Source organism: Terrimonas ginsenosidimutans, assembly GCF_022012415.1.
In the GTDB taxonomy this organism is placed as follows: domain Bacteria; phylum Bacteroidota; class Bacteroidia; order Chitinophagales; family Chitinophagaceae; genus Terrimonas_A; species Terrimonas_A ginsenosidimutans.
On record NZ_JAKLTR010000001.1, the window covers coordinates 115,344 to 173,014 of the forward strand.

At 45.1% G+C, this 57,671-nt stretch carries 41 protein-coding genes (2 of these 41 cut by a window edge); 17 read left to right on the forward strand and 24 right to left on the reverse strand.

Annotated features, from left to right (window positions below; genetic code table 11):
• Window positions 1–261: the 3' end of a TlpA family protein disulfide reductase gene (locus LZZ85_RS00450; protein ID WP_237867949.1), read on the forward strand. 900 nt of this gene lie to the left of the window's left edge; 261 of the gene's 1,161 nt are visible here — the last part of the coding sequence; the start codon falls outside the window, past its left edge; its stop codon occupies window positions 259–261.
• 78 nt (window positions 262–339) lie between these two features.
• Here the strand turns inward: LZZ85_RS00450 and LZZ85_RS00455 are convergent, their stop codons facing one another.
• From LZZ85_RS00455 to LZZ85_RS00490, 8 genes are all read right to left on the reverse strand, one after another.
• Window positions 340–1,785 (reverse strand): TlpA family protein disulfide reductase, encoded by a 1,446-nt coding sequence (locus LZZ85_RS00455; RefSeq protein ID WP_237867950.1) that lies wholly within the window; start codon window positions 1,783–1,785, stop codon window positions 340–342.
• 61 nt (window positions 1,786–1,846) lie between these two features.
• Window positions 1,847–2,089 (reverse strand): hypothetical protein, encoded by a 243-nt coding sequence (locus LZZ85_RS00460; RefSeq protein ID WP_237867951.1) that lies wholly within the window; start codon window positions 2,087–2,089, stop codon window positions 1,847–1,849.
• Between the two features lie 112 nt (window positions 2,090–2,201).
• A complete protein-coding gene (locus LZZ85_RS00465) occupies window positions 2,202–3,761 on the reverse strand; it encodes a vitamin K epoxide reductase family protein (RefSeq protein ID WP_237867952.1) in 1,560 nt (519 codons plus the stop codon).
• Between the two features lie 453 nt (window positions 3,762–4,214).
• Window positions 4,215–8,489, reverse strand: coding sequence for an nSTAND1 domain-containing NTPase (locus tag LZZ85_RS00470; protein ID WP_237867953.1), 4,275 nt, complete (start codon window positions 8,487–8,489; stop codon window positions 4,215–4,217).
• A 21-nt stretch (window positions 8,490–8,510) separates the two neighbouring features.
• The gene (locus tag LZZ85_RS00475; protein WP_237867954.1) at window positions 8,511–12,782 is read right to left on the reverse strand and encodes a pYEATS domain-containing protein; all 4,272 of its coding nucleotides are present in this window, start codon (window positions 12,780–12,782) and stop codon (window positions 8,511–8,513) included.
• Window positions 12,779–13,978: a hypothetical protein gene (locus LZZ85_RS00480; RefSeq protein ID WP_237867955.1), complete on the reverse strand. Its 1,200-nt coding sequence runs from the start codon at window positions 13,976–13,978 to the stop codon at window positions 12,779–12,781. Before LZZ85_RS00480 ends, LZZ85_RS00475 begins: the two co-directional genes overlap by 4 nt.
• A 4-nt stretch (window positions 13,979–13,982) precedes the next feature.
• Window positions 13,983–15,128, reverse strand: a complete 1,146-nt coding sequence (locus LZZ85_RS00485; RefSeq protein ID WP_237867956.1) for an AAA family ATPase — start codon at window positions 15,126–15,128, stop codon at window positions 13,983–13,985.
• Window positions 15,128–16,804 carry a caspase family protein gene (locus LZZ85_RS00490; RefSeq protein WP_237867957.1) on the reverse strand — a complete coding sequence of 559 codons (1,677 nt, stop codon included), beginning with the start codon at window positions 16,802–16,804 and terminating at the stop codon, window positions 15,128–15,130. Before LZZ85_RS00490 ends, LZZ85_RS00485 begins: the two co-directional genes overlap by 1 nt.
• 360 nt (window positions 16,805–17,164) lie before the next feature.
• Between LZZ85_RS00490 and LZZ85_RS00495 the strand changes: the two genes are divergently transcribed.
• Complete coding sequence (locus tag LZZ85_RS00495; protein ID WP_237867958.1) at window positions 17,165–21,781, forward strand: nSTAND1 domain-containing NTPase; 4,617 nt, start codon at window positions 17,165–17,167, stop codon at window positions 21,779–21,781.
• Window positions 21,782–21,794: 13 nt separating this feature from the next.
• Here LZZ85_RS00495 and LZZ85_RS00500 read toward each other — a convergent pair whose 3' ends face one another.
• From LZZ85_RS00500 to LZZ85_RS00510, 3 genes are all read right to left on the reverse strand, one after another.
• A complete protein-coding gene (locus LZZ85_RS00500; protein ID WP_237867959.1) occupies window positions 21,795–25,202 on the reverse strand; it encodes a caspase family protein in 3,408 nt (1,135 codons plus the stop codon).
• Window positions 25,203–25,219: 17 nt separating this feature from the next.
• Window positions 25,220–25,981, reverse strand: a complete 762-nt coding sequence (locus tag LZZ85_RS00505) for a hypothetical protein (protein WP_237867960.1) — start codon at window positions 25,979–25,981, stop codon at window positions 25,220–25,222.
• A 391-nt stretch (window positions 25,982–26,372) separates the two neighbouring features.
• Entirely contained in the window at window positions 26,373–27,632 is a 1,260-nt protein-coding gene (locus LZZ85_RS00510; RefSeq protein WP_237867961.1) for a hypothetical protein, read from the reverse strand.
• A gap of 305 nt (window positions 27,633–27,937) precedes the next feature.
• Between LZZ85_RS00510 and LZZ85_RS00515 the strand changes: the two genes are divergently transcribed.
• From LZZ85_RS00515 to LZZ85_RS00530, 4 genes are all read left to right on the forward strand, one after another.
• Entirely contained in the window at window positions 27,938–28,258 is a 321-nt protein-coding gene (locus LZZ85_RS00515; RefSeq protein ID WP_237867962.1) for a hypothetical protein, read from the forward strand.
• A 336-nt stretch (window positions 28,259–28,594) separates the two neighbouring features.
• Window positions 28,595–29,047: an ATP-binding protein gene (locus tag LZZ85_RS00520; RefSeq protein WP_237867963.1), complete on the forward strand. Its 453-nt coding sequence runs from the start codon at window positions 28,595–28,597 to the stop codon at window positions 29,045–29,047.
• A 9-nt stretch (window positions 29,048–29,056) separates the two neighbouring features.
• Window positions 29,057–29,287 (forward strand): hypothetical protein, encoded by a 231-nt coding sequence (locus tag LZZ85_RS00525; RefSeq protein WP_237867964.1) that lies wholly within the window; start codon window positions 29,057–29,059, stop codon window positions 29,285–29,287.
• Between the two features lie 2 nt (window positions 29,288–29,289).
• Window positions 29,290–29,832 carry a J domain-containing protein gene (locus LZZ85_RS00530; RefSeq protein WP_237867965.1) on the forward strand — a complete coding sequence of 181 codons (543 nt, stop codon included), beginning with the start codon at window positions 29,290–29,292 and terminating at the stop codon, window positions 29,830–29,832.
• 4 nt (window positions 29,833–29,836) lie between these two features.
• Here LZZ85_RS00530 and LZZ85_RS00535 read toward each other — a convergent pair whose 3' ends face one another.
• From LZZ85_RS00535 to LZZ85_RS00575, 9 genes are all read right to left on the reverse strand, one after another.
• Window positions 29,837–30,286 (reverse strand): hypothetical protein, encoded by a 450-nt coding sequence (locus LZZ85_RS00535; protein WP_237867966.1) that lies wholly within the window; start codon window positions 30,284–30,286, stop codon window positions 29,837–29,839.
• Between the two features lie 369 nt (window positions 30,287–30,655).
• Entirely contained in the window at window positions 30,656–31,165 is a 510-nt protein-coding gene (locus tag LZZ85_RS00540) for a hypothetical protein (protein ID WP_237867967.1), read from the reverse strand.
• 8 nt (window positions 31,166–31,173) lie between these two features.
• Window positions 31,174–33,150, reverse strand: a complete 1,977-nt coding sequence (locus LZZ85_RS28570; RefSeq protein ID WP_284698413.1) for a J domain-containing protein — start codon at window positions 33,148–33,150, stop codon at window positions 31,174–31,176.
• Window positions 33,151–33,152: 2 nt separating this feature from the next.
• Entirely contained in the window at window positions 33,153–34,136 is a 984-nt protein-coding gene (locus LZZ85_RS00550; protein ID WP_237867968.1) for a DUF4407 domain-containing protein, read from the reverse strand.
• Between the two features lies 1 nt (window position 34,137).
• Window positions 34,138–35,385: a DUF4407 domain-containing protein gene (locus LZZ85_RS00555; protein ID WP_237867969.1), complete on the reverse strand. Its 1,248-nt coding sequence runs from the start codon at window positions 35,383–35,385 to the stop codon at window positions 34,138–34,140.
• Window positions 35,382–35,897 carry a hypothetical protein gene (locus tag LZZ85_RS00560; RefSeq protein ID WP_237867970.1) on the reverse strand — a complete coding sequence of 172 codons (516 nt, stop codon included), beginning with the start codon at window positions 35,895–35,897 and terminating at the stop codon, window positions 35,382–35,384. Before LZZ85_RS00560 ends, LZZ85_RS00555 begins: the two co-directional genes overlap by 4 nt.
• A gap of 97 nt (window positions 35,898–35,994) precedes the next feature.
• Window positions 35,995–36,333 (reverse strand): YegP family protein, encoded by a 339-nt coding sequence (locus LZZ85_RS00565; RefSeq protein WP_237867971.1) that lies wholly within the window; start codon window positions 36,331–36,333, stop codon window positions 35,995–35,997.
• Between the two features lie 15 nt (window positions 36,334–36,348).
• Window positions 36,349–37,437: an SUMF1/EgtB/PvdO family nonheme iron enzyme gene (locus LZZ85_RS00570; RefSeq protein ID WP_237867972.1), complete on the reverse strand. Its 1,089-nt coding sequence runs from the start codon at window positions 37,435–37,437 to the stop codon at window positions 36,349–36,351.
• Between the two features lie 19 nt (window positions 37,438–37,456).
• Complete coding sequence (locus LZZ85_RS00575; protein WP_237867973.1) at window positions 37,457–38,395, reverse strand: caspase family protein; 939 nt, start codon at window positions 38,393–38,395, stop codon at window positions 37,457–37,459.
• Window positions 38,396–38,638: 243 nt separating this feature from the next.
• On the opposite strand from LZZ85_RS00575, the gene LZZ85_RS00580 reads away from it, so the two are divergent.
• The 10 genes from LZZ85_RS00580 (at window position 38,639) to LZZ85_RS00625 (ending at window position 49,941) form a co-directional block, all read left to right on the forward strand.
• Window positions 38,639–39,133 (forward strand): hypothetical protein, encoded by a 495-nt coding sequence (locus tag LZZ85_RS00580; protein WP_237867974.1) that lies wholly within the window; start codon window positions 38,639–38,641, stop codon window positions 39,131–39,133.
• 40 nt (window positions 39,134–39,173) lie between these two features.
• A complete protein-coding gene (locus LZZ85_RS00585; RefSeq protein ID WP_237867975.1) occupies window positions 39,174–39,878 on the forward strand; it encodes a hypothetical protein in 705 nt (234 codons plus the stop codon).
• Between the two features lie 86 nt (window positions 39,879–39,964).
• The gene (locus LZZ85_RS00590) at window positions 39,965–40,642 is read left to right on the forward strand and encodes a sensor histidine kinase (RefSeq protein ID WP_237867976.1); all 678 of its coding nucleotides are present in this window, start codon (window positions 39,965–39,967) and stop codon (window positions 40,640–40,642) included.
• The gene (locus tag LZZ85_RS00595) at window positions 40,639–41,301 is read left to right on the forward strand and encodes a response regulator (RefSeq protein ID WP_237867977.1); all 663 of its coding nucleotides are present in this window, start codon (window positions 40,639–40,641) and stop codon (window positions 41,299–41,301) included. Before LZZ85_RS00590 ends, LZZ85_RS00595 begins: the two co-directional genes overlap by 4 nt.
• An 84-nt stretch (window positions 41,302–41,385) precedes the next feature.
• Entirely contained in the window at window positions 41,386–41,562 is a 177-nt protein-coding gene (locus tag LZZ85_RS00600; RefSeq protein ID WP_237867978.1) for a hypothetical protein, read from the forward strand.
• A gap of 607 nt (window positions 41,563–42,169) precedes the next feature.
• Window positions 42,170–43,243, forward strand: coding sequence for a type I restriction endonuclease (locus LZZ85_RS00605; protein ID WP_237867979.1), 1,074 nt, complete (start codon window positions 42,170–42,172; stop codon window positions 43,241–43,243).
• 471 nt (window positions 43,244–43,714) lie between these two features.
• On the forward strand, window positions 43,715–45,091 hold the full coding sequence (locus tag LZZ85_RS00610; protein WP_237867980.1) for a hypothetical protein: 1,377 nt from the start codon (window positions 43,715–43,717) through the stop codon (window positions 45,089–45,091).
• 267 nt (window positions 45,092–45,358) lie between these two features.
• On the forward strand, window positions 45,359–48,307 hold the full coding sequence (locus tag LZZ85_RS00615) for an ATP-binding protein (protein ID WP_237867981.1): 2,949 nt from the start codon (window positions 45,359–45,361) through the stop codon (window positions 48,305–48,307).
• A 242-nt stretch (window positions 48,308–48,549) separates the two neighbouring features.
• Window positions 48,550–48,936, forward strand: a complete 387-nt coding sequence (locus LZZ85_RS00620; protein WP_237867982.1) for a hypothetical protein — start codon at window positions 48,550–48,552, stop codon at window positions 48,934–48,936.
• A 48-nt stretch (window positions 48,937–48,984) separates the two neighbouring features.
• Window positions 48,985–49,941, forward strand: a complete 957-nt coding sequence (locus LZZ85_RS00625) for a cytochrome-c peroxidase (protein ID WP_237867983.1) — start codon at window positions 48,985–48,987, stop codon at window positions 49,939–49,941.
• Window positions 49,942–50,228: 287 nt separating this feature from the next.
• Here the strand turns inward: LZZ85_RS00625 and LZZ85_RS00630 are convergent, their stop codons facing one another.
• The 4 genes from LZZ85_RS00630 to LZZ85_RS00645 form a co-directional block, all read right to left on the reverse strand.
• Window positions 50,229–51,209: a fasciclin domain-containing protein gene (locus LZZ85_RS00630; protein ID WP_237867984.1), complete on the reverse strand. Its 981-nt coding sequence runs from the start codon at window positions 51,207–51,209 to the stop codon at window positions 50,229–50,231.
• Window positions 51,210–51,867: 658 nt separating this feature from the next.
• Window positions 51,868–53,727 carry a PAS domain S-box protein gene (locus tag LZZ85_RS00635; protein WP_237867985.1) on the reverse strand — a complete coding sequence of 620 codons (1,860 nt, stop codon included), beginning with the start codon at window positions 53,725–53,727 and terminating at the stop codon, window positions 51,868–51,870.
• An 11-nt stretch (window positions 53,728–53,738) separates the two neighbouring features.
• Entirely contained in the window at window positions 53,739–54,179 is a 441-nt protein-coding gene (locus LZZ85_RS00640; protein ID WP_237867986.1) for a response regulator, read from the reverse strand.
• A gap of 9 nt (window positions 54,180–54,188) precedes the next feature.
• Window positions 54,189–56,615 (reverse strand): PAS domain-containing sensor histidine kinase, encoded by a 2,427-nt coding sequence (locus LZZ85_RS00645; RefSeq protein WP_237867987.1) that lies wholly within the window; start codon window positions 56,613–56,615, stop codon window positions 54,189–54,191.
• A gap of 428 nt (window positions 56,616–57,043) precedes the next feature.
• On the opposite strand from LZZ85_RS00645, the gene LZZ85_RS00650 reads away from it, so the two are divergent.
• Window positions 57,044–57,671, forward strand: partial view of a T9SS type A sorting domain-containing protein gene (locus LZZ85_RS00650; protein ID WP_237867988.1) — the 5' end (the start) only. Its footprint extends 2,447 nt past the window's final position; the window shows 628 of its 3,075 coding nt (coding positions 1–628); it begins with the start codon at window positions 57,044–57,046; the stop codon falls past the right edge of the window.

The following is a 57,671-nucleotide window of genomic DNA, read 5'->3' on the forward strand; positions in this document are numbered from 1 at the left end:
CTTCGTATGATCTCCGTGTCTATTGATGCCCGGGAAAATACCTGGCAAAAAGCGCTGCAGCAGTACCAGTTGACCTGGCCCCAGGCGCTCGATTTCGCAAAATTCCGGATGAAAACCGGAACCTCCGATCAATCGCTCCGCCAGTTATACGGGGTTGAATACATTCCACAATATTTTCTGATCAGCAAAAAAGGAATGATCGTTTATCACAGCGAACTTAGTCAGGATGATGAAACGTACAGCATCTTGCAGGCTTCTTAAAAAAAGAACTCGCGAAAGATTGAATTTGATGCGCCGAATAAAGCTTCCTTGACGCGGCAATACTGACAGGCAGTATCATCAAAGATACCGGTCGATCAGCCTGACTAGTTCCGGATCACTTGGTCTTGGAGCGTCTTTCAGTATGATCCGCCCATCCTTACCGATCAGCATATATCTTGGAATGGAATGCAATCCGAATTGCCTCACAAACGGTGCGTCGTCACTATTCAAAAACAGATAGCTGTCTTCGCTGTGCAGCTTTTCCTGGTCGGCCGCTTTCTTCCAGTCCTGGGCATTTGCATCCATGGATACATATAAAAATGCAACAGGTTTATCAGCATATTTACTTCTCAGGACGGATGCAGCAGGCATTTCAGCTCTGCACGGAATGCACCAACTGGCCCAGAAATCAAGCACCAGCAGTTTTCCTTTGTATCGCTTCAGCATTTGCTGAAGGTCTTCAATGGTTTTTCCATCACTCCAACGCAGGTTGTCCGCGTTCCTGCTGCCACTCGAGATCGATTCTGCTGCGGTCAGTTTCTTCCGGACAATGTCTTTGTATTCCTCATCGCCGCAAACACGGTAATAATCAGCAAGATCTTTTGGAGTGACAGTGATCGCCTTGTTATACGCATCCAGCAATAAGCGGGTCAGAACAAAGTTGGCCGTTGCGCCCCTGACATGATCCGTGGTAAGCGCATACATTCTGACAAGGCTCGCACTGTCGGACACGACATAATTAGGGTTACCATTCAGCAGGCTGGCCGCATACGCATTGGCAAGTTTTGTAGTAAAAATATAGGGAGAAAATTCAAGCGCATTAATATCCTTTGCTTTAGCGGCAATCTTCTTGCGTAGTTCGGTTGGACCGAGTACGGTGCGGTTATTCCAGTAAAGAACAAGTGAGTCATAGCATGCCGCACTTTGGATCGCGTTGGCGGCAATGCGTAAAAAGCCTTCGCTCAGACTATCTTTTTTACTGGACAAAAGTGACATTCGTTCCAGGGCAATCGCATGGATCTGCTGTTCCGCAATGAACACACTATCCTTTTTTGAACGGCCCTTCAGGTGAGGCATCTGCCGGAATGCATACGATAGATTATCCGTTTGCCTGACAAGCGCCGGGAAGAACGCGAGCTCTTTGGTTCGCTGCGGGTCTCCTTTTACAGACATGCTTACCCCCGCATTTTTGGAATAACGTATGTTGATCCTCTCTCCCGGATAGACGAGGAAAGGCGTTTGTTTTTCGTCTGATTGCAGAAAGAAAGTAGGCCGTGTTAAGAACACGGCGGCTCCGTCACGGGGCACGGAAGCAGGATGACCATAACCCAGTGAGTCATGGTAATAAAGACTGACAGCAAATCCGCTGCTGGCAGGAAGTGGATCCACTTCTTCTATCTCAAAAAAAACAGAATCTTTTATGACCGGGGTTGCGGACAGTGTGGGAGTTGCAGGCGCTTGTTTTTCCGTTTGCGCATTGCAGAACATCCCCGCCATCGAAAAGAGCAATAGCCATCTCTTCATAAGAAAATATTTAAATGAGGCGGCCGGCAAACCGGCCGCCATCAATCGTCAGAGGTCAATATTAAGGTTGTACGCCGGGATAACCTGGGCTGCTGGCACAATTGCAGCAATACCAGGCTCTTCCGCCGCCTTCAAGGACAAACGTTGTCGCAGCATTCTGCGCTTCTGAAGCGCTGGAATAACCGCACTGGTATGTTGTCCAGTTTGCTGTGTGTGCACAGCAATTAGCGGCTTCTACGCCACCACCAATCATTTTCTGTTCGCTTTTAGTGAGGCTTTTGCCTGCAACTTTAAGTCTCTTCATAATGTAGTGTTTAGATTTTGATCAATGAACCCGGATTAAGGCACCAGGCAATTACCCGTTTTGTTTCCCGGAACGAGCGGTTTTTGTTTGCGCAGAACAAATACATTTATGATCAGTTGATCGGAACTTCATTTGCAGATAACACACCCGCATGCATTCCTCGTACCAGTATCAGCAAGTCTTCAGCGGTATATTCCTTTGGCAACACATGACCATTCAAAAAAATTGTTGGCGTAACGGCCACACGTGCCTCATCGATCCATTGCTGATGCTGTTGTACAGCATGCGCTACATCTACGGAGCGGCCGTCAGGATACTGCATCGAAAATTGTTCAAGATCCATCACCCGGTACCAGTCATGCAGCATTTCTTTTTTGAACGCCGCAGATCTGCCGGAAGCCAGTTGAAGCAGGTACGCTACAGCAGCTGTTCTCGGATCAGCTTTGTCAACAGGATTAGAAGTGAACCGAACCGTAACACCAACCTGTTGACGATCGGCAAGTTTGTGCAATACTTCATGCGTCTTAGCGCAGGGGCCACAGTAAGGATTGCAGGCAACAACGAACTGCAGGGGAGAATCAGCGTTGCCTAATTGAAGATCATCTTCCCAGGCAGAAACCTCCGCTTTCGGCTGCTGCCGGAGCAAGGCCTGAAACATACCGGAATTATGGCGGAACCGTTGCAACCGGAACTTCTCTTCCTGCACCGTTTGATTTTCTTCAAGCAAGGGCTTGATAACTCCCCTCCATACAATGGCACTCATCAAACAAACAGCAACGGCAAGCGCCACGGTGGAAATAGTGATCGAATGGAAAGACATTGTTATAAGCGAAGGCCATAATAACGCAAACTGTATCCCGATGACTCCCAGTGTTAGCAGGCAAAGTGTGCACCATCGCCTGATCACCTTCCATTGATAATACACAGAAAAAAAGAGGAAGGGTATCGCCGACGCTGTCAAAATGGGCAGCAGTGAGCTTCCGTTCAACAGCAATAAAGTATACGCAGAAAAGTAGATAATGCCGGCATCAGACCAACTGAACGACCCACTGATCTTACTCCCTTTGGATTCGATCACGGCAGCACAACCTTCATCACTCTGCACGCCACAGAGTTTTTCCGTCAGTTCGTTACTGATCCCCGATTCTTTCTGGATAACCAGTACCGATAGACCAAGACCTGCAAAAGCCGACAACAGTAAAAACGTTGAGGCAACTGAAAATACCGGGATCAGCACAGCAATGCCGGATAGCAGCAACAGCGATAACGACAGAATCCAATATGTATTGACCTTTCTTTGCCGGAGCAGATAGTCATTCAGTTCCACATTCCGCCAGCCGGCCGGCTTCTCTGCGAACACCGCAATCCCGGTCCAGCCCGCGAGCTTACCACCTTGTGACAGCTCCCGCTGATCATCTTTATGTACGATCACCAACTTTCCCTGTTGATCATTCAGGTGAGCCAGGAAAGGAGTGGGAAGATCATTCCAGTCGTTCCGGTTAACAACATATGCACCATTGTCCAGACCAAGATCATCAAGTACATCAGTGATGCTGGCGAGTGAGGGATATTCAGGATGCGCAGCCAATTTTTGTTGAAGGTAACGGGCAGGGACAGCAACAGTCAACTCTTTCAGCCATTGATGCAATGGCGCGATAAGTTCATTTCTCATGTCGCGAAAGGATTAGGTTTAAAGCAAACGAAGCGTTGGTCGTTTATCATCATAAAGGACGAACGCATGATTGAATCTAAAGTGTTTTTACGATAGCGCGAGCAAAAAGCTTTGGAATTGTGGAAATAAAGACCGAATTAAATATTAACCCCTATGCTTGTATAAAGAATAGCACTGATCAACCCTGACATGATCGGATTACTTTGTAAAAGATGAATGAACTGATTGAAGTATGTCAAATACTGATGCGAACGAAATAGTATCAGCAAGGCGTTTGATCCTTCTTAGTAGAGATGATGCGTAGTGACGAATTGATCAATACTAACTCAAAACAATCAAAGTACTATCCGGATCAAAGGTTTTTATTCGTCAACATAAGAACTGTTACGTGGGATAAGCGAAGCCATCGACTTTCCCGTGTTGAATCGGGTGCACCGGTTATCTTATCAGCATTCAACTAACGCTGTACTTGATCTTATTTTGGTCAGATAATGGCGCAATATCTACTTCCTTTATCCATTTCCTGATTCCATTTGGCAAAAGCCAGCGAATGGCGTTTTGTTGATACTGGTTGATCAACAAAGCTTCTTCATTGCCTTGAAGATAATAGCTTTCAAGGGGGCAGTTAATACTGCTGATCTTTGTCTTAGTAGTGATGTTCCATAAATCAATTGCTTCTTTGCGTCGTGTGATCAGGTACTTTCCATTATTGATCAGGTTTCCGGTAAGCGTCTCTTCTTTTACACCACCATCCCTTCTTTCGAAGATCGTATCCATTTTTTTATTCATCATATTATACATTAGCGTATACGGCATTCGATAGAAGATTGACAGCAATTTTTCATTTTCTGAAATAGCCAAACTACCGGGCTTGGTGGGATAAAAATTTCCTCCCGGGCTTTTGGTCTTTGTCGCGGTAAAGTCCAGGGTCTCGAGCCTTTTATATTGCATATCCCAGTATATTATGTAGCCAAGTCTCGTGAACGTAAGGATCCTTTTCATCGATTTTTGCACAATGGCATGCTGAATTCCATCCAAGTTGCCGTCATATGGATTGGAAGAGTTTAATTCGGCAATTATCTTCCCTTTTGTATTTACAACACGGGCCTTCCCATCGTTGCAAATAGCAAGGTATTCTCCTTTATTTTTTAACGGCAGAGCCGATAAAATAGCAAAATCAGGCATTGGCACCGAGCTGACGATGTTTCCATCTTTTATGACGGAAATTACCGAGGTATCCGATAGCTTTGAACTGTACGGATACTCGGGCATCCAGGTATATTTGACATTTCCACTAAAAACGGTGGCCCCTTCTGAAGAGGGAACAATATCTTGTATATAATAAGATGGCTTCGGCACTTCACTTTTTAAGCCCTCACTGAATAATAAAACTGATTCTTTGATATTGAACACGTGCTCGTTCTTTGCCATCCAGATACCATCCGGCAATTTGTTTCGCTCGGCAATATTCCAGAACTGGATACTATTTGCAGAGCTCGTTACGACCAGAGAGTCATTCTTGAAAGCAGCACTGATAATTCTATTGTTACTACTGAGATGACTAATGACATTCCCCGCATAATCTATTAAAGTAAATCCTCCGAAGAATTTGTTAACAACAGCAATAGTATTATCGTCACTAAGGAAAGCGTGACGCATATCCTCATCACGCCTGATATCGGCTAACTTTGCACCATCCGACAATCTCGTTACGGTAACCCAGTTCGCGGACATAGCCAGCAGCTTATCACTGCCTGTCGAAAAGGCAATAGACTCTATCTCATAATAGGGAGATAGTACTTTCTCTGAATTATCATCAATTCCCCATATCTGAATTTTATCTGACTCGAAAGTAAAGCTGGCTGCAAAAGCTCCATCAGGAGAAAATTCTGCATCATCTATAGGGCCACTTTTCTTAGTGGTCAATTTTCCCGTTGAGAAATTTAGAAAATTGACTCCTTTACTCGAATTAAATAAAACGATATTCCTGTGAGGATGAGATTTCAAAACATAAGGGCGATGGGTTAGCTTAAATCTTGACACCTCGTTTCCTGAAGCAATTTCCCGATGGACGATGAAATGCTGCAATGAACCTTGAACCACCTCCCTTTCTACAGTAAACATTGTTTCTCCATCATGTGACAGACTGAGTGCATCAATACCATATTTGTATGCTGTTTCTTTTAAAATTCTACCCTGTCTGTCGAAATAAACAAGCACGTTACTCCGTATTGAATCAAATGGCCGCTCATTAAATCCTCTATTGAACAAACAAACGACTTTATCTTTCCCCGGAACGAAATCAATCGACTCTATTTCCATGTCTTTATATTGGAGAACAGACAGCAATTCGGCATTCTGGTCAACGATACAGGCTTTTGTAAAGTATTCGCTGCCACCCCGGTCATCGCTCAATAACATTAATTGTTTATCCGTCGAAAATTTAATCGATGGGGATTTAAGATCAATATAAACATCCCTGTAATACACCCCTTTTTTGCTAATATTATTATACACGGAATAAATATTCTGCAATATTCCATCATCATCCGGTTGTAATGAATCTGCCGCTCTTAATAAATGCAGTGCCTGAGTAGGATCACTGTCCAACATCTTCGACGCCTCTGCCGATAGGTACAACGCCCTCGATTTTCTCGCTTCACTTTTAGATCTGTCATACAAGTATAAAGACACACCTAACGCAATAACTACAGCAACCACAGCAGCCCTGATAAGGATATCCTGGTATTTTTTACGTCGACGGTTACCATTAACTTCTATCTGGCTCGCCTTAACCAGCATTTTTTCCCGATCATCCAGCTTTCTCGTCCCTTTCATCCCTTTTTTAATAAGGTCCAGATCCCGTTCGTTCAGAAGATGAGATGTATTTTCTGTAAACAACTGGCTTTTCAAAATCCTGGTTGCCTTTTGCCCGGGCAGTAACGATGAATCGAAAGCAGAACGGATGACGGGCGCCAACGTATCATGTGCCAGACTTACATCATTATTTGCACCGGTGGCATCCACCAGTAGATAGGAGCTTTTACACTTCTCAATAAGCAAAGGAATATTTTCCGCATCATACCGATTCTTCGTCTCCTCTATCGAATGCGTCGCAGACGTTCCTAATTCCGTAGTATGAAAATGAAGAAGATCCAGCAACAGGCCGGAGCCTACGCTTTCCTTCTCTATATCTTCAATTTCTTTCACCTTTCTATTAAAAAAATCTTTCAGCGCAAACCCATCCTGCTTCAGTTTATAATATGTTTCCTTCGTAAACACCCTTGCATTTTCAACAGGAATGGTTTTCACCCATAGATTGGAAAGCAGGATCTGCAAGACAGGCGCAACAGGAGAATCTACATCGGCACTAAGATCACTGGCGATCTGTTCGTCAAGGCCTTGCTCAATTTCTATTTTATATTGGTTCCTGCTGGTTACACTCAAATTACTGCCGTTGACGATCTCTTTAATATTGGACCGTTTAAGTGCCTGCAGGAAGTAAGAAGAAAACGGAAGCTTCGCGGCTACTACACCATTTTCAATTTCCGCGTGAAATTCCTTCCTGTAGGCCAGCAACACTTTTACACGAACACTATGTTGAAGCAGCTCAAGGATCTGTCTAATAAAATCAGGTAATTCAAAAGGCTTTTGTGGCAGCGGTTTGGTAAAACACTCTTCTATTTGGTCGATGATAATCACCGTCCATTTTTTTCCTGATCTCAGGCTCCATTTTTTAACATGGTCTGCAAGTGCAGAAGAAGACTGGTCATCAAGCATCAATTCCTTTAATAATGTGGCTGATAATCCCTCTGACGAAATGCGTTTACAGTAAACAACATTTGTCGTCACTTTAAGTCTGGGCACAAGTCCGGCATCGAGTAAAGAAGATTTTCCCACACCAGTTTGGCCATACAGCAGCGTAACCGGGTTTGCTCGTTCATCAAGCACTCTGTCATACAGTTCCCTGATCTCAGCACCTCGTCCCCAGAAAATAGCACATTCATTTTCCGTGTACGACTTTAATGAGATGTAGGGGTCTTTCGGAAGGAAATACCCAACGGGCTTTGGCAGGCCGAAATAAGGGTTATCAATCTCGTCACGCAAGGTCCACTTTTCATCCTCCGCCCATAATTCCCAGGAAAAGCCGTCCGGCTCATTTTCGTCGCCAACCCCGCGTGCCGAACTATCAGTATCACTCCTTGCGCTCTTTACCGAATTCTTTGCAAACTCAAACGCGTCACGGACCGATTGACGCTCTGCTAAACCGCGATAGAATACGTTTGCGAAGTCCGACGCCTCTTTATCCGGCACTGCCTGGATTGATGCGATCACGGCCGGTACGCCAAGTTTGTGCAGGTTTTCCGCCTGAAGCCTTGTTGCACATCCATTCAAGAACACCAGGCGAAGGCTGGAGATCCCCGCCAGGATCTTATCAAATGCTTTTGTATTAATTGTTCCACTACGAAAAAGCAGCGAGTAATCATCTGCATGACCACCAAAATGGAATATAGCGATCCGATGTGCAAACCTTCCATCCTGTATTACACTGAGTATTGTATCCAGGTCCGCAGCAGGTCTTTCGACAACTGCGCAAAGCCCTTCATTCTCCTTGCTGTTTAAGATCTTTGCGATCATTCTCTGCTCGTCTATCAAACGATCAAGATCATCTTTCGGATTCGCAAAAGCAAGAAGCGCAATAGGAGTCTGGTCGGTTTGGGTGTGCATATATGGTGGTGGGTTAATGATCTATTTGAGATGAGGTGAACGACTGTAAAAATCTTCTGGTGCGTTTGCAATTTCATTCAGATCAAACTCCATCATTGCTCCATCGGCTGTGTAGGCGCCAATAGTGAATGCTTCGTAAACCGTGATGGTAATGGAGGCTTCTCCATTAATTGCTTTTTTGTAGATGATAGGATTTGCATAAGAGTCGTGGAGAAAAAACGCAACGCTCCCTCTGATCGGATCATCTTTATCTTCGGACAGAACACGCAACGTTACACTGAACATACCGCCTTCAATCTTTTTGTCGATCGATGCACTGAGTTTTTTTCTGCTGCTGGCCGGGCTTCCTCCCCATCGCCCTCGTTGAATATCTTCCTTATCAAAGGATCTTTGAGAAAGGTAGACCTTTTCTGTATTAGCCTTGAATGCAGAAGAAATTTCATCATAGTAAAAATCTGTTGGAAACCCCTTTTGTTCATTAAGATCCAATTCCAGCCGAGTACCATCTTCTGTGTAAGCGCCAAGAGTGAACGTCTCGTATACTCCGTTGAGGTTGAAGTTCGCTACACCATCGATGAATCGCTCAATAAGGATCTGCTTATCGAAGGTATTATGAATAAAAATGGCGGCCTCCCCTGTCGGCAAAGGCGAATTCTCAGACGATTGCCCGATAGAGATACGCAGGTTGTAAAGGCCGGTCAGGTTTGTAGGATTAAGTTCCACTGCAAGTTTTTTTCCGTTCGCCTCACTCTTATTTCCCCACCTGTTTTTTTGAAGATCATCAGCTACCGTAACCGGCACCTGCGCATACAGCTCCCTGATATTCTCGGAGAATACATTTCCTGCTGCAGGACCGGCAATCCCGGCGAGACCTCCTGCAGATTGATAATCGCTTATGCTGAAATTTTCCAGATGCCCTTCCAAACGATCAAACAAATGCTGAAGCGCCGGCAACAAAACCATCACTGGCTGTGCATAGTTTGCCGCTTGTGTGGCCATCATGATCACTACTTCTCTGGGTAATTGCTGATACGCAGGCAGGATCCCGTCTGCTTTGATCAACTGTTGCAGCTCTTCAATAGACCATGGTGGGATAGAAATTCTGAATGCGTCATGCCTCCTGAGAGACAGGAACTCTTTAGAGTTTGGGCGGTAAAGCGCGCCAACGATCGATGAATAACGAAGCCGGTGTTCGTCCGCAATATTAATTGTCAAGATCACAGTATGCGTTTCCGAGATCAGTTGAAGACCTTCTTCCAGGCCTCTGACCGATCCGGGAGTTTCGTTGGTTAAGATCTCTTCGTAATTCTCGATGAATACCAGCCTCCGGGAGTTATTTCTTCTTAAGAGCGAGGTCGTACTGTATAAAGAATCTTTCCAGTTTTTTGAACTAACATCAAAGACAACCGGTTTAACCTCCAAACTGGATAATGCCGACCAGACGATGGAGCTTTTGCCACTGCGCCCTGGTCCGGATACGATAACGACTTTGTAATTATTGATCGCCCCCTTCAACTCTTCTATCAACCTGGGTCGTCCGATCGCAACAACATCTTTGACAGGCTGCTCTTTGTCCGCTCTAACATAGGGATTCTTCGGAACAAAAATCTGAGCCTCGGGTTCCTTTACAATTCTTATAGGAATAGTGACAGTAAACCATTCCGTATAAACAGAGTTGAACGTCTTCTTGGATCCGATATCAAAACCTTTTCTGCTTACCGGTTGGCCGAATTCCAACGGTTCCTGCTCAAATGCTTTTACATCGATAGGCTTCTCCGACACAAAAAATTTCATATACTCGACAACCTGTGTAATTCCCCGGGCCCGGTATCTTTTGTCAAGGAATACTGGCAGAGAATCAAATGAATCATCTTCAAATTGAAAATGCACCAACTGCTCGGCCTCAGACGGATTCACCATTATTTCTGATATGTGCATGATCTCATACGTTCCTCCAAGGTAAAGCACAGAAAGATAAAGGGGTTCACTTACTCCCCTGATCTTACATCTCAAAATTGGTTGTTGCTGCTCTTTTGTCTTACCGTCAGATTTATAATAAAGTACAACCGGTTCGGCATCTGGTATTGGAGTAAAACTGACTGATGAAGAAAGTTCCTTGCTAAAACGAAACCCTTCAGCCTTTTCGAAAGAGAACCAGATCTTGCCTCTCTTCATCCGGCTTTCCGTATTATTTAATTCAACAACGCCCTGCCATTGGGCAATATATTCTATCTGTTTGATAAATTCGAACGGTTCATCCTGGTAGTCAAACACAGGTTGCTTCTCCTGGGTCGTCCCTTCTTTTTCACCCGCCTGCACTAACATGTAGCGTTCATCAAGGTTTCTGATCAGAAAGGTTGCATCATCTTTTTGATCAATGATGTCTATATAATGAATATCGTAGTGTTTTATGGCGTCCTCCAATGCCTTCTTCATTGCCGCAGGATGGTCTTCCGCAAAAGCTACCTTCACTTTAGGAAGGGCATTCTGTATGAGCCTTGCCTTGAAGACCTTATTTTTATCGCCGTCAAAGTAGGGAAGCAAAGACTGATCAGGCTCTACAGCCCATACTTCTGCATGTAGCTCCTCCTCCGTTTCCAATATTGTACGCATAAAGTCAAGCGAAGGTCTGAGTCCCTGCCTGGCACCTGCATCTACTATCCAACGGGCATGTTGACTGTCCCAGGAAATAGAGTATTGATAGCCCGTGCTGAGCACTTCACCGGTTAGAAATCTTCGCTCCTTGATACCTTCATTTCGATCGATGTCGGATAAACTGATCTGAGGCGCTGGCGCATCCAGCATAGAAAGACGAAGTTTCAGTTGCTGAAACAGATCTTTATAGCTCAACCTGTACCCTCCATTTTTTGCAAGATCAAGTAAGCTTGTGAAAAAATGATTGTCGTCGTACTGTCTTTCTAATAATAGCGGCGCCGGGGTTTCACTGAGGTTATGCATCACCAATACAGAGCCACCCGGGTTTATATCTTTCACAAAGAGTATTGGCCGGTTAACATTAGCCAATGCCCGTATATCTATTATGATCAGCAAATGAACATTTTCTTTAAATGAAATATCTCTTAGCATTTCATTTAAAGAGGCAAAGCCAGCCTCTTCGCTGCTTGCATCTTTATTAAAAAATAGCGTTGCTTCGTTACGCTCATTCACAGCCAACGGTCCCGAGTAAAAGAACACGCAAGCATCTCCTGGTTCTGCCTGCCTGAATTGTTGCAGTGCATTCAAGATCTCTCTTTGCGTTGTGTTAGCCAACCCTGTTAGTACAGTTAGCTTGCATTCCCGTTGAAGGTCGGAGCTATAGTCGCTCACGAATGCTGAAAATCTTTTTGCATTGTTCTCGCTGTAAAAAAAAGACGGGCCATTTCTTACCTGATCAACCCCAATAGCAAGAGAATAGATCGTTCGCACAACCGGTACTTCTATCAGTTGCTTTTTCTCATTGATTGCTTTTAGCATTGTTTCAGGAACCTGTAAGCTTATGCCTCCGTCCTGAGCCGATGCTGAAATAAATTGCAGTAGCAATTGGTTTGAGCCTAATTGCTGTAGAAATGATTCACTGTTATGCTGGATAAGATCTTTAAAAGCGATAATACTTTTCTGATTTATGGAGAAACTATTTGTTACATCCTGGTCGTCGGGAAACAGTCGTTGCAGGCGATTACCTGTTTTTACAAACTGGTCCATTGTTCTGAGCATGTCCGTTTCCTGCTTTAGCGACGCCTGTTCCTGCATTTTCCGGAAAAGCGTACTTGCCGCTTTAACAGGATCTGTGTAAGACAGTGCTTCGAGCTCCTGGGATTCAACATAGGTTTTTCCCCAACGCGTAGCGCCTATATTTGCGGAGCGGTGATAATCCTGAACGAAATGAGCAACCCTTGTGAATGAAAAGATCGCACGCGATCCCCAAAGCGTTTGCTTATCATCTTCAATTTTTTTAAGCCATTCCAGGAAGGCCATTCTGATATCAGGGTCCATTTCATACAACTCAAAACCGGTTTCTCTGCAAAAAGGCGACAATAACACATCGGCAACCGCTATACGATGAATGATTGCGGGTCCGTCATTCCATTGGTAAGTATTGAAATTCTGCCAGACCTTATACAGCAGATCGGGAGTCAGCATTGCCGGCACTGCCGCATAAGCTGCAAGAATGAAATGGCCGAAAAGGTAATCGTCATAAAATTCTTCCGTATAACGCTCACTGAACCACTCCAGTTTTGCAGCACTCACACTGGAAATGGTATCAACCGGAAAATTTGAAGGTATCGCGCTCACTGTCTGACAGGTTTTATATGTTGCTTCAATACGGTTCTTAATGTATCCTGGAGATCCTGCTGCCCCTGCTCCATGATCGGTGCCATTAAAAAAACATCCTTCCTGATCTTTTCGGCAGCTGTGCCACTCCATCGGTGTACGGGCATTGGGTTCAACCAGATAGTGTGCGCGCAGGTGTCACGCAGTTGCCTGATAAATTCGCCTGTCATCGTTGAAGGAAGCTCTGTTCCTTCTTTATTCCCTCTTGCAGCACCGGCATCGCTGATCACGATCGCCAGTGTAAAGTTCCGGTTGGTCTTGATCAGGGCCTGTCTTAGTTTAATAGGTTGAGACAGGTTGTTTTTTTCATAAACATATCCGACCGGGTAATTTTTGAAATAGAATACGCAGGCTCTCGGATGCCCACCTTCTCCTTTCGCCGTGCTGATCAGGCGGTTGGTTAATTCATGAAACGGTGTCATGGATCCACGATAATCAGCAAAAATGATGATCGTATCTTCCCTGTTGGTTTTGCCGTAACGATATTTTGGTTCCAGAAATATTCCATCCTTTGCGATCTGTTCAACAGTTGCTACGAGATCGATATCCTCTTGTTTGCGCCCCTTATCTTTCAATCGTAAAAACTGCCAGGCCTTTACCATCTGTCGGCGGGAGATCGCGAAATACTCATCGGTCTGCAAAAAGCTGAAAGCTTTTGACTGTTCACTTTCCGGTTTGCTACCAGCCAGCTCGGGCGGATGATAATACATAGTTTTGTTTTCCACCTTTGACTCTGTTGCAACCTCCTGCGTCTTTTGTTCTTTTTCCGTCTGCCCGGCGGCTGCATCCTTTTTTGGCTTCTCTTCTTTTCCCTGTTTATCCTTTTCTTCCGGTGATGCCTTATCACCATCGGGCTGCGGCTCATTCTTGTCGCCGGTATCGTCAAACGAAACTTCCTGGAGAATGGAAGCGAGCCATTCTTTTTCCTTTTTTATCGCTCCGGCTAGTATTCTGTCAAAAACTTCTTCATCCCTGTGATCCTGCAAATAAAGTATTTTACAGAATTGGGTGAATTGCTTCCAGTCTTTATCATATCCTATATGATGGCTCAATAACGCATCTACAAATAAGCGATACTTATCTATCCAGCGTTCATAGCTTAGCGTGGTTTCTATCTCTTCAAAAAAAGACCAGAAGGGAAGGTGATGACGGATCATACAGTTATGCGTTTTCTGGTTTTTCTTTCGCCGCCTTTTCAATGGCCTGCTCCCGCCTGTTCACTGCGCTATAAGTTTTTAGCAGCGCCTGGTAATACAGCGGCAGATTTGCCAGGCCAAGGTCAATCTTCTCTTTCTGTGAGTTATTAAGGAACTCATAGTAATAACCGCCTAACCAGTCAAGCAATTCACTGGTGGACACTCGTTTGTTATCGGTAGCATCAATTTTGATCTCGTCCCGCAGCGTATTGAATCGTTGAATAGCTTCGTCCACGAATGTCGAATGCTTTTCGATCAGACCGGGCATGTGTGCTTTAATGATATTGACAAGCTGAGCTTTCTCGGGAAATTTTATGTAGAGAAATAAACAACGCCGGAGAAATGCTTCCGGTAATTCCCGCTCATCATTGCTGGTGATAAAGATCAGTGGCGGATACTTTGCCTCGATCACTTCTCCTGTTTCCGGTATAGTAAACCGTCGCTCATCCAGTTCAAGCAAAAGGTCATTCGGAAAATCAATATCGGCTTTATCAATTTCATCTATGAGCAATATAGAGGGAGATTGCGCTGTTGACGTAAGAAAAGCCATTCCCATTGGTCCGAAACGCCGATATTTTGTTGCCACATCTTCCTGACCATCTGAGCCGGTTGAGTTTTTCACCAGATTAGCGTCCCTTAATCGCGCTATATGATCATACAGGTAAAGGCCATCAACCGCTTTTGATGTCGACTTCACCTGCCATTCAAAAAAATGCTGCCTATAATCTGCGCCATACCATTCGTATGCAACAGATTTTGCCAACTGCGTTTTTCCACTTCCCGGTTCGCCCTTGATCAGCACCGGCCGCTGCAAGATCTGCGCAAGCCTTACAAGCTCTTTCAGATCTTCACCCGGAATATATGGCGCTATCGGGCGCGCTTTCTTCGTAACCACCTCTCCATTCTCATCTCTAACCGGTACAAATTTACCAGACCCACTTACCTGATCGTACGTAAATGTGCTGACAGGACACAGCGGCTCCGCCGCAGCCAGCTCCTCTGCTGTAGTTCCATTAGCTATTATCACCTTCACTGCAAAGCGGGTGGAAGAGCCTTCAACTTCAGGGTTTTTTTGCGGGTATTTTTTTATGGCGACCTTTGAATAATCCATTATAGGAGGTTTTTAGTGGTGAAGTCATATAAATAGCCGTTAAGCTCCGCTATATCATTCTTATTGTATTCGCAGTAATGACATAGCTTTTGCACAAAATCTTCGTAGGATGCTTCGAAGTCTTCGTTGCCGCATAGCTTGGAGAGACCATGGTATTCTTTCAGCAGCTGGATCTTTTCACTCAGATCATCATCAGTGAAAAGAGAGGCCCAGTCTTTCGCATCATTCCATTTTATATTTCTGGGAAATTCTGTTGGAATAAAATTGAAGGGCTTATTCGAGATTTGCTTCAGCAGTTCTTTGTGAGAACCGCCGCCATTCTCCCGTTCATCTGAAATAATAATGAACATTTTACCAAGCGATGCTTTCTTGTCCACGTCAAGCGTCGAGACACTGCGCAGAAACATTTCACTGAATTCGGAACAAAATTTTTCTATCGATTTGAACATGTCATTGCCTCCTATCTCAAAGCCAATTGGTAAAAAAACGTGGCACAGCTTATTGGTAAGAGGATTGTTGCTCTCGAGTTTTTGAAAATACCATTGATGGATCACTTCCTTATCGTTGGGCATCTTACCCGCTTCATCCCGTATTTGCGCGTATAGTTTGTCCCAGATATTTGTGTCATGATCTATTTTGATAAAATCTTCGATAAAACACTTTTCCGGCTCTACCTTCAGGCTTCCATTTTTATCAAGCCATCGAAAAATTATTTTGGAAATGACTCTTTGTACATGCAAAGAAGATCCCTGCGTAGTAATAATATTCAATGAATTCTGGGAAGTCTTATAGGACTCCTTCACGTTTACACGCTGATGTTCAAAATTCAGGTGATCGATCAGTGAGTTCTTCAGAAATTTTATCTCCGGCTTTATGGTCTCCGTTTTTTCAAAAACAAAAGTGCCGGAACCGTATTCCATTCCCGGGATCGGGCCTTTATCCAGCCGTTGTTCGAGGAACTGCCTTTCGCCGGATTTGTCAAATCTTTTCCTGAGTGTGGTATAAGCCTGATCAAAAGGCAATTTTATTGCGTTGTTCTCTTCAAGCAGGCTGACCAGCTCGTTTACGAATACGCTTCCATGACCCCGCATACCATCATCTGCAGGCTGCTTTTCAAGACAGGAAGTGAGTATATCCCTTGAAAAGGGCAGATTCTTTCTCTCTCCATATCCGCCGAGCGCTTTTCCCGCATAACACGAGTCAAGAATGATCAGGAGATCACGGCATTTCTTTGCGGCGGGATAATCTGCAAAAAGATCATAAAGCTCATTGCTCTGCATGTATGTTGCCGGCTGTCCTTTAATCCCATCCGACGGAACGATATAGTAATTATTATTTGTCCTGCGCACGCCATGCCCGGCAAAGTAGATCAACAATGCATCGTTTACGCCGATCTTCTTCTGGATCGCTTCCAGCGAGTCGCTGATGTTTTTCCAGGTGGCATCAGCATCATACAAACAAATACTGGCAGACTTCGTAAGATCAATTGGAAATATTGGTAGATCAAATCGGTATTTCTGTAATACCTGGGCAACGCGTTTTGCATCTGAAACAGCATTGTTGAGGGTTGCAACGCCCCCCTGGTAATTGTCTATTCCGATTACCAGTAAATAATATTTATCAATCCTGGGAAAGCCACCTGCCAGGTTTTTATCATCTTCTTCGCCAACGGCCATAGAGTGCCGCTACTTTTTTTTCGAGCCCGGAAGAAAATATCAGATAGTCTAATGTACAATTCCTTTTGCAATTAAACTGGGGGACTTCACGCATTTGTTTTTTTGGACAAATACAGCGGATCATATACATTCGGTTGCAAACTGATTTTTCCTGCACCCTCCGGGATGGATCAATATTTGCGATCAGGATCAGACCCAACTCTCCTTGACAAACTACTGCTGATAATCCTCCCGCAATCATTAAACTTTTACGCTTATGCCACTGTGAATATAGCAGCTTCGGGTTCCTCACCCTGCAAATACCTTTTCTGAATACTTTTAAGAGTTCCCTGCAAATCACAACGGCTAATTCATCCTTTTATGCCAGATCAACCAGTTACCGATTTTGACATCACCGATTTCTTCTCCGCCAGCAAAGCCTATTTTGTTGCGGTAAATCAATACCGGTCAAACCTTGTATCAAACCTTGTTTCCCCGCAGAACGACGCTGAAGTGCTGGCCAAAATGCTTACCGCACAACATGGTTTCCAGGTCAGCCCTGTTGAAGTACCGGATAAGAATACATCGCTAGCCAATCCATTGATCAATCCCGGCGCTGCTGAGGTAAAAGATTTCTTCTCAAACATAAAAGTCGGCAAAAGAGATCGAGTGATCATCTACTTCGCCGGCCACGGTATCGTGTCAAAAAATGATGACGAACCGGAAGGCTATCTGCTCGCCGCAGATGCAGACCCAATGGCACCCGGCTCCTACATTCCCATGAAAGAGCTGCGATCCTGGCTGAATCAATTACCCTGTGAGCACCTGTTGCTGGTGCTCGACTGCTGCTACGCGGGAGCTTTCAAATGGGCTGACCGCAGCAGAAGTCTCGGCGCGGAAGTTCCCAAAACGATCTATTACGAACGCTTTCGCCAATACGCACAATACAAAGCCTGGCAACTCATCACTTCCTCTGCGCACGATCAGAAATCCCTGGACATTTACGGCCTGGGAAAAAGAGAAGGAACCGCCGATGTTGCAGATCATTCACCCTTCGCGGCATTACTATTGAAAGCGCTTCAATCAGGCGAAGCCGACCTCAACTATGGAAGCACAGGAAGCGACGGGATCATTACCGCCAGCGAACTTGGCTTCTACCTGAAACAACAGATCATCGACGAGCTCTTTGCCAAAGACATTACCGGAGACAAACAACAAACACCCAGCCTCTCTGTTCTTACCGGCGATACAAAAGGAGAATTTCTTTTCATCAGCCCTTATGCAAGAAAAACTACTGGCGGACGCATCATTCTGAATAACCGGACGAATAGAAATCCATACAAAGGGCTGTACACTTACCAGGTAAGTGATAACAAGATCTTCTACGGAAGAGACCGCGTGTTAAAAGGATGGGAAGAAGACAAAACATGGTTTGACGGCTTGCTGAAAGTGGTGGAGAAAAATCCGATCACGATCGTTACGGGTCCTTCAGGAATTGGAAAATCATCGCTGGTCAAAGCGGGCGTTCTCTCTCTTTATAAAGAGAGTGCTGTAAAAGAGATGAGACCAGGTAAATCTCCGGAATCTCTCCTCAATGAAACACTCGCTAACAATCCGCAGCTGCAGGTACTGTTGATCGATCAATACGAAGAGCTGGTAACTGTTTGCGAAAGCCCGGAAGAGCGAAAACGTTTTGAAGACCTGCTAAAAAAATTGTCCTCGAAGATCAAAATGATCATCACGGTAAGATCTGACCTGGAGTTTCGGTTTGCCAGCATGATGGAAGCCGGCACCCGATTTCCCGTACCACCATTTTCGAGAGAGGAGATCCGCGAAATCGTTACCCAGCCCGCCGCACAGGAAGTACTGGAGTTCCGGTCAGAAGAAGGAAACGAAGAAGCAAACGAAAGATTTATCAACAGGATCGTTGATGAAGCTTATCTCAACCCCGGCAGCCTGCCTCTTCTGTCACTCGCCCTTAGCGACCTTTATGATAACAGGGAAGATCAATTCCTGCTGGAGACCAAGTACAACGACTTTGGCGGTGTGAACGGCATCATCGACAAGATGGCCACCGATCAGTACAACCAGTGTAAAACGGATACAGAGAAACTTTACTTCAGGCAGCTTATCTTCAGAATGCTTTCCTTCGAATCCGGCCAGATGGCAAAACGAAAGGTCTATCTCGGGGACGCATTGATGTATGGAGAAGGGTACGGAGAACTTGAATACACCGATCCAGCTAAAACCGCTTCGATCAGAAATATTGTAGAACGACTAAAAAATGCACACCTTCTCCGGTCAGGAAGAGAGCTGGACAACCGGCTTTTCATTGAGCCTTCACATGAAGCATTGCTCAACTCCTGGTCATTATTACAGGAATGGATCAAAAAGAGAGGTACAATTAACGAGATGGCAGAATCTGCGCGAGGTCAGCTTCACCAGGCTGTAGCCGCCATATCAGCAGACTATGCAAGGGAGCTTTATAAAAACAAGGATTATCTGTGGGTTACAGATCCGCGGCTGCAGGTTGCCGAACAGGAGATCAGCAACCGCTTAAATCATAAAGAAAAACGCTTTGTAGAAGATTCGCAAAAGTTGAAATCCCGCCAACGCCGCAGACGGATCCGGCTATTCTCCGGGATAGGTATTGTAATTCTCGGACTCGGCATTTGGGGCTGGATCATGCAACTGAGAGCTTCCGAACGTGCCAGAAAAAGCGAAGCACTCTTCCTCGCTTCAGAAAGTGATAAATACGGCGAGACTGAAAAGCTATCCATGCTGAGAAAGGCATATGATATTTACAAGGATTCATCTATTGAACGAAAACTCTTTGACCTGCTGAATACATACGACTATTATAACCCCTTTGCTATCGCAAGCCTTACAACAAAAGACAGCATCTATGATTTTACATACGCCGGTGATCGCGGAGAGCTGGCGATCATCGGAAAAGAACAGAATAGCAATTGGAATTTTTTAAAGGATAGTGTTTCGGATTCCGGTTCAAATAGGCTAAAGACATCTTTTAAGGTAACAGCAGATGATCAGCAGAATCTTTTTGTTCATAACAATCAAAGCCATCATTCGTTAAAAATCTCGGAAACAACATTACATGGAAGTCATGTTGATACCGCCAGTGATCGGCTATATCTTGTAGTGTCCGACTCCATCAGTTATGCGATACTGAACCTGGATTCTAGCCTAACCATTACCTCAAAAAAACGATTACCGGGTCCGCATTACTATAATAACATCACCTATTTCGAAGAAACGGGTTTTTTCGCCATTGATTCCGAAAGAGTTCAGACCCTGTTCGATTATAGAGGAGATGTTTACCAGCATTTGCCGGAATATATGGATGTAATGGGCATTCACTCATTCAAAGGCCATATACAAAAATTGATCCGTTATGAAGAGTTGAACGAACCTGTGATCGGTCTCGCGATCGATACGCAATCGACTCCCAAAAGATGGACAGACGCAATGTACGGGGCGGAAATGCCTTATACAGACGTGCGCACATTTATGCTGGAGGATTCCATCGCTCTTCTTTATGTCAACAATGCACCAACAGAAGGGCCAGGCGGCCAGTTCACAGAATTATACAGCTGCAATTTCAAATCAGGCAAAACCCGCTTTCTGTTCAGAACGGACTATGTGTTCAACACCTTGAGCATTTCTTCGGATAAGAGGTATGCACTCGGCACCAGCGAAACAGATTCGCTGTTTTATATAGATCTGAAAAATGGAAATTCCACTGCGTTGTTTTATCCTAACCTGGAAGATGCACAATTCGATGGCAGCAATGACAATTACTATGTCATCGCACAATCAACCGTTGGATATACCGTTGCCCTGTTTGATTCAACCCAAACGGAAATGACGCGTTTCAGTCACTCATCCAGGCCCGTCAAAATTGAGATTTCTCCTGACGACAAATTTATCACCGTACTGTACCCGGGTGATGGCTTGCTGGTCTGGGAGATCAACCCTCCTTTTACCGCTCGCCCATGGCAGGAGACATTAAACAGTGAAACTTCTTTTAGTGTGTTTGATGTAAACAATTTACTAGTGTCAGACCCGGGATCTTTCATCCATATCGAAGCTGCCTCCATGGTAGGTTCAGACATCAGCGATGTTTATTTCCTGGGAGACAGAGCCTACTATAAAAATGACAACACATTTACGTTTGACAGAAAATATTTTCAGCTACCCGGCCGCGATTCCGCGTTGGAATATATTACCTGGTATGATAGCACAAGGAGAAATCCTCTCCGCCTGATTGATGTGACCAATGGTGCTGAAGAAAAACTGGAAACTGATCAGCAAAAACAATGGGCATTGAATGCATTGACAGGAGATCATCTTCAACTGGTTTTGGAAAACAACCAAGTTTACTACACTGGCAAAAACGGAAAGAAGATCCTGATCGATAAGTTTGATGAGATCTTGTATTATTGGAATGCCGCTTATTTTATGCGTGATAGCAGTCTTGTTCACAAATACAGTTACCAGGACACTGCCGTTACTATTTTCCGTAAGGGAAACGATCCGCAAAAACCGGGGAAACCAGTACCGTCCCCGATTGACGCAGTCAATCTCGCGTCTGCAGACGCGCTCATGAAATTTGTGAAAGACTCCACCAAGGGTGATCAGTTGGCCGAACAGATCAGGAAGTTAACTGGTGTTGATCTTAAGAAAGATTCCGTCCAGGAAATTTCCATTAAAGGTTATCGATTCCATTTTTCGGAAAATGGTCTGATCATTGTCGGCACTTCACAGATCGCCTATTTCATAGACCAGGCAAATCCTCTCAGACATGATGTTCTTCCAGGCAAAGGCATCATTTCCGCTGCTTTATATAAACATGGAAATGCCGCGATCCTTGTAAACCGCCAGGGTGTTGTTTATCGTAAAAAGACAAGACGATATCTCGATTGGTTTCTCCAACATGGATATACCGTACCAGCAAAAACAGACCTTGCGGTCAGGTAACCTATCAAAGATCTTAGATCTTTGCCAGGGCCTGGACTGTGACGAAATAACTCAGGTGGTCACAGGCAACTTCGTGTACAACCGGTTGGACCGCCCATTGCTGAGAACCATTCAGCGTGATAATGCTGTCATTCGTCACAGCAATATCATTTGCTTTTTTGAAGAGCAATGAATCCAGTGCGACATAAACACCTTTCTTTTTGAGTTTGGTAAAAAGCTTTGCGACAAGGCTGGCAGTCTTATCATACTCAACAATGATCTTCTGTGTATTACCGGCGACAATGATGTAGGGGATCTTTGGATCAGTTCCATCATTCAATGTTTTGTAAATACCGGTTTTTGCATCCATTTGCTGGAGGGTGGTCTGTGTTCCTTTTACCAATTTTCCTATTGCAGAAAGGATGAAGAGCCATGGCTTGAGGAATGCGGCTCCGTTGATGCCAAAAGTTACGAAAGCCTCCGCCATATCTCTCACATCTGCCCATGGCGTCCCATTATTGGGAGTGCCAAGCATGATCAGCTTTTTAACGCTCTGGTATCCGTCAAGCTTTTCGATGAACCAACGGCTTACCAGTCCGCCCATCGAATGCGCGATAATGGTGAGGCTCTTATCAATACCAGCACCGAAGCCAGCTTTGGCGAGTCTTTGCTTGAGTGCAGCCGCAGTGTCTTCGATCTTTGTGTTCAGGTTCTCATAATCGAAGCTCAGTACGAGGTCGAACTGTTTATGAAGGGAAGAGCCTGCATCATCAAGTTTGGTGTCCACACATTTTGCCATTCCTTCTGTGTCGCCGATGATGCCGTGCACAAACAACGCGATATTGGTAGCTTTTGCCACCGCTTCTTTTACGTGATTTTCATCAGCATCATACACCGTTTTTCCATCAGTACCCACCGTAGCAATGGCAAGACGCGGATAATCGTAGCCCAAACCAAGCCTGCTGCCGATCACCTTCTGAAAGTAAATTTTGATGGAGCCGAGGAAACTTCTTTTGGTGATCGCCGCATCAGAAGGCGTTTCTTCGGGAAGCGTTTCAATAATGATATTACCATTCTCATCCGAATGGCCCAGTGGATAATACAAGCCGGTTTCCTGATCGAACCCGATTGGCAGCACCATGTCATCGGAATAGCTGCGTTGGGCAGGGAAGGAAATGGTGATCGGGTTTTCAGGGCTGACCAGTTCTCTGTTATTTATGTCAAACAGCTCCAGCATATCAGATGCGGAGGCAGACCGCACACCTGCGATCAGATCAAACTGCGCTAACATCGAATTGCCTGCTGCCAGATGCGGAGGTGGAATACCAGCCAGATCTTTATTTGCAGCACTCGTTGAACTTCCGATAGCCGCGCTGCCGGTCAATCCTGATGGAAGGGTGAGCGAGACAGATCCAATATTCGCCTGTGAACTCCCGGTTAAAACCGTATCGTTGCCGGGCCTGATTATGTGAAGACCGATTGTTTCCGTTTGCCAGGCCATTTCGCTAAGCTCCGCTTCCTCAGCACCGGCGCTCCGGTCTATTCCTGCGCCCGCTAAAACCGGTATATTCCTGTTTGCTGCGAGTTCAACACCGGATTGTTTCAGTTTTGAAATATCAATAGGCTTCCCGGTGGAGATGAAAAGCTTCAGGTATTCAGTAATAGCCGTATATCCAAGCTGCTGATATTTTGAGTCTATTTTTAACTTAACCACATCCGTTGGGATCTTATTGGCAGGAATGAACTCCAGCCATGCCGTATTACCCGCAGCTATCTGAAGCGGGGTAAAAAGATCTTCGTTGATGCTGTAGTCAAAATTCAGATATGCGGTGTTTACATACAGCTCACCGGATTGAAGCTTATTGGTGATCGACAGGCGAAGCGCAGGTTGATACCATTTGTCATTCGTCTGCTGATAATAAAAATCATTTAATGCTGTAAGAGGATCGATCTCCGTAAACTCGGCTGTATTATAGTTGCCTGGCTTTGCTGAACGGTATAAGCGGATCTGGTAATGATCTGTTGACAGCTCCCCCGCGACATTATCAAATTCAAGAAGATTCACCCAGTTCGCAACAATTTCCAGGCGTTCGATGAATTCACCGGCCGACTTCAGGTCAGTAACCACTACCGGCTTGAACACCGGCTTGTCCGATCCCGGTAAAGTGATCATTACTTCCCCTGCGTCATTGGACCTGATGATATATCGGCCGTTCTTATCATCATTCCTGATACTGACGAATTCGGATTTATAATTACCACTTGCATCCGTGATCAATTGACGGAGATCACCGGCGATATTAGTTGCAAAAGAAAACGACACGGCCTGGTTGGGTTGACGCTGTACTGTCGCTTTATAAATATTCTCATTGGCGCCAAACTCCAGCTTGCTCATGATCACGGAGACACCGGGCATGGGAGAATTCAAGACAACGCTTTTACCGATCCCTTCAATCAATACTATGTCGCCCTTTGTAATGGCATGCATCGGACCGCCATTGATACACCAGCCATACAGGCGATCGTAATACACCTGGAATTTTCTGTTGGGTAGTAGCTGGTCAGACAGGAAGATCTTATCTGCTTCCGAAGAGGATAAGCCGCCATTCACACTGATTCCCGGATCCTGGCTTTCAACCAGGTTCTTTACCAACACCGATGAACGGTTTACCAGGTCTTTATAATTGATCTGCCCTTCCTGCGCATACAGTGTTTTCAGCATGGAATGCGTGAATGCCCCTCTCTGATCACCATCGATCTGCAGCTCTTTGGATGTTTGGTTATCCATCGATGCCGCGAGATGGATATTGGCTCCTTGTGCTATTTTTATCACACGCAGGCCATCGATCCATTCTTCTGTATACGCTTTTTGATCGCCCACACTATCGTTAAAGCCCAGGTAGTCTTCCGCTCTCGCAGGTGTATGTCCATCTTCCCCCGAGATCATTCTTTCAACAATGCTGCTGTTATCTTCGAGTGCGCGGACGATGGTACCGGAATGACAGCAATCCGTGATCGCAATGAACCTTACCCTGGGCTTTGCCGCTACGGTCTTAAAGATCAGGTAACTCATTTCTTTATCCATAAGGTCCTTACCGCCTGGAAGCCTGCTATCGATACAAACAAAGGATTGCACCCGACCGCTATCCTGCCTGAATTCCGGCGGCGCCGTAGAATAAGACCCGTGGCCACTATAATAGAACAGGCAGGTATCGCCATCTTTTGCATTACTGAAGAAATCGAATGCATTGATGAGGTTCTGCCTCGTCGGTTTCTCCGGCGTTTCGTCCGTCAGGATCTTAATCTCCAGCCCGGACGAGTTTTCTCCCGAATAAAACTTACGCAGATATTCTTCCACGGCTTTTACGTCGTTGATACAACCGTGTAAGGGCTTTACCTGGTAGCCGTTAATCCCGACCAACAGGGCATATAGTGTGGGCATAGTTGTGTGAGGTTGAATTATTGTTGCTCGGTCTCTCCGTTGTCAAACTCCTGCAGTCTGAATTTCTCCTGGTCCACTTGTTCTTTATCAGATCTTGTCGCCAATTGCTTTTTACCAAACAGCGGATGCCTGATTCCCATCAACCGGTAGAGCGGTGTTAACCCGTTTTGTGTAATATACTTTAAGGTACTTCCCTGTTCTCTCGCAACCGTAAGGCCAAGCGATGCGTCCGTCAGTTTCAAGTTGGCCGTACCAGCGCCTGCTTTCGCCTTAAGCTCCAGCTTGCCGTTGCTGCTGTTGGAGATAATGATCGTTGCAGTATCCGCCACCACCAGTTGCGTTACGATCAGCCAGTCTTTTTCCCAGTTGCCATCATTGAATTTCTTCAGGACTGCCTTTTCAATTTCGCCAAGATTGACCAACTGATGTGTTTTATGTCCGCTTGTCTGGAACACAACCGCTTTCTCGCTTTTAAATTCAAAGCTGAATCCTGCTTCCACATCGGTAAGAACGCTTCCGGCCGCAGGCGCGCTTCCCGCGAGCTTCACCGATATGTTCACGCTTTCATTGGAAGTATAATCCATTTCGCCCGCGGACTCGTCTGAAAGCACTTCTACCGGGATGCCTTCTTTTTCCAACGTCGAAAAAACCGAGAATATGCCGGAGCCATCCAGCTTACCAACCTGACCGATCTGCAAAGGTCTTCCCGGATCCCATGTTGCCCGGTACCCGGTTTTCGCATTCATGTGCGACAGGTAGAATTTGTGAGGATTTGCCATAACTGTATAAGGTTTAAAAGTATTACGAACGCGAAGGAATGGACCAGTGCGTGAGCGCTGATCAATAGTAGTAAACAAGGGGTATTAACTTAAAGTATTTATGGGAATTGGATCGAAGTGCGGAAGAATGCCAGATACAATTTACACTAAATTTGGGATGAGAGGGTGATTTGTTTATGTGTTTTTTGAGTGAACGTTCGGGGGTATGGATGATGAAGTTCGGTGATGGGGCATTAAAAAGGAAAGGTGAAAAGATGGTTTTCCACCCTCCTTCCGCTAGAAATATGTTTCTTAAATCACCCATAAGTTAATCGCAATGATTTCTAAGTGTTGTTTCAATCCCTCTTTGCAAAACATCTAGATTTACTGCATTTTTCAGGAATACGATTTATTAATCCTGGATCACGAATCTCGGCTTAACCATAAACGCAACCGCCCGCACTTCAAAATCCACTCCCGTAAATGAACTTTCATTAAATAATACCAGCGCCAGATCACTCTTACTTTTATTAACTATGTTATACGCATTGGAAATATTATTCCCCATTGGCAGATCTCCAAACCGAACAGATGGCTGACTACGAATGAATGCATCCGCATTTCTGTTGTCTGTAAAGAAATACGTAACTGTAGATGGTGCATTCAGCACCGGCAAAGCAGTAATTAATTTGAGCCCATAATACACCAGAGGATCCGGATAAATTACTCGAGAGACCTTTGCCAGATTCGTTGCCATACTTTTTAGTTCATTAACCGACTGCTCTCCCAAGCCTATCCAATAAACCCAATAGTTGGCATTCGGCGGAAGCTGAACAGGAACAACTACTTTACTTGACTTGCCATTTGTAGTAGAATAAACGCGTCCGCGTGTCGTTAGAAACGGCGTCTGTATCGTATCATATACCATTTTAACTATTGTATTAAAGTCAGCGCGGCTATTAGCCCCAGGTATTCGATCAATAGTAACCTGAACATCTTTTCCGAGGAAGGCCTGTGTTTGCAGCATTAATTGATACACCCCTCTTGCTGGCACTCTGATCCGCTCACCAGCCACAAGGCTGACGCGCTCTTTCTGATAGATGACAATCTTCTTGTCATATTCCTGAATCGTGATATTAACTGATCCTTTCTTGTTCAGCACATCGCAGTTAAGAATGATTTCATCTCCGGAGTCAAGAGCAAACATGTTCTCATCGGTTTCCGCCGCAATTAATCCGGTCAAATTGATTTGCTTTTCAAGAAGCCTTTTCGAATTGGATGCCTGGCCAGACGAGGCAGCAGCTTCACAGCCAATCCTGATAATCCCTTTGCTTAGTGAATCAATAGTCACAGTCTGGTTTACTTTTTCAGCACCCGTTTTTAGCTGAAGGTAATGTTCTCCATAGGTTAGTTTCTTTCTAAATGCATCGTCTGCTTCGATAGGGCCAATCTCGACACCATCTATGAAAAGAGTACCAGTTTTACAAGGAATGATGACCAGTTCTTTTCCGGGGTTGTATTGGGAGTAGGATGTAATGCAGAACGCAACTGCAATAAAAAGAGTCGCAAACTTGGAATGGAAGTAAAATGAATGGATCATAGATATTGGTTTTAATGCTAAATAACGCAAGGTTGACGTAAAGATTATAGGGGATTTTTCCTGTTTTTTCATGACAACTAACTTAATATCCCAAAAGGCTCAGTCATAATTGATCTTAGCCAGTATTGTTAAGTTGGTTTGATTTATTAACTAAATACAAAATTTTAGCTATTATCTGTCTGCCAATAATCAAGTAACCTTTACTCAAAAGTTAATCATCTAGCATACGTCTTCCCGGAAAACTGCCCTGGAATACTCGGGAATTTTTCCTGTATTTGCGATACGGCGTTCCATTTCTTTCCTGGAACATCTAGCTTAGTACCTATAAAAAAACAGATATATTCTACTATAACTGTAAAACACTTAACGTCTCTTTTATGGAAATTCCTCTAACGTCATTTATCGACTATACACTAAAGACAGGAACACCGAAGATGACTTGCGCAAAAAAAATAAAAGGCCAAATGAGCCAGGATTACGACCCCTCAAAAGACTTCTACAAGCGATTTCGTGATGCCGTTCAAAAGCTCCACAAAAATGACTTGCATACAAGTGGGCTATCAAAAATTGTCGGGACAATTGATTTCAAAAAGGCATCGATATATTCAGCGATGATCACGGGCTATAAAAAATTTATCGGGAAAAAAGAGATTACCTGGTTTACTCCACCAAGAAAAAAATGGAATCCGGGTAGTTAGAAATTCCTATAAATCCAGAATTAGGTTTGAAATGGGATGAAACCAAATACGTCATCAAGCTATATCTTAAAGCTGATGCCCCTACAAAAGACCGGTCTTCAAGCATACTGGCGCTTATGAATCATACGCTAAAAATTAAAGATGTTGAATACGCATTGCTTGAAGTTAGAAACAGTAAACTGCACATATTCGAAAATTCCATGACCTCACTTATTCCACTGGTTGAAGCTGAAGCGATATCTCTTGAATCGGTTATAAAAAAGATATAACAGACAATATAAGCCGGCGTCATGTCATTATATAAGACCGATTTAATGTCAATAAAAAGAAATAAGAATGACTAAAAGAATATTCACGATCTGGGGAAGATCGGGAGTAGGAAAAACGACAACGCTAAAGCTCATTGCAAAAGAGATTCAGCGTAGTTTCTTTCACGCCAAAAGCAATATGGAACTGGATCCATTGCCTCATGGCGATATAGTTACCGTAATTACTATCACTCTTCCTGAAAGATCTGTAAAAATTGGCATCACTAGCAAAGGAGATCCAAACACAGACCTACGAGTACGCCTTGAAGAATTAGCATCTACAGATTGTGACATTATTTTCTGTGCAACAAGAACCAGCGGAACCACAGTTGAGGATGTCGAAGAAATTGAAAAGAAGTATGGCTTTAGAGCAATTTGGGTAACAACCTATCAAAACGGTCATACTGAGGAGCAATCCGCCTTAAATCAGCAGTCAGCTGAAGAACTCGTTCGTTTGATGAGATTTACCTGTAACTTATAAAAGGACTTCATGAGAACATTTACAAAAATCGTCCTAACGATTGTAATTCTGATGGTTGGTGGCCTGATCATTTCAGTATTGAACGAAGCAAGAGGCCGGCACCAAGGAGGTGGAGGCCCTCTTGGCGTCATCTTAAGCTTTGGCGTAATCGCAGCAATAACCGCAATCTGGAAGTGGAAACCTGAAGCCGAAAAGAATGATAATAGTTCTGGCAAAAATCAACAGTTAGATAAAAGCTAACTATGTTTATTGACTATTACGAGTTACTGGAGCTTTCATCAACTGCCAACTCGAATGAAGTACAAACAGCATTCAGACGACAAGCTCTAAAATGGCATCCGGATGAAAATCCTGGCCTGGACACGACTTTAAAAATGCAGCTTATTAATGAAGCAAAGCTTATTCTGTTAGATACAGAAGCCAGAGAAAAATACGATCATCAATACCTGAAATTTAAACTATTTCAAAGTACAAGAAAGAACTCTCCAAATCCCAAACAGCAGCAAACCCAAAGTCATGAGGAGCGACAAAGCAGTCAAGCAACGGCTTCATACGGGGGTTCTCACACCTCCTTCGAATTTGAAGATGAGCTTCTAAAAAAATGGATGCGCAATGCAAAAACACAAGCTGTCGACCTGGCCAAACAAACAATCGACGAACTGAGGCAAATGTCGAAAACAGGTATAATTGAGGGTATGAACGCAATGGGGAAAGCCTTGCTGTCGCAGATAGTCATAAGCGTTATGGTATTGCTAATTATAGCCTTAATTCGAGGGTGCAGTTAGCTTATTAACGAAGCTGCTTTATCAAAAGATGAAAAACTGCAGCATCAAATAGACATGGTTTAACGTCGGCCTTTTCACCAAGTTCGATAACTGCATCATTGATGAAACAGTACAGATCCTCGCCCGACAAAGATTTAGAACTTAACTTAAATGGGAAAATGTTATTTCTATTTAACCAGTCAGTTATCCTGGGATCAATCGGTATCTCATAAATCGAATGCCCTATCATTTGCAATAAATTTCTGGCTTGCTTCGGCCATAAGCCTTTAAAATTGGAGTTTTCCGATATAGCTTTTGCTAATTGTCTTTCCCTTTCTCTAGTCCTTAGAGAAGACAAGTGCCTATTAATATCCTTCAAAAGCTTCCACCCAGTTTGTTCTAAACACTGTAATATTTCATCCGCATACTCGCAAATGACTTTAGCTCTCCAAATTGGTTTCAGTTGTCGCTTCATACACGACTTTCTATTTTTCTTTTGCTGAATAACCGAGAGTCGAAGGTTTTTATAATTGCCTTAAGAAATCTGGCTACCGCTATTTTCTCCTGATCGCTGCTGGGTTGTCAGGAGACATATCATAACAGCTTTCCAAAGAGATTCCTTCTTTAACTTCAGTTTTGAAATGCGCTGGTTTACAGATAACCTATCTCCAGATAACGGATGTCCGGATTGCTGCCTACAAACATCTTTAACAAGCTGAATCTCTGTTTGTTTGATTTTGATAAAAAATGCATAAATCTTTTAATAGAAGGTAGATTAGCTATTTGACTACTAAAATCAACTTGAGTAGCTCCTCGAAGCCGTTTCACCTTAACGACACCTCCCCTAAAACCCATTGAACGCTTTGAACCTCGGCACCAGGTCTCCGATCATATTCCTTGCAAACTCTTTTAAAATAAAAGACATTCCCAGCATCACAGCCAACGCAAACATTCCCGTCACCAGATGTTCCGATGTAATGTTTTCCTTCGTGTTCTTTTTTAATGTCACCCGCAGCAACATCCACACAATACCGGCAAACATCAATTGGGCGGTACATACTACCAGCATAAACTGAAAGAACTTCGCCCACATCAACGGCGCCCACCCCTTCCCCTGGGATACATAATTCCTGAATGACTCATAGATGCTGTCGACCGAGCTGCTACTGATCACCAGGCTGGAAAAGATAAACCCGGCGCAAATGATCACCGGACCATATTCCATTCCCTCTAATGGCCGTTTGATCATCCTCCACCAGTCAAGTATCAGGTAAGCCATCAACGACACAAAAACCGTTTGGAGTAAAACAAGAGATAGAGGAAAGAGCGTCTGAAGATTAAAAACAGATTCCATAATATTCATTATTGATTTACTAATGCTATATTCCAATAGTTAAGATTATTACATTGTTCTGGCAGTACTCCCGGCAGAAATCCTTTGTTGGTCGTTTCCCAGGGATAGTAATTTTTACCGTTGATCTGAATTACGGTTCCATCAATGGGCGATTGATCTTTGAAGTGAACCGCAATGGCAGCATGCCGGTAATGCTCACTCGTCATTAATGCCACATCAAAACCGAAATGCTTGAGCATAGAATATAGAAACAAGGCGCGGGTATCACAATCACCTTTTAGATCATTTAGAAATTCAAGGGGCGAACGAATACCAAACTTCGCATTGCCTACACAACAACCCTGTTGACAGCTCTTGAGAAAGTCCCTTACGAACGGATCACTGTATCCGGCGGTTTCACAATCATTGCTTGTTACAAGGAAATAAGGGATTGATTGGACTGCACTCACCATCATTTCTGAAAACTGTCGTTCATTCAATCCATTCACTTGCCTGATGGAATCAAATGCTGCATGTACTTCATGCAAGCCGTTATAGTCCTTTTGCTCGATACCTGTGAAAATTTCTCTCCACGCATTTTTTTCAGAACTGATCTGGAAGCTGGAATGAAATTGGGATGACGATTGAATATCGGTAACGCGGGCAGATAGTACCACTTGATAAGGCGTGCTGTCATAACTTACCCATTTCACCAGGTGGCTGATATATTCTTCGTTTTCACTCGCTACTGTTGAATCTGCAGACTCATCTACCTTCCACACATCTACCCTTCTGGGCATATCTTCCTCGCGGGTAGTTTGCCGTTGAACAATTGGCCGGGAATCCGCTGCGTAATTATTTCGAAATGCAGCAGCAATCGCAGCTGCAACTATGCCGACAAACAGCAGCGAAAACAATACGGTACTTCTTGCCAACAAACCCTGCCCAAACCGGATCAGCAACCATAATGCCCCTAATATCAGCAATGGTAACCCGAGCTGTGGGATAGCTGCAACAAAAAGCATCAGTAAGGGTATCCAAAGCCAGTTGACACAACCAGCCGGAGTGGCTGCACTTTTATAGTTCCAGGAACTCCACCTTCTTCCTGTTGAGCTGAATCGTTCGGTTGATGCAGGACGAGGCTCGTCAGTCCGTTGATAAGGCGTTGTTCGTTCAGGAGAATCCGTCACCCAATCACCCCAGTAAGTACTGCAGTCCGGTTTATAATACTCCGTCCTCTTCCAATACCAGCCATCCTCCAGTCTTGTTTCCCTCTTTCCCGTTTCGCCATAACACTCCGTAACACGCTCTGTTTTCTCTTCCTCGGTTACTTTAATTATATAAGCAAATACTTCCGCCTCCAGGGTGCCAAAACTTTGTGCATCGTGCTTTACAACATTGGTGAGCTTCGGGTTAAGAATGCGAATATCCTCGAGATTCAGCTTGTACCATTCCTCTTCAATCCCATCTATGCGGCAAAGTATCGGCTGACTAAGATTAGTATGAAGAGGAACAGACTTTTCGAAATTTGCGACATACTCAGCAGATGGTTCACGGAAAATTCCGTTCTGGCGGATCACTACTTCTGTGTTAGTCGGGAAGATCGCATAATTTTTCTCGGTCAAACTTTCCAATTGTCCGACAGAGTCAGCACAAAACTTTATAAAAATCTGCCCCCATATAAACAGTTTCTCTGTTTTTTGCACCGTAAATTTTCGTTCATATGTTCTCCTCCTTGACTCCTTGTGTTTTTGGGTTCCCGTATCAGCTGCTGGATCTTTAAGATCTTTAGTCTTTTCATATCCGTCATAGATCTTTCGTTTTTCAGGATTTGACAATACTTCGTACGCTTCATTGATCTCCTTGATCCTCTCTGCTGCCTCCGGAGAAGGATTTCTATCCGGATGATATTGCTTCACAAGCGAGCGGTATGCAGCGCGCATTTCTTCGGCAGAAGCAGTTCTGGGGATACCCAGTACGTCATAATATTGTTTTCGGAAATCCATGGCTAGTCAAAAAACCTGTTTAGAAATGCAGTTTGTTCAGCGACTACAGGCAGCCCTTTCTTTGTCGTGTTAAAGGGAGGGTCTGCAAAAACGGAATACACTTCGGCTCTGAGCCTCCATTTTTTCAAAAAAATTTGCTTGTACATCAAAACAAAATTTTCGTGCGCTTGAATAATCATCCGTTGTTCCCGCTCTTTCTTCATTTTGTAATACGCATCATTCCCGGAGATAGAATAGATCAGGTACGCAGGCAGAAGAAATAAGGCTGTCATGATCAGACAGATCACCCAAGATTGCCATGTGCTGGAGATCAGCTGCACCTGGTAAAGTAAATAGCTTGATCGATTGATTCTTTTCTGGGCGAGATCAATATAGGTGTTCTTTTTTCCCTGAAGTTCATTCAACTCTATTTGCAGAATGGCGATCTGTGCACTCATTCCTTCCGATTTAAAAAGCACTTGCTGCTGTTCAAACCGCTTTATGGCGTTTTGAAGATTCTTCTGGTCATTTGTAAAAAGCGTATCCAATTTCCTTTCATATCTTTTTAGCAGAACCCGCTTGTACTTTTCTACAGGTGGCTGCAGCGCCGGTTGATACAGCCATACTTCTATCGGTTTTGAAATAAGGAACGCCATAAATAACACAAACCCAAACCTGATCACATTCGATCCATTCCAGTTCCCGTTTCCCTTTGGTTTTACTGATTTTGAAAACGTGTTCAGTAGAAAAATGTAAATGCATCCAAATAATAAAGCAATGAACACAGAAAGAAATACTTCGAGATACCATACATGAAAAAGCAGATCGACTCCGTAAAAAATAGAAACAATGCTGATGATGGTGACGACCAAAAGGCAGACTGCTGCGAGGTAATGCTTCAGCAGTACTGAACCGCTGGATCGCATGAGCAGCGGATAATCTCCGCCGATAAGTTGAGTCAAAATACCCGGCCTGATCAACCAGCCAGGTTGTTTGTTGTCAGACATATCAGGCGGTTTCGGGTTGTTCTTTGATATAGCTATCGGGGTCCTGGTGTATGTCTTGTTTCTTCTTCTCTTTCCAGGATTCGACGGCCTGTTGACTCAATTCGCTTTGTGCTTCGAGTAACTGTATCTTCTCTTTCAGAAGTCTTAATACCTGGTGGTTGATCACCAGATCTTTTTCATATCCTTTTTTATCCTGGTAGTAGTTCGCTTTTACTTCAATACCATTTTCTGCTTTGATCAATTCTTTGATATTCTCTTCCATAAAGTCATACGGACTTTTGATCAGCATCAGCTTGAAAAAAATCGGAGTGAGTTCAATTACCATGAACAGCAGCGTGATAAAAAGCGAGATAGTTGTTCCGGAGATCTCGTGAGCTATCTTGATACGCTCAAGCAGGCCATCCAGACCGGCAGCCACTTTTTCACTGCTTGCGAGATCAGCTTCGCGTTTCTTTTCAATTTCTTTTTTCTCGGCCTTTATCCGCAAGTAGTCTGGGTGATTCTGAAGACCATCAATTTCTTTGGCAACTAATTCCATCTGCGCCTTGATCGCCAAAGCACGCGGACCAACGGTAATCAGGCGGGCTTCTTCAATATATTGCTTTTCCAGATCAGCATGCCGTAGGATCTTCGCACTAAGATCCTGCTCGATCTTCGCGATTTCTTTATCCTTACTTGCAAGTTCTGTCGCAAACAAAGAATCCGTCTTCGCTTTATATGCCTGCTGCTGCTCCATCTGCTTTTCATGCAGTTTAACATCAATCTCGGTTTTGAACATCCTGATCTCAACAGGTTTTGAAATAGTAAGCGCGATCACGGAACCCATAATAATACGGGGTAATGCGCCCACCAGTTCTTTCCCGGTAATATTTTCCGTTCCATCCCCTTTACCGGTACTTGTCACAATAAATCGGTCGATGTTAAAAATGATCAGCCCCCAGAACACACCGAATATACTGGCTTTAAAAAGTGTTGGTATATGAATGGCATCATAGGAGCCTGCAATATCCTTTGCCGTTTGAAATGAGTTCAGTGCATTCCCCCGGGGCTCAAAGATGGTATAGAACGCATACCCGCCTGCCAATGCGGCCATCAGTCCGGTAGCTATGATAATGCCTCCCAGGCAGAGATACTTTACTTTGTCTCCGTACGTGGTACGTTCAAGAATATAACGATCAGCTCCGGCGGCATTCCAGAAAAGCCGCATCAGTTTGGAGGATTTGCTTGGTTCGTAAAAATCGCGTTTCATTGATCAATGTTTAATTTGTCGGCGTCTATATAAAAAGTAGATATGGTTGGATTAATATTTAAGGATGCAAGTTTGTATATAGGCCTGCGGACATCAAATGCAGTCTTCGCCTGCAATGGTTTTACCATATGCAGGGAAATGGAAATGGCGAGATCCCGTTCAAGCATACTCAACATCACGGGCGTTGCGGGCACGGGCACCAGCTTAAGTTTAAGCTTTGTCTTCCGCCAGAATGATTTTATAGTGAGCGTGATCTCTTCACAATTTTCATCAAGCCGGAGTATATATGCACCTGAGGCCTGATGATAGGTTTTCTTGAGTGGCTTGAGTTGAAGTGAGTATGCATGTGGAAAGCTCCAACTCAACAAGAGTACGGGTTTTTGCTGCACCAGCAGCGGGATATAGTCAATCGAAACAGTAGCCGGTTTCCGAAAATGGATAATAGTGCGAAAGCTATACAGTACTGCTTTGAAAAAGGCAGCCCAGTAAGAGTCGGTTCGACGCTGTTTCATAAAAATCAGGTTGATGGTTAAAAGAAGCAGGGAGAGATGGGGCGTGGATGAGGATGGTAATGGTTCTTGAAAGAGCGCCATTCTCCCTGCGGTTTGTTTAAGAGAGCTCTTCTATGACGGCATCAGGCGCAACAGATTTGACCGTTTCGATACCTTGATCCCGGCTATCAGCGGTTGTATAAGATTCGCTGGTACCGATGATCTCCCCATTGCCGGCCTTCAGGTTGAAATAGTACTGACCAGCTTTATTGGTCTTCTTATCATACCGTGCATCATGCGGCGCGTTATTTTTCACTGATGCAATACCGTTCTCACAGGAATACTTGGCTTTGTAGCCTTCGCTCGAGAGAATGATCTTGCCGTTAGCGGCTTTGAGGCGGAAGTAGTACTCTGAATTTTTCTCACTACGATAGATCTCGAATTTAGCTTGACTCATATTTGAAGATTTGTTTTATGGTTTTTGATCCCAGACGATGCGAAATCCTGTATACGTATTAAACGCATTTATTTGCAGGGAATCTCTCGATGTTATCTGGAGAGTGGATATGCCGCTCCGGTGCCCTCCTCCTTTTATTATTTTCAAAGAATCGGCACTACCAGCGGGCGATGAAGTCCATTCTCCTACATTTCCACTCATATCAAAAAGACCGAATGCATTTGCGCTTTTTGTTGCAACCGGGCTTAGACGCTTTCTATTATAGACAGCGACCTTACTTGCATTATTTCCTCCCGCATATTTAGTTTGAAGATTCGCCTCGGCAGCATATTCCCATTCCCTTTCTGTAGGAAGTCTTCCGCCTCTTGCTTTGCAAAATGCCAGTGCATCCCACCAACTGACATTTACGACAGGATTGCTGCTTATCACAGGCCATGGCTGTGGCGGCATTGGCTTCTTTAAACTGTCACAATACCTCCGGTATTCGCACACCGTAACTTCAGTTTGGTTAATATAATAGGATGACTGGGCAGCGGAGCTATCTCGCATAAAACCTGCTATCAATACAGGCCTTAACTCACGAATAGGAAAGATTACTGATTTAAGAACAGGTAAATTGGAAATGATCAGGCCTGCGACGGCTAATAATACAAAGCATCCGACGATCACTCTTCGTCTGCGTTCAATAGCTTTTTGCTTCAATACCTTTTTGATCAGCACTCGAGCTATTCTTTCCGGATCATTTTTCCACTTGAAACTTACAATATCCTTACTTAATCCGTCTATGGGTGTGTCATCTAGCCTTACTTGTATAATTCTTCCAACATGCTTTTCGATATAAGCTAACATCAACATCTTCTCAACTCTTGCCCAAAATCCATTAATAAAATTCTTACTGGTGAAAATCAACACGAAGCGGCTTCTAGGATATACTTCTCTGGTGATTTTGAAGATATTTTGTCCAATACCTTCTTCCTCTTTTTCGGTGAATAAATAATATTTAAACCCTTTGATTTTCTTGAATTCTTCGGCGACCTTCTCAATCGCTACAATGTCTTCCTGTACAAAAGAAAATGCAATATCATACTTGAATCTTCTGAACATACCAATCAGATTTAAAGCGTTATATTCTTCCGTTCTTTATCAGGTTCCAATAATAGACACCCAATGAGGAAAGTTGGCAACATTTACTTTTGATAGTAGCATAGTATAGATATTCCTCATCCGGCACTTCAATTAAGCGCAAAACATGCATTCTCCTTAAAACTCTGAATATGGCCACGTGCTCAGGTATTGCGCCTGGCACACTATTTTGATAAGTAGGATCAAGTTGAAACAGGTAAGTTGGCTCTGGAAAGTATTCCGTGATTTTACGAAGCTCATTCAAAGGCATAGATGGATGTACCTTGCGTAAGCATACTGATTCGACAATATTCTCCTTAAAAACGGGGCGTTGTTGCCATGCGCCAAGTGCCCTATCGATATAGCTATAGATATGGCCCGGCCTGATCTCTCCCGGAATATCTGCAGCACCTCCCGCCAATGCGTCTGTCAACAATTTGGTAAAAATGCCATGCCCTTCTTTTTCCAGTGCCGTTTGATTATCCATACTTGCGGCAAAAATTGTAACTCCTTTTTCAAGGTATGAGGCAGTATTTGAGCCAAATGCAGGAGTTCCCATCGCACCGGCATGACAGCAATCAAGAATTATTATCTTGTGTCTTGCGCGGGAATGACTGGCTATTTTCAACAGATCATCCATAGAAACACCAACATCATGAAGTTTGAAATCCGGTGTAATGATATGACCGCCCATATGATCAACATATCCATGACCAGAAAAATAAAAGAGGCTAATTTCTCCATCATGGTCAAAAAGTCTGGAGATGTGCTTACGCAGTTCCGCTTTAGTTGGAATATTCAATTTATACTCAACATCGAAATTTCTGGATCCGTCTGCATGCTTTTCTAATAGGCTCCCAATCAGACGTGCGTCATTTATGCAGGCACGTAATCTCGCGTGTGGATATTCATCTATCCCGACGATCAAAGCTTTTCTCATTTTAGTAGTGGTTGGTGGTTGGTGGAAGAATGGATCAAAGATTCAACGGGCAATTGAGGTAAAAAACCTGTGCAGCAGGGGAAAATTCCCCTTTTTTAAAACATCACCGGATATTGCCTTTCCACCGCAGGGGATTTTTCCTGTATTTGACCTTGCGTGTTTTTTATAGTACTGCTCAGGTATAGTTTAGCAGCGTAAACCGGTTACAAGCCTTCTTTTTGTTTCACTAATCAAAAACATTTTATGTCAACACAAACAACCGTAAAACCACTGCCATACTTTTATGTTGGCGCAGACATCACTGATGAACGTATCAATCTTTTCAAAAATGGAAAATATGTTGCCCTCACGAGGGAACTTGGCAAACCTGATACGCGGTCGATCTGGTACTCAAAAGAACATTTCGAAAAACTTGTCGAGGAGATCGACCTGGCTGGTGGTGACGGCATTCGCGTTTACTTCGGTACTTATGAGCCAGGCCATGAATACGAAGGTCAGTTGTGCCTACTATTTCGCTCAACCCGTGAAGATGTCAGAAACAACAGGATCCACCACATCAATGTAATACTCGAAAATGAACCAGATTACTCGGCTCGTTCAGAACAGGAAAGAGAAATACTAACTTTCCCCGGTGATGATCCGACAGACCAGGACGTCCGCGATTTCAACCTCGGTCAGGCCTGTCCTCCAAGATGTAACGGAGGATGTGATGACCCAACCGACCCGGATTGCGAATAGAATTTGCGGATTAAAGGAGGAGTTTTATTAAATTCATCCAATGTTGTCAAAACTGAATATAACTTACCTGTATTTTATTCCTTTTTTGCTTAGCGCCATTTTTAGCCTGAAAAGCTTCTCGCTGAAATGGCCTAAGCATTTAAGAACTTTTTCCGTTTACCTTCTCTTGACCTTTACTATCGAAATGCTGGGCAATTTTTGGAAATGGGGCATGTTCAGGTGGTTTGAATCGTCTAAGGAGAATGTTTGGATTTTGAATATCGGAATGATTGTCGGGAGAGCAATTCTTTGTTATTACTTCTTTCAGCTACTCTTATCAACTCGCGTAAAAAAAGCAATTTCAAAGTTTTTGCTTTTCTACCTGACGTTCGGTATTATAAATTACCTTTTTATCCAAAAGCCAACTCTGGTCAATACATACAGCATTGTTATCGGCAGTGTAGCCGTGATACTATTCTGTATGTTCTATTTCAGAGAGATTTTAGTCGCAAAAGAGATCGTTACACTTTACACACTGCCCGAGTTTTGGATTGCGATAGGAACGCTTATTTATTCTTTGTTCTCACTGCCATTAATAACAGGCTTCGATTTTATAGCAAGAGCAGATAATGTTAAAGAATTTGTAGCCGCCTATTGGGAAGTCAATGATGTCTTCCTGATCTTCACCTATACCTTATACCTAATTGCTTATTTATGCCGACCTCATCCGAAATCACAATACAAACCATTATCATCTCCACATTAGTCCTACTGATTCTTGGATCTTCAATCATATACTTTCTCTTCCTTTATCAAAGGAAGAGATTTCGACATCGACAGGAGCTGTTTGAGATGAAGGAAGCTTTCGGCCAGACACTAATGCACTCCAAGCTGGCTATCCAGGAGCAAACCCTCGATCACATTGCCAAGGAATTGCACGCCAACGTCAGTCACCTTGTATCGTTGATTAATATCAACCTGCAGGAGATCCTTCCGCAAACACAAAGTAACACCCGGGAAAATGTACTGGAAACAAAGTCACTGGCTAAACAACTCATGGGGGAGATCAAAGCGTTGAGCGCAAGCCTAAACACAGACCACATCATGCACATTGGCTTAACACAGGCTCTTGACAACGAACTAAGCCGGCTGAGTAAAAAGTTTGAGGTAACGGTTACCAAAACCGGCGAAGAATACCGTCTCAAACCGGAAAACGAAATTATTCTATTCCGGCTTTGCCAGGAAGTACTCAATAATGTGATCAAGTACTCCGGCGCCGGAAAGATTCTTGTCAGCCTTTCATTTGCCCTAGACAACTTCACGCTTTCTATTACAGATAATGGTTCTGGCTTCAATGTAGAAGACGCCATGAACAATAGCGGAGAAAAACAAAGCACAGGACTTATCAACATGCGCAAACGGGCATCAGTGATCAATGCGAGCTTCACCATCAGTAGTGCTCCAGGTACGGGCACAACAGTTAATATCAATATCCCCAATCCTGAAAAGCTAAATAATATCGCTGCATGAAATCTGCAAATCAACTGAAAATCTCTCTGGTAGATGATCACAACCTTTTCCGTAAAGGCCTGATCAAATTGATAAATATGGGAAATGCCGACAATCAATACTCCATATTATTTGAAGCAGACAATGGCAGAGATCTCCAGGAGAAGATGAAGAACCCGCCATTTCCAGATATCATCCTGATGGACATCGATATGCCGGACATGAATGGCTTTGAAGCCGTGGAATGGTTGAAAAGGACACACGCAGAAATAAAAGTGATGGTGATATCGATGGTAGAAGATGAAAAGTCCGTACTGCGAATGCTCAGACTTGGTGTTAAAGGCTTTCTTAATAAAGATATCGAAGTAGAAGACATGCACAATGCATTAAAGACAATCTCAAATAACGGCATCTATTTCTCCGAGATTGCGACCAACGTAATGAATCTCGAGTTGAATGGACAAAGCAAAACAATTTCCGGCATTACACTATCGGAAAATGAACGCATATTTCTCAAACACACAGCTACCGATCTCACGTATCAGCAGATCGCCGATCAGATGAACTTAAGTGTAAAGACGATCGACGGATACAGAGAATCCCTTTTCAAAAAATGCAACGTAAAATCCCGGACTACACTTGCCGTCTGGGCAATCAAACAGGGTATCGTTCAGATCTGACACTAATACAGTAAAAAAAATTTATGAAGCAAAAAATACTCTTTTTGCTAATGGCCATCCTTTTGTCTGGCCAAACCATTTTGCATGCTGGCACATGCACTGGCTCTTCAAATTGCAGGGCATGCTCCAACTGCAGTCAATGCGGGCATTGTAGCAAACGAGGCGGCAGTTGCGGCGTTTGCGAAAACAGAAATGGAAATGTCTTTGGTTCTTCAAAAAAGAATCGCTCTTCGTTTTGGAATCCCGGTTGGACATGGGTAATTGTCGGAGTCCTGGGCCTATACATCCTTACAAACAATAATAAAAACAATAAATAGATCACCTAAATATCATATTGTAATTGTCCGATTATGAAACGCATACTTAAAATTGCAGCAGTCTTCTTGTTGCTAACATCCTGTCAGCCGAATTTTGAAGACCCCGAATTAAAAGATCAGGTAGAATTACTGGAGAACCGAATAGTAAAGTTGGAAGAACAACTGAAAATTATGGGGACGACGATCCGTGAGTCTTCTTATAGTAATGAACGCAAAACCGAGAGCACAGTGCCACAAACATCTTCTCACAATACCAACAAAGTCGACCCTTCGCGCGCAACACCATCAACCTCTTCCGACTACCCGGAACGCCGTAGCAGATCTTCACAAAGTAGTTCTTCTTCATCCTGGCGTTGCCAGGCGACTACTAGGAAGGGTACTCAATGCAAACGCACATCGAGGTCTGGGAACTATTGCTGGCAACATGGAGGATAATCGTATTTGTAAACCAAGCCCCCTTTTTCAGCAGGGGATTTTTCCTGTATTTCCATTCCAGTGCTTATTAAACCTTAATCAATATATAGCTTAGCAAAAGCATAAAATCTTATCAAATGGACTTCAAAGACGAAATCAAACTCTTCGCCGAACGCGTTGAAAAACTCAAAGACCAAATTCAAACCGAAGAAGCTACCAAAAACGCCTTCATCATGCCATTCATCAAACTGCTCGGCTACGATGTCTTCAACCCTTTCGAAGTAATGCCGGAATTCATCGCCGACATCGGCATCAAAAAAGGTGAAAAGGTCGACTACGCCATCATGAAAGACGGACAACCCACTATTCTCGTTGAATGCAAACATTGGGGAGAAAGTTTGGACCCACATAACTCACAACTCTTCCGGTATTTCCACACCACCTCCGCAAAATTCGGATTGCTGTCCAATGGCATTATCTATCGCCTCTATACAGATCTCGTGCAGCCGAACAAGATGGACGAAAAGCCATTCTTCGAATTCAATGTAACAGATATCAAAGACAACCAGGTGGAAGAGCTGAAGAAATTCCACAAGTCATATTTCGATGTCGACAGCATTCAGAATACAGCGAGCGATCTCAAATACATGAACGAATTAAAAGCGCTGATCAATGTAGAATTCCAGACACCGACGGATGGGTTGGTACGGCATTTCGCGAAACAGATCTACCCTGGTATGCTGACAACCCGTGTTGTGGAAACATTCAGCAATCTCACGAAAAGATCATTGCAGCAATATGTGAATGACCTTATTACAGAGCGACTACATTCTGCACTGAAAAAAGAAAGCGAAGAAACCGCTGTCGCCGTTCAGCAAGAGACTACAGCAGCGGCTGAAGATAACCGGATAGAAACGACGGCAGAAGAGTTGGAAGCATACCAAATCGTTAAAGCTATTCTACGACAGAAGATCAAACACAATCGGATCGTTCATCGTGATGCCCAATCGTACTTTGCTATCCTGCTGGATGATAATAACCGTAAACCTATTTGCAGATTGTATTTGAACGGATCGAAAAGGTATATCGGCATTTTTGATGAGCAGAAGAAGGAAACTAAGATAGAAATACTGACAGTGGATGATATATTCCTGCACGCCGAAGCGCTGGTAAAAACTGTTGAGACATATGATAAAGCCGCAAGTGAGTAACCAACACTTATCTTAAAGGGAACTATCGTTGTCTATAGAAATAATAAAGATCAAACTAAAAAATTTAACTATGAAGCAAATATTATTTGCCACTGTCATTATCCTGTTAATCGCCTGCTCCAAATCAGATAATTCAACAGCAACATCTTCGGCTGCTTCCACATCAACCCCATGTGGAACCTATAACGGCCATACACTTTATAAAGGGTCACAAAACGGTTGTTACTACAAAAAATCAAACGGAAATAAAGTATACGTTGACCGCTCCCATTGCCGATGCTAAACACAGACGACCAGCCACCCTCCACCATCCATCCAACAAACAACAGCCAGACGCCATGTCATCCCGGGCGTCTGACTTCCAGCCTATAACAATCCCAAACAACGCAGACCCGGGATATCCCACTTTCCAGTGATTGCCCCACCCCTCCCTTTCCCCTAATATTGCGAAACACTCTTACCTGTCCGCTTATGCAACCCATACTCAAACCCCTCCTCCTGTGCCTGTTTGCCCTGTTCACATCAAATACATTTTCCCAAAAAGAAACCTACGATCTGGTTTCCTACACCATTCCAAATAAATGGCAAAAACAACAACACGCCAACGGTGTACAACTATCAGCCGGTGATGAAAAAAAAGGAACTTATTCGTCCATTGTGATCCTGCATTCTTCACCAACGAACGCTGCGGCACAAGCTGATTTTACCAGCGACTGGGAAACACTCATTAAAAAAACTGTCACCGTCTCTTCCGCTCCTTCCATGCTCGATCCCGTAGAAAATGACGGCTGGAAAATACTGACTGGCACTGCGCCGTATACTGACGGTAACAGCAAAGGCGTGACCATGCTGCTAACAGCTTCGGGCTACAATAAAAAGATCAGCATTATACTGGTGTCCAATACCGATGCACATCAGCAGGCGGTTGAAAGCTTTTTTGCATCAGTAGATTTTATCAAGCCTGCTGTGCAAAAACAAGCTGCGCCAGATAAACCAATCACGTCCACTTTCAAAAACGGCTATAAATTCACAAACACGAATTTTGATAACGGCTGGACGGCTGCAGAACAGTCCGAAGGAGTAATGCTCACAAAAGGATCGATCAAAGCACTGCTGCATTACCCTGATGAAATAACTGAAAAATACTACCCCTATTCTGAAGATGCCGTGAAAACCTGCTGGGCGCATCTCGTAGCGGGCCGATATGCAACGGTGAACAACCTGAAGATCTATTCTCAATCCAGCGCGATATACAATCCTGCAAAAATGGCCGAAGCGGATGTCACCGATAAGGTGACCGGCAAATCATTGTATGTTGTATTATTCCAGCGTAACACCAGCTACTGGACGGAGTTGATCGCGCCCGACCGGAACACGTTCATCAAGCAGTTCAATGTTAAGGTCGCAGAACTCGAACCCATGGCTCCTAACAATATCTTCGATGTGTTCTCCTCATTGTCTGATCTGAATCGTTTCGCCATAGCCTCGTCTGACCTTACCGGAAAATGGACCAGCAGTTCTGCAAGCAATGTCGCTTATGCAAATGTGTATACCGGCGCGTATGCGGGTGGGACGATCGCCGGATCAAATCATGCATTTACTTTTGGTCCTGGTAGTCAATACAGCAGTACACATAACGGCGGATCCGGAACAACGGGGAATGTACAGACATATAAGCAGTCGTTCAAAGGAGTGGTTACTGTTACCGACTGGTCAGTTACACTGAGCAAACGTTCCGAAGGAAAAACCGAGAAGTTTGATGCGTGGTTTGTTGCATCTAAGCAGGGAAGGATCCTGATGCTGAAGAATGCGGCCACGTCATACGCGCTGATAAAAGCAGGGAAATAATTATTCCTCGGGTTCCACAGACGCTCCGGCGGGACTGGGTTAAGATTGAATCAGCGTAGGAGTATCGCAGAGGGCGCTAAGGAGACGCCAGGAGCGCTAAGTATCTCTCTGCGTTCTTTGCGTATCCTTTGCGCCCTCTGCGATACTCCAACGCCACTAAACCGTTGCAAGCCTCTCCCCCAATAATTCCCTCAAACAAGTTACTCCCCACCCTTTCAAAAATCTTATATTTAACGCATAGTCAATCGTGGTAAATATACGCTCCTCATGTTCCATGCACTGATCCGTTTCATCCAACAGCATCTTCGCCTTATCACGCTTTGCAGTTTCCTGTTTGGTATGCTGCCATTCCCTGGTGCCGGACAAACAAACACCGCTATCCTTCACGATACGCTTACCAACACTTACCTCCCGCTGCAAAACTACAAATGGCGCTTTCATCCCGGTGATGACACTGCATGGGCTTCGCCTAACGTCAGCGATGCCAATTGGAAGAATGCGTCCATCAAATTCGGCAAACACGATCTGCCGGAACAATGGACCGGCATCGGCTGGTTCCGGATCTGGCTGAAGAAAGAGGAAGCAGCACGCATCAATGCATGGGCACTTCAAATCAACCATGACGGTGCCTCTGAAATTTATCTTGACGGACAAAAGATCGCTGCCATCGGTAAAGTGGGCCCATCAAAACAAACCTATAAAGCCGCCCGTGATCCCTTCCTGGCCATTCCACTCGCCATCACTGATACAATGCCGCACCTGCTTGCGATCCGGTATTGTAATTACGATCATTACTTCAGCAACTTTGTCGGATTCCAGGGATGGATCAGTGAGGCAAACTTTATGCTGGCAAAACACCGGTCAGACCAGCGTTTCTATGATTACCTCCTGATGAGCGGTGCCGCCATGTCGATGCTGATCCTGCTGCATCTGTTGCTATATGCTTTCTACCCAAAACAAAAAGTAAATCTCTACTATAGCCTCTTTGTATTGGGCACGACAATCAGTTTATTTGCACGGTACGAAGCGATCGTTACGCGCGACCCCGGCATGCAGTTGCTGCTCTACAAGATCTTTAGCGCAAGTATTTCGCTGATGCCATTCTTCTTTGCGTTATTGCTTTATCATGTTAGTAGTGCGGTCCTGCCGCGGAAAAAACTCTGGTTTATTGGTATCATCTCGATGGTCTTTACCGTCATTTATTTCTTCGGCAACAATGTCGACCTGCTGACGATCAATTCCACCATTGGCACACTGAATAACCTGTTCACGGTATTAGTGATGGCTGATGGATTGATCGCCGTCAGCAAAGCCATCCGCCGTGGCGATCAACGGATCTGGCTAATCGGCTTTGGCATTCTGATCGTGGTGCTCGGCAGCGTGATCGTTGGCGCTAACACGTTCCGGTTATTCAATTTTTATCAATTGATGACAGGCATGGCAATTCTCTGCCTCGTAATGCCCGTGCTCTTCTCGATCTATATCGCGATGGATGTTGCCTCTACCAACCGCCAGCTCTCTGCACAGTTAAAGCAAAACGATCTGTTGGCTTCAGAAAACCTGTTGAAAGAACAGGAAAAGACACAGCTGATCACTCAGCAGGCGGAACAATTGGAAAAAACAGTGATGGAAAGAACGGCACAGGTGCGCGATCAGGCGGAACGATTAAGAGAAATGGATGCGGCCAAATCCCGCTTCTTTGTAAATCTCACGCATGAATTCAAAACACCACTTACCCTTATCATCAATCCCGCACGGGAACTGCTGAAGCAACCTGATACAGCCGCTGCAAAACAATACGCCAGTTTCATCCTGCAGAACAGCGAACGCCTCTTACAACTCATCAACCAATTGCTCGATCTCAGCCGCCTGGAAAACGGGCAGATGGATATTCACTACCAATCGATCGATCTTGTGAAATGGCTGCAATTACATGTCCAGCAGTTCAGCTCGCTCGCTGAACATCATCAGCTGCGTTTGAACTTATCCAATAATATACAGGAACTGCCTGTACGCGCCGACCTGGATAAATTGGAAAAGATCACGCAGAATATTATCTCGAACGCCATCAAGTTCAGTCAACCGGATAGTTCGATCGAGATCACACTCATTAAAACAAACGATGCATTCTTTACGATCACGGTGAGTGACCAGGGAACCGGGATCCCCGCAGATAAGTTGCCTTATATCTTCGACCGGTTTTACCAGGCCGATGCCTCGGACACCCGCACGAGGGAAGGCACGGGCATCGGGCTCGCACTGGTAAAAGAACTGACAGAACTGTTAGGCGGCTCCATCAGTGTCAGCAGTAAAGAGGCAGGCACAACCTTCAGCATACAGCTGCCGTATCATCCGGCAGACCTGGATCCATCAACAGAAAACCTTGCAGCAAGTCCCGCAGCCGTTCATTCATTGACCCGGCCGGCAATACTTCCTTCTTCCGGCAGCACCGAACATCCTGTACAGCACAACGAAACGATCCTGATCGTTGAAGACAATGAACAGTTGCGGGAATTCATGAACATCTCGCTGCGCGAAAACTACCAGATCCTGCTGGCCCAAAATGGCGAAGAGGGAATCATCATGGCTACGGAGCAGATCCCCACGCTTATTCTTACCGACCTGATGATGCCGCATAAGAACGGCTATGAGCTTTGCGAAGTGCTGAAGAAAGATGAACGGACAAGCCATATCCCGGTCATCATGCTCACCGCTAAAACGGACCAGGACAGCCGCATTCATGGCCTCGAGACCGGCGCAGACGCTTATTTGTCCAAACCTTTTGATAAACGCGAACTGATCGCCCAGATTACCAACCTGATCCAGCTCAGAAAACAGCTGCGCGAAAAATACAGCCGCAACAACAACTGGCTGACACATACCACCGATCTGCCTTCTATCGAACAGCACTTCCTCGAACGCATCCGCACCGCAATAAATGACCGGCTGGATGATCTCCAGTTCAATGCGGAAGAACTCGGCCGCGAAGTGGGGCTAAGCCGTACCCAGCTTTATCGCAAGCTGAAAGACCTGATCGATCAAAGCCCCGGCGACCTGATCCGCGGCATCCGGATGCAAAAGGCGCATGAGTTGCTGGAGAAAAATGCGGGCACGGTGTCGGAGATCTGTTACCTGGTGGGATATGGCAACCCGGCAAACTTCTCGACGAGCTTTACGAAGCATTTTGGGTATCCGCCGAGCGGGGTTCGGAAATGAGGGAGGGCGTATGAGCCACGCAGAGAACGCAAAGGAGCGCTAAGTACGCAGAGGATTTTCCGCGTGAATGACTGATTTCTTTGCGTTCGTGGCGGTCCTTTGCGTTCTCTGCGTTACTAATACGCCAATCGGCGTTAATCCTCCATATCTACCGCAGAATCAATCATTTTCAAACATATCCGCAACATTATCAAAAGCCTTTCCCCACCCCCGCCCCGACCTTCGTTTCAAAATTGATCATCATGAAACATCTCCTTATCGCATTCTCCGCTATCCTCCTTTTCGCCGCCTGTCAGAGTTCCGCGCAGAAAGAACCCACCCGCACCATCCTCGGTGAATGGGATTCCCACGAAACCTTCGACGGCAAACCCTGGCACTTCCTCGCCCGCTTTAAGTCCGACGGCACTTTCGACGGCATCGGCAACGGCAAGCTGATCGTCAGCGGTCAGTACCGCACCGCAGGCGACACCATCTTCTTCAAAGACGGCCTCTGCAACTTAAATTATGAGGCAGCCTACCGCCTTACTTACTTCAAAGACTCGATCCGGTTCAATATGATCACCGATACCTGCCAGGGCCGGATCCAGGGCAGTGATAAAGTAACGCTCGGCCGCGTGGCATCCAAATAACAAACCGGTCCGCATCGGGAACCAGCTACTCACCGGTAAACTACCGTTATGAAAAAAGCCATTCTTGTTCTGACGATTCTGGCGGGACTGGCAGCGCTACCACACTGGCGCTGCCAGCCGGCCAATGCGCTGCCCGATACCGCGATCGCGCTCGGCCGGCAACTATTCTTCGACAGCATACTGTCTTCCAACCGGCAGATCAGTTGCGCCAGTTGCCATAAGCCGGAATTTGCGTTTGCAGACACAAGCGCTGTGAGCCTCGGCGTGTTCGATCGCAAAGGCACCCGCAATACCCCCTCAGCGATGAACCTGACCAATGCCGTCAGCTTTTTCTGGGATGGCCGCGCGAAAACATTGGAGGAGCAGGCGCTGATACCCATTAACAATCCGGATGAAATGAATCTTCCGGTCGACAGTGCTGTTCATCGGCTACGATCAAATGAGTTTTATACAAAAGCTTTTCAACTGGTATATCAGCAACAACCCTCTGCCCAAACCCTGGCCAAAGCACTCGCCGCTTTTCAAAGCTCACTGGAAACAAATGATACCCCTTTCGATGAATGGAAAACAAATGGCAATGAAGCCGCCGTCAGCGAATCGGTCAAACGTGGCTTTGCCTTATTCAATGGCAGCGCGAATTGCGTGCGCTGTCATTTCGGCCCTGATTTCAGCAATACGGAATTCCGCAATATTGGTCTGTTCAATGGAGCGGCGTTGAACGATAGCGGACGCGCGGCAATTTCAAAAGAACCTCAAGAGTCAGGAAAATTCAAGATCGGTCCGTTGAGGAATATTGCGTTGACCGCGCCTTATATGCATAACGGGATGTTCAGGACATTGCGGGAAGTGATCGATTATTATGACAACCCGGATCGGTTCGTGCCGGATGCCGTGAACAGGGATAGCCTGGTATCGAAACCATTGAATTTGACGGAGCAGGATAAGAGGGACCTGGAGGAATTTTTACGGTCGTTGACGAGTAAGCAACTTACAGCGAAGAAGTAAATCTCTGCCACGAAGGAATTATCATAGCCTGGATCTTACAGGAAGACATAATTGCCCGCAGATTACGCTGAATGTAGTTTTGCTGTTGTTGATCGGTAATCTATCTGTTTATCTCTGTAATTGGGATGCGGGATTACGCAGACAGCATGCTGTTATGCATTCTGATCTGCGTAATCCGCACGCCCAATAAGGACTTAGTTTATATCCAATCAGGCAGTTCTTATCGATGGGCAATTCTGGACATGCGTAAACGCGGCCCTGTTGCTTTTTGAATGCCTGCATTGTGATTAAGGGATCAGGACCCTGTCGATCACATGCACCACGCCATTAGTTGCCATTACATTCGTGGCAATGATATTTGCTTTCGCGCCTGCATTACCATTCCCGGTGATCGTAGGTCCACCATTTGTTCCATTGGTCAGGTTTACTGTAGAAGAACCACCAGCGAACATCGTGACTGATCCATTTGCGAGGGCGGAAGAGAACACACGACCTGTTACCAGGTGATAAGCCAGTACGGCTTGCAATGTCAGGATCGGGATCTGGTTGATATTGTTAAGCGATAAAGCTGTCAACAGATCGCGGAAGGCTTTATTCGTTGGCGCAAATACAGTCAGTGTATTTGAGTTGATCAGTGTGATCAGGCCGGGCGCAGCTGCATCCGCACGCACAACAGCTTTCACGAGCGAATCAAGCCCATTATCACCACCCGCTGTAGCTTGTGCAGTAGCAACGATGTTGCCGCTTGGTGGCATCAGCACTTTTTCCATAATATGAATGACCCCGTTGTCGGCATCTACGTCTGCCGTTACTACTTTCACACCATTCACAAATACACCAGCTGCATTTTTGGTAACAAAGATGGAGTCTGCAGGAGAATTAGCTGTTGTCACCTTCGCATTCGGACCAGCGGGCACATTCGCCGCCATTACTTCGGAAGTAAGGGTATGATACAGCAATAATTTTTTCAGGGCATCGGCAGACATACCATCGATGGACGCAGACGTCACACCAGATGCAGCGAAGGCCGCATCATTCGGGGCAAACACAGTGAAGGGGCCTGTTCCGGACAAAGTTCCATCAAGGCCTGCTTTGATCACCGCTTTTTCAAGTAAAGAGAAATTCGCATCGGCAACCACCTTACCGGTGATCGTGTTGGATGCAGGAGGAGTATCATCGTCATCTTTATCACAAGACACAACGGTTACCATTAAACCGGCCATGCATAAATAAAGGAACGACTTTCTGATGTTGATGATAGGTAACATAAAATTGATTTGTTTAACTGTTAAGACTAACTATCAAACAAATTTTCATCCTGATTTCATGTTGTTGCCAAAAGCACCCGATCCCCTTTGAAAAGAAGTTCAACGATCTTGTTTTACCTGTATCATCGCTTTAATCAACCGGTCAAAGATGAAGCCCTGCCTGAAACCTGATCTTGCTTAACGTTTTGCACAGGTAAGAAGAATAAGTCTCCACAAAACAGGGTTTGGATGATGTTAACTGCGAAGGATTGATCATACTATCGTTCATGGGTCATGGCGTGGTTGAATATGTTCACCGATCTTGTCTAATCTTTATAGTGTTGGATGAATACCGGCTTAAACAGTAATGTGGACAAGATCTTTCGCTTTTCGCCGTTCATTTTCTCTACCTGACCCGACTTGCGTGTTTTTAGCTATAGTTGGTGACTAACAGGGCTTAACACATGTAGATATCCTTGATCAAATGACTGATACTGCGGGAAAAGATGCCACACTGGGTTGGTCAACTGATCAAAAATCTTACCCGCCTCGGGGTTGTTTAATTCACTTGCTTTAATCAAAAAGGTAGGAGGGGGCCGTCAATCCGGCGGTATTTCCCGATCGGTGCAAGACCATCCTCTTGCCATGTTTTGGAACAACTTCGCGTCTCCCGGATTCATTAACCAACCAACGGCAATTCGATCCTCAACTCAAACCCTTCTCCCGGGCCCGTCCTGATCTCTGCGGTTCCATTGAACAGCGCCGTCCGGTGCCGGATATTTTTCAACCCGATCCCTTTTGCTGTCTGCCCCGTGTTCATTCCTTTTCCATTATCGGCGATACTCATCCGGAAGAACCCTTCTTTACTACAAAGTTTTATCGTTACGGTCGTGGCATCTGCATATTTTAAAATATTCGTGCACTGCTCCTGCGCAATGCGATACATATTGAACTTGCGATCGCTGTCCAGCAGTGTTTCATCCAGATCCCTCTTCTCTATGATCACATGAATGCCAGCTGCCCGAAGCATATTTTCAAAAAGCATTTGCAATTGATCTGTCAGGCGCTCGGTCTCGAGATCCGGCGCGACAAACTCATGAGCGATCTTGCGGTTTTCGCGGATCGCCTGCTGGATATTATTGATCGATTGCGTAAGCAGGTCGCTGAGATCAGTTGGACGGCCTTTTGCATGCGACAGCAACAGGTTCGTGCCTACCAGGATCTGGTTTACATTATCATGCAATTCAATACCGATCGCCGTACGTTCTTTTTCCTGCGCCTTTAACATCGCACGGCCGATCCGATTCTGCTCATTCATCTTACCGTCGAGCCTTTCCTGTTCCAACCTTTTGATCTCCGAGATATCAATATGCATGACTACTGCACCGCGGTAAAGCTGTTCCGACAGCGGCGTTACGATCATCCTGAACCACCGCTTCTCCTGCAGCGAATCGCAGGCATACTCCGTTACAAATTCCTGCAGCGAGCCGTTCAGCACGCCGGCAATGCCACGGGCGATTGAGCCCGCTTCACTCTCCGGATCGGTCATGCCCGCCTGTTCACTTACCGATAAATAGTTTTCTCCGATCCCATAATTCATTCCCTTGAATCCATTCTGCTGCGCAAACTTCTTCCAGCATTCATTCACATCGATGATCAGTCCGTTCTCATCCAGCAAAGCAATATTCGCTGGAAGCGTATTAAGAATTGCAGAAACACGACCGGCCAGTGCACGATTCTCCTCCGCGCTTTGCTGCAGTTGCAACTCCGCCCTTTTGCTCACCGTCACATCACGCGCGGTAATGCAGATGCCTGTAACGGTATTGTCCTGGATCACCGGGTTGAAAAAGAAATGCATCCATCCATCTTCGCGCGATGGAGCCGGAACAGGCCGGTCATACTCCACAAACTCACCTTGCTTTACACGGTGTAATACAGCGGCGAAAGAATCACGGCGCGACTCTTCCGTCAGCTCCAGGATAGACTGACCCACCTCCATTTCTTTTTGAATATAGAGCCGTAGTAGTTCGCCGGCGCGACTGTTGAATTTTTTAACGCGCAGATCCGCATCCAGCAATACAAACCCTTCCGACGTGTTCTCAAAGATCGTTTTCAGGTTCTCCTGGCTTTGCTGCAGCAGCTGCACATATGCTTCTTTTTCACGCTGCGCCTTCCGCTTAAGCATGGCCGCTTCCATTGCCGCAGGCAATCTCGCCATCCGGTCTTTCAGGATATAATCATCGGCTCCGCTCTTGATCACCTCTGCCGCAAATTCTTCGGACACTGTACCCGTTACCAATATGAATGGAATATGCGGCGCATGTTCCTTTACCAGTTCCAGCGCTTCTGCCGCACTGAAACGCGGAAGCGAATTATCCGAAATAAAAATATCCGGTTGAAACAGTTCAATTTGTTTTATCAGCTCCGAAGCATTTGCGACCACGATCGAGTCTACTGGCCCGAATGCTTTTTTGAGTAACCGCTGAATGAGTTCCGCATCGGCCGGATTATCTTCAATGATGAGCGTTCTTAAATTCATAGGAGAAATATTCAGGGGGCCTGATTTAATAATAACCAATACATACCAACCTGGTGGATCGCTTCCGTGAACCGTTCGAAATTCACCGGCTTCACGATATAACTGTTTGCACCCAGCTGGTAACAACGCTGAATGTCCGGATCTTCCTTGGAGGAAGTAAGGATCACCACCGGCATCTTCTTTGTCCGTTCATCAGCTTTGATGTGTTGCAATACTTCAATGCCATTCACTTTGGGCATCTGGATGTCCAGCAAGACAAGCTTCGGCGCAAAAGACACATTTCGTGTATCGGCATACCGGCCCGTTCCGAAGATGAATTCCAGTGCTTCCTCTCCATTTTTAACATGGATCAGGTGATTCGCCAGGTGATGCTTTTTCAGTTCACGGATGGTAAGTTCCGCATCCGTCAGGTTGTCTTCCACCAGTAATACTTCCACTGAATTAAGGTTCATAACAGTTTTTTAAGCAGGTAATGAAAAAGTGAAGCAGGCACCTTCGCCGGGTTTTCCTTCGCCGCGAATGCTGCCACCATGTTTGGTAATGATCCGGTCAACCAGTGCGAGTCCCACACCGGTACCTTCAAACTCGTCTGCATCATGCAGTCGTTGAAAGACCCTGAACAGTTTGTGTTTGTATTTCTGATCAAAGCCAACACCGTTATCTTTTACAAAGAATTCCCAGCTGTTGGCCTGTCTTGACGCACCGATCTGGATGCACGGGCTTTCAATCGTGCTGCTATATTTAATAGCATTGGACAGCAGGTTGCTCCATACCTGCCGCAGTGTGTTCAGGTCTGCATTTACTTTCGGCAGTTCCCCTATTTCCCATCGCACGATCTGCCGCAGATCCTGCCGGCTGCATTCCTGGATCACTTCCTCTACCAGCGCGGTGGTGTTCAGCATTGATTTTTGCAAGGCTTGTTTACCTGTGCGCGAGAAGGCCAGCAGGTCATCGATCAGTTGACCCATCTTCCCCGCGCTTTGCTGGATGATCTGGATGATCCGGTCAGCTTCTTCATCCAGCTGTCCTCCATATTCTTCTTTCAGTACGGCGGAAAAACCGATGATGCCGCGCAGCGGCGCCCGCAGATCATGCGATACAGAATAAGAGAACGACTCCAGCTCTTCGTTGCTTTTGCGCAGTTCTTCAGTACGCAACGCGATCGTCCGCTCGAGGTTAGTGTTCAATTCGCCGATATCCCGTTGCGCCTGTTTAAGTTTGGTCACATCCATCGCCACCGTCATGATCGCATCCACTTCTCCGTTCGCATCTTTCAGCGGTATATAGCGCGACACAATATCAAAGCCATTCATGATCACTTCACGTGTCATCACCCGGCCTTCCAATACAGCATTCAGTTGCGGTTCAACCTCTTTGAATACGTCCGGAGGCAGCGCCTCACCGGCCCTCTTTCCCAACAGATCGCTTTTAGCGTATCCCAGTTTTTCCAGCATATCGCCTTCGATGAGCATATAGCGGAAATCACGGTCGAGCAGGCAGATCACCGAACCGGGAATACTTGAAGCGATCGTCTTATACGTGCGTTCACTGATCAGCAACCGCTCCTGTGCTTCCTTGCGTTGCGTGATATCGGCACGGATGGCAATGTATTGATAAGGTTTACCCTGTTCATTCAGAAAAGGAACGATCGTGGTATCCACCCAATAGATCGTACCGTCCTTTGCCCTGTTGCGCATCTCGCCCTTCCAGATCTTCCCGTTGGCGATCGTCACCCATAAGTTGCGGATGAATTCTTTTGTATGATACCCGGAATTGATGATGCGGTGATCCTTTCCAATCAATTCTTCCAGCGTGTATCCCGAGATCCTGCAAAAGTTTTCATTGGCATGGGAGATGACACCTTTCTGGTCCGTGATCGCTACAATGCTTGCTTCATCCAGTGCAAAGCGATAGTCCTTGATCTCCTTCAGCATCCTGCTCATTGTATCTGCGTCTTTGCGTTTTTCTGTTACATCCTGGTAATAGACCGTCAACCCTTCTGCGGACGGATAGATCCGCGCGGCAAACCAGCTGTTCAACGGTGCAAAAAAGGCTTCCACTTCCTGCATCTGCCCCGTGCTGATCGCCTCCTTGTATTTCTGACCGAACGCGCTTTCTTCCAGCCCGGGATGAACGGTCCAGATCGGTTGACCAATGATCGATGCTTTAGCTCCCACATGATTGGCCATGGCCGCATCATTGAGGAATGTATACCGCCATTGTGTATCGACAGACATCACGCCATCGCTGATCGTGTTCAGCACAATGGTCAGTTCCTGTTCCTTGTTCTTTCTTTTGGAATGTTGTTTAAGAGATACCGCCGTTGTGTAGATCAGTAATGCGCAGGAAAGGATCACAAACCCGATGATCAGCGACCGCACTTTTGTCATCTCCCTTGCGATCTGCTGCTGGCGGTAACCGATCAGGAAAGCCGTGCGGCTGGTGCCTTTGCTGATCAGCGAATCGATCTGCAGCAGCGCCGCCAGGTGTTGCCCGCCATGATGATGTAAAATGGAATCCGGCACATTGCTGTTGAGCAGCCATTGCACTTCCTGCCCGATCAGCGAATGAAGTTGTGCAAGGGTCTGCAGATTCTGTGTGTCTATCGCTGTCTCTCTCAGTTGCTGCAACTGCCGGGCGATCTCTATGCTATCGGTAATAAAAAGTTTGAAGAAGGGGGAGGTCTTTGGCGATCTCGTCAAATCCGGGTGAGTCACTGCTGCATTATGCATCAGTTGATCCAGCCGCTGGAATCCATTGAAGACTGCCTGGTGGCGAATCGCCATGGAAGTCTGCGTACTCAGGGTTTTATTAGCAGAGTAATAAAACAACAGGATCAGTATCAGCAGCAGCGATGCCGCAATACTGACGATAAGGTTTTTATGCATTGACAAGTTGTATCGATGATGGCACCTGGCAATGCAATGGCTTGTTCACAGTTCTTCCCGCAGGTGTTTACCGCTTCGCTGACCGATTAGGTCAGTGAAGTGTGGCGGGGCATTGACCGTGATGATGATGATGTATAGCACGGTCGACGCCCCTGGCAAAAGACGTTGAATGGGATGAAAAGCGCAACCCCGGATCGGGTCAATTTTCAGGTTTTGCTCTTAGTTACCGCAAATGAAGATCGTTTTGATAATTACTGCAACAGGTTGAAGGGATTGAAAAAATGATCTCGTCGTTGACACTTCAGCTTTGTAATCCCATGCGATCAATGTAGTCCAAACTCTACTGGAAAATCATAGAATGAACGACTTTCTCCAAAATGGAGAACGGCTATTTTGGTGGAAAGGAGATATTCCTTAAACCAATTCTTATGAAGAAAATCTGCATTTTTGCTGCTTACCTCCTATCGTTATTCGGGTCAGCTGAGCTTTCGGCACAATCACCCGGACTTATTGTGCGCCCTGCCGGAGGCGCAGGTATCACCAAACTGAATCCGGATGGTAATGGCTTTGCCTCCGCAACAACTGTAGGATTTAAGCTGGATGATATACTGGAAAGCGAACTGGCCTTCAAGGTAGTTCCACCGGCGATCGGTGAACCCACCGGGGATCTTGCAACAGGTCCGTCAGGAGGATTCAGTGATATCGTGAAGAAAGTAGATGGCAGCGGATTCTATCTTCTCAAGACATCTACCGATATCTTTTTTCGCCTGCGTATAGGAAGCATCATCAGCGGCTCGAAAGCATACAGCGTATTGATAGATACCGATGGGAAAATAGGCCGGGCAGATCCGAATTATGTAGGACCATCCGGCAACAGTCCCGGTAACCCGGGCTTTGAATACGAAGTAGTGCTGGAAACAAACTTCCAGGTTGCGGTATACAGTATAGATGGAACAGTCACGCCGGGTACTCCCGTGGTCTACCCGCTTTCCACGAATGCGCAGATCTCGATGGCTTTGTCTACCGACAGTAACAACCCCGATTATTTTTATGACT

Bases quoted from the DNA above. Each gene is read 5' to 3' on its own strand.
- LZZ85_RS00455 (WP_237867950.1), bottom strand. From the start codon at position 1,785: ATGAAGAGATGGCTATTGCTCTTTTCGATGGCGGGGATGTTCTGCAAT.
- LZZ85_RS00460 (WP_237867951.1), bottom strand. From the start codon at position 2,089: ATGAAGAGACTTAAAGTTGCAGGCAAAAGCCTCACTAAAAGCGAACAG.
- LZZ85_RS00465 (WP_237867952.1), bottom strand. From the start codon at position 3,761: ATGAGAAATGAACTTATCGCGCCATTGCATCAATGGCTGAAAGAGTTG.
- LZZ85_RS00470 (WP_237867953.1), bottom strand. From the start codon at position 8,489: ATGCACACCCAAACCGACCAGACTCCTATTGCGCTTCTTGCTTTTGCG.
- LZZ85_RS00480 (WP_237867955.1), bottom strand. From the start codon at position 13,978: ATGATCCGTCATCACCTTCCCTTCTGGTCTTTTTTTGAAGAGATAGAA.
- LZZ85_RS00485 (WP_237867956.1), bottom strand. From the start codon at position 15,128: ATGGATTATTCAAAGGTCGCCATAAAAAAATACCCGCAAAAAAACCCT.
- LZZ85_RS00490 (WP_237867957.1), bottom strand. From the start codon at position 16,804: ATGGCCGTTGGCGAAGAAGATGATAAAAACCTGGCAGGTGGCTTTCCC.
- LZZ85_RS00495 (WP_237867958.1), top strand. From the start codon at position 17,165: ATGCCAGATCAACCAGTTACCGATTTTGACATCACCGATTTCTTCTCC.
- LZZ85_RS00500 (WP_237867959.1), bottom strand. From the start codon at position 25,202: ATGCCCACACTATATGCCCTGTTGGTCGGGATTAACGGCTACCAGGTA.
- LZZ85_RS00505 (WP_237867960.1), bottom strand. From the start codon at position 25,981: ATGGCAAATCCTCACAAATTCTACCTGTCGCACATGAATGCGAAAACC.
- LZZ85_RS00510 (WP_237867961.1), bottom strand. From the start codon at position 27,632: ATGAAAAAACAGGAAAAATCCCCTATAATCTTTACGTCAACCTTGCGT.
- LZZ85_RS00515 (WP_237867962.1), top strand. From the start codon at position 27,938: ATGGAAATTCCTCTAACGTCATTTATCGACTATACACTAAAGACAGGA.
- LZZ85_RS00520 (WP_237867963.1), top strand. From the start codon at position 28,595: ATGACTAAAAGAATATTCACGATCTGGGGAAGATCGGGAGTAGGAAAA.
- LZZ85_RS00525 (WP_237867964.1), top strand. From the start codon at position 29,057: ATGAGAACATTTACAAAAATCGTCCTAACGATTGTAATTCTGATGGTT.
- LZZ85_RS00530 (WP_237867965.1), top strand. From the start codon at position 29,290: ATGTTTATTGACTATTACGAGTTACTGGAGCTTTCATCAACTGCCAAC.
- LZZ85_RS00535 (WP_237867966.1), bottom strand. From the start codon at position 30,286: ATGAAGCGACAACTGAAACCAATTTGGAGAGCTAAAGTCATTTGCGAG.
- LZZ85_RS00540 (WP_237867967.1), bottom strand. From the start codon at position 31,165: ATGGAATCTGTTTTTAATCTTCAGACGCTCTTTCCTCTATCTCTTGTT.
- LZZ85_RS28570 (WP_284698413.1), bottom strand. From the start codon at position 33,150: ATGGATTTCCGAAAACAATATTATGACGTACTGGGTATCCCCAGAACT.
- LZZ85_RS00550 (WP_237867968.1), bottom strand. From the start codon at position 34,136: ATGTCTGACAACAAACAACCTGGCTGGTTGATCAGGCCGGGTATTTTG.
- LZZ85_RS00555 (WP_237867969.1), bottom strand. From the start codon at position 35,385: ATGAAACGCGATTTTTACGAACCAAGCAAATCCTCCAAACTGATGCGG.
- LZZ85_RS00560 (WP_237867970.1), bottom strand. From the start codon at position 35,897: ATGAAACAGCGTCGAACCGACTCTTACTGGGCTGCCTTTTTCAAAGCA.
- LZZ85_RS00565 (WP_237867971.1), bottom strand. From the start codon at position 36,333: ATGAGTCAAGCTAAATTCGAGATCTATCGTAGTGAGAAAAATTCAGAG.
- LZZ85_RS00570 (WP_237867972.1), bottom strand. From the start codon at position 37,437: ATGTTCAGAAGATTCAAGTATGATATTGCATTTTCTTTTGTACAGGAA.
- LZZ85_RS00575 (WP_237867973.1), bottom strand. From the start codon at position 38,395: ATGAGAAAAGCTTTGATCGTCGGGATAGATGAATATCCACACGCGAGA.
- LZZ85_RS00580 (WP_237867974.1), top strand. From the start codon at position 38,639: ATGTCAACACAAACAACCGTAAAACCACTGCCATACTTTTATGTTGGC.
- LZZ85_RS00585 (WP_237867975.1), top strand. From the start codon at position 39,174: ATGTTGTCAAAACTGAATATAACTTACCTGTATTTTATTCCTTTTTTG.
- LZZ85_RS00590 (WP_237867976.1), top strand. From the start codon at position 39,965: ATGAAGGAAGCTTTCGGCCAGACACTAATGCACTCCAAGCTGGCTATC.
- LZZ85_RS00595 (WP_237867977.1), top strand. From the start codon at position 40,639: ATGAAATCTGCAAATCAACTGAAAATCTCTCTGGTAGATGATCACAAC.
- LZZ85_RS00600 (WP_237867978.1), top strand. From the start codon at position 41,386: ATGCTGGCACATGCACTGGCTCTTCAAATTGCAGGGCATGCTCCAACT.
- LZZ85_RS00605 (WP_237867979.1), top strand. From the start codon at position 42,170: ATGGACTTCAAAGACGAAATCAAACTCTTCGCCGAACGCGTTGAAAAA.
- LZZ85_RS00610 (WP_237867980.1), top strand. From the start codon at position 43,715: ATGCAACCCATACTCAAACCCCTCCTCCTGTGCCTGTTTGCCCTGTTC.
- LZZ85_RS00615 (WP_237867981.1), top strand. From the start codon at position 45,359: ATGTTCCATGCACTGATCCGTTTCATCCAACAGCATCTTCGCCTTATC.
- LZZ85_RS00620 (WP_237867982.1), top strand. From the start codon at position 48,550: ATGAAACATCTCCTTATCGCATTCTCCGCTATCCTCCTTTTCGCCGCC.
- LZZ85_RS00625 (WP_237867983.1), top strand. From the start codon at position 48,985: ATGAAAAAAGCCATTCTTGTTCTGACGATTCTGGCGGGACTGGCAGCG.
- LZZ85_RS00630 (WP_237867984.1), bottom strand. From the start codon at position 51,209: ATGTTACCTATCATCAACATCAGAAAGTCGTTCCTTTATTTATGCATG.
- LZZ85_RS00635 (WP_237867985.1), bottom strand. From the start codon at position 53,727: ATGAATTTAAGAACGCTCATCATTGAAGATAATCCGGCCGATGCGGAA.
- LZZ85_RS00640 (WP_237867986.1), bottom strand. From the start codon at position 54,179: ATGAACCTTAATTCAGTGGAAGTATTACTGGTGGAAGACAACCTGACG.
- LZZ85_RS00645 (WP_237867987.1), bottom strand. From the start codon at position 56,615: ATGCATAAAAACCTTATCGTCAGTATTGCGGCATCGCTGCTGCTGATA.